The sequence below is a fragment of the Pseudomonas sp. GL-B-19 genome (assembly GCF_019956415.1).
Lineage (GTDB): Bacteria > Pseudomonadota > Gammaproteobacteria > Pseudomonadales > Pseudomonadaceae > Aquipseudomonas.
Genome location: NZ_JAHBDK010000022.1, coordinates 1 through 57,671, shown reverse-complemented (window position 1 = coordinate 57,671; position 57,671 = coordinate 1). Strand labels below are relative to the sequence as shown.

The following is a 57,671-nucleotide window of genomic DNA, read 5'->3' as shown; positions in this document are numbered from 1 at the left end:
GGCAAATCGACGCTGATGAACATCCTCGGCTGCCTCGACCGCCCCACTTCGGGCGAATACCGCTTTGCCGGGGAAAACGTCGCCGGGCTCGACAGTGACGAACTGGCCTGGCTGCGCCGCGAAGCCTTTGGTTTTGTGTTTCAGGGGTATCACCTGATTCCGTCCGGCTCGGCTCAGGAAAACGTCGAGATGCCGGCCATCTACGCTGGCACCCCCGCCGCCGAACGCCATGCCCGCGCCGCCGCCCTGCTCGACCGCCTCGGCTTGGCCTCACGCACCGGCAACCGTCCGCACCAGCTCTCCGGCGGGCAACAGCAGCGGGTGTCCATTGCCCGCGCCTTGATGAACGGCGGCCACATTATCCTCGCCGACGAACCCACCGGCGCCCTCGACAGCCACAGCGGTGCCGAGGTCATGATGCTGCTCGATGAACTGGCGAGCCAGGGCCATGTGGTGATCCTGATCACCCACGACCGTGAAGTCGCGGCCCGGGCCAAACGCATCATCGAAATTCGCGACGGCCTGATCATCAGCGACAGCGCCCGTGACAATCCCGACGTGCAGGCTTCAGCCAACCCCGGCGCGTTGCAAGCCGTGGACCTGCGCAAGCGCCTGAGCGAAGGTGCCGAGGCCACTGGCGCGTGGAAAGGTGAACTGATCGACGCAGTGCAAGCCGCCTGGCGGGTAATGTGGATCAACCGCTTCCGCACGACGCTGACGCTGCTGGGGATCATCATCGGCGTGGCCTCGGTGGTGGTGATGCTGGCGGTGGGCGAAGGCAGCAAACGCCAGGTCATGGCGCAAATGGGCGCCTTTGGCTCGAACATCATTTACCTCAGCGGCACGGCCCCGAACCCGCGTACCGCACCGGGCATCGTCACCCTCGATGACGTCGCGGCAGTGGCCAGCCTGCCGCAAGTGATGCGGATCATGCCGGTCAATGGCCAGGAGGCCGGGGTGCGTTTCGGTAACCTCGACCACTTGAGTTACGTCGGTGGTAACGACACCAATTTTCCGGCGATCTTCAATTGGCCGGTGGTCGAAGGCAGCTACTTCACCGAGGCCGATGAACAAAACGCCGCGGCGGTCGCTGTGATCGGACACAAAGTGCGGACCAAATTGCTCAAGGACGTGGCCAACCCGATCGGCCAATACATCCTGATCGAAAACGTGCCGTTTCAGGTGGTCGGCGTCCTCGCGGAAAAAGGTGCGAGCTCCGGCGATTCCGACAGTGACGACCGCATTGCCATCCCCTACTCCGCCGCCAGCGTCCGGTTGTTCGGTACCCATAATCCCGAATACGTGGCCATCGCCGCCGCCGATGCGCGCAAGGTCAAAGAGACTGAGATGGCCATCGAGCAGTTGATGCTGCGGCTGCATAACGGCAAGAAGGATTTCGAGCTGACCAACAACGCCGCGATGATCCAGGCCGAAGCACGCACGCAAAACACCCTGTCGCTGATGCTCGGCTCGATTGCCGCGATTTCCTTGCTGGTGGGGGGGATCGGCGTGATGAACATCATGCTGATGACCGTGCGCGAACGCACCCGCGAGATCGGTATCCGCATGGCCACCGGCGCCCGACAGCGCGACATCCTGCGGCAGTTTCTCACCGAAGCGGTGATGCTCTCGGTGGTCGGTGGCCTGGCCGGGATCGCCTTGGCGCTGATCGTCGGCGGTGTGCTGATTCTCAGCGAAGTCGCTGTCGCGTTCTCCTTGATAGCGGTGCTCGGCGCCTTCGGCTGCGCCCTGGTCACCGGTGTTGTCTTCGGCTTCATGCCGGCCCGCAAAGCTGCCCGACTCGACCCGGTCACGGCCCTTACCAGTGAATGATCTTTCCATGAAGCCGTCACTCAGTCTGTTGACTCTCTGCCTGTTGCTCGGTGCTTGCGCCAGCCCCGCCCAGCGCCCGGACAGCGGCCTCCAACCGCCCGCCGACTGGCAATCACCGCACAATAAAAGCACCACCCGCAGCAACCAGCAATGGTGGACCCAGTTCGGTAGCCCGCAGCTGGACCAACTGATCGAACAGGCGCGTGTCGGCAGTTTCGATCTGGCCGCCGCCATCGCCCGGGTGCGTCAGGCACAGGCGGAAACGGTGGTGGCCGGCGGTTCGCAGCTGCCGCAGGTCACGGCGGGGTTGAATGCCAACCGGCAAAAACTGCTGCGTGGCAATGGCTATAGCCAACTCGATGCCGACAGCGATAACAGCGCCGAGGATTACTTCAACGCCAACCTCAGCGCCAGCTACGAAATCGATTTCTGGGGCGGCCAGCGCGCCTCCCGCGACAGCGCACAATTTGCGTTGCAGGCCAGCCAGTTCGATCAGGCAACGGTGGAATTGACGCTGCTCAGCAGCGTTGCCAGCGGCTACGCACAAACCCTGTCGCTGCGTGAACAGAGCCACATCGCCGAACTGAACCTGGCGAACGCGCAGAGTGTTTTGAAACTGGTGCAGACGCGGTTTGATTCAGGCTCGGCGACCGCGCTGGAACTGGCGCAGCAAAAAAGCCTGGTCGCAACGCAACAACGGCAATTGCCGCTGGTGCAGCAACAGGCTCAGGACGCTTCGATCAGCCTCGCGGCCCTGCTCGGCCGGCCGGTGCAGCAATTGCCATTGAGCCTGGAACATTTCGATCAACTGTCATGGCCGACCATCGACGCTGGCGTGCCCAGTGAACTGATCCGGCGCCGCCCGGACATTGCCCGTGCCGAAGCACAACTGGCCGCAGCACAGGCGAATGTCACCGTGGCCCGCGCCGCGATGTTGCCGACCGTGACCTTGAGCGCTGAAATCGGCTCGGGGGCTGACCGCGCCGCCGATATGTTGCGCAACCCGTTTTACAACCTGACCGCAGGCCTGGTCGCACCGATCTTCAATAATGGTCGCCTCAGCGCTCAGCGTGACAAGGCCACAGCCCGCCAGGAAGAGCTGCTGGAAACCTATCGCGGCGCGATCATCAACGGTTTTGCCGACGTGGAAAAAGCGCTGAACAGCATTCGTGGTCTGGATGAACAGCGGCAGTGGCAAGGTGAGGAACTGAAGCAGGCGCAGACCGCATTCGATATCGCTCAGAGCCGCTACCAGGCCGGGGCCGAGGATTTGCTGACGGTGCTGGAGACGCAACGCACCTTGTATGCGGCGCAGGATCTGAATGTGCAGCTGCGGTTGTCGCGGTTGCAGGCGAGTATTGCGCTGTACAAGGCGTTGGGTGGGGGGTGGCAGGTTTTGTGATTTTCAGTGTTAGAAAGTCCGCCATCGCGAGCAGGCTCGCTCCCACAATGGAACTGTGTTCACAGGACAAATGTGGGAGCGAGCCTGCTCGCGATTGAACGATAACGCTGTATTCCTGATTAACTGGTAACCGGCTTAGCCTTCAAATGCCGCGCATACCAAGGCCGCTGCGGCACTTTGCGGAACATATCCGCCAGCTTCTTCTCATCCTCGCCAAATGTTATCCGCAGCGCCAGCTTCATGGTTTCGGGGTCCATCTCCACCGACTTGCCCGCCTGCAACCCCGGCGTGGTGCTGCAACCATGGGTGCTCGGCCCCAACCACGGGTCAGCGACTTCCACCCAACGCCCCGGGGAAAACCATGGCACGCCGTTAACCTCCAGCCGACTCACCTCCCCCGGATGAAAGCGTTCATGCGCGCGAAACCAGTCTTCCAGTCGATCATCGATCCAGCCATGGAAATACCAGAATACCGGGTTCACATGGGACGAAAACGGATCGCCGAGGAAGTCGTTTTCCGGTGCAAACCAGCGTGCGGAAAAGTCCGCCGGATCCCTGGCGAATGGCACTGGCTGGCCGTTGGATGGATCCCGTGGCACCGAGGCCCAGCGCATGTGCAACCAGTCGTGCAGACCCAACTCAACCTCTGAACCGAACTGGCCCAGGGTCAGCTTCGACAGATAACGCGGGTCGCGGTAGCGCGACTCCCAGACCTGGAAATTACTGTGATACGTCTCGGCAGTCTTGATGTCGCTGACCCATTGCGAATATTCAGCATCGTCGTCGGCCACCCAGGTCGGCGGCAGCGCGGTGCCGTCGTGGTTGTCGCAGTATTGGGCGAAGCCGATGCGATCACGGGCCAGTTCCGGTTGCGGCAACGGGAAGTGTGGCCATGACGGCAAGTCCTGCATCGACCGCGCCGTGCCGAGCATGTGCCGATGCATGAAAAAAAAGTCCACGCCCGAGCCATTGCGATCCTTGCGCGCACCACGGGCATCGCGCTCCTTGTCGCGCGGGCCGGGCTGCCAGCCGAGGCCACGCAAGGCATTGCGTTTGTCTTCGGACAAGGTGTGCCATTTGTCCCGAGAAGCATGCCAGAGCTGGTGAAACAGCCGATGCTCGGGCGAAATCAGCCAGGCCAGCAGCGATGCATTGAGCCCGGTGCGCTCGCGGGCTTCGGGGAATACCCGTTTGACGGCGATGAAGCGATTGTCCTGCGCGGTCATCATCAGCGGACGATCAAGGTTCAATACGCGACCACTGAGCGTGCCTCTGCCAGCGTTACCGAAACCGGCCCAGACTTCGTCCAGCGCCATGCTGAATTCGTAATCGGGGGTGCCCTGCGCCGCATTGGCATTGACCAACCGCCAGCTCAATTGCGCCGCCTTGACATCGGCCAGATCACCTAGCACCCGGTAACGCGGGGCTTCGTTGGAACGCAAACGCTCGGCCGTGTCGAGGATCCCGATCAGGCCGCGCCCTTTGTGGCCGACGTCAAGAAACACTTCCAGACCATCACGAGGCAAACCTTCAATCCCGGCGTCACGGCCTTCAAAACGAATCTGCCAAACGCCCCGTAGCGTGTCCGCCAGCCGCTGGCCGGCGACATCCGCCACATCAAAAGAAGCTTCGCCGGGGGTAATCGTCGGATCCGCTTTCGTCCATTCACGATGCCCATAAAAAACCGCAGGCACCGCAACGCCGGTCAGCGCCAGGCCTGCCATGAACCCTCGTCGAGAAATCGTCATTGCCCTACCTGTGTCAGCCATGGAGCAGGCTTTATCCAAGTTAGAACGTTCGTCCCCTCCGGAAATTTAAAAGCATCGCTGGCAAGCCAGCTCCTACAGAGATTGTTTGTACACCGAAGATCCACTGTAGGAGCTGGCTTGCCAGCGAAGAGGCCATCAGCCCCCCTAAATTTCCAACGGCATAACTCGTTCCTCCCAGATAGCAAAGCCCCCCCACGCCCACACCGGGGCAACGAACCTGACTGAGATGAACATGACAAAACCACGTTCAAAAAAGGCGCTTTACCTCGGCCTGCCACTTGCGCTGGCGATCAGCGCCGTTGCCGGCTACGCGGTCTGGGAACACTGGTTCAAAGACAACCCCGGCCACCCGATCAAGGTGATGCAACAGGCCGATGAGCTGCAAACACGCATCCTCTCCTTCGACAGCCACGTCACCGTGCCGCTGGACTTCGGCACCGCCGGCAACGAAGCCGACAAGGACGGCAGCGGCCAGTTCGACCTGGTCAAAACCGGACGCGGACGCCTCTCCGGCGCCGCCCTGACCATCTTCGGCTGGCCGGAAATCTGGAACGGCGCCAACGCCCCGCACCGCCCAACCGCAGGCTTTGTCGACGAAGCCCGGTTCGAGCAGGAAACCCGCTACAAAATCATCAGCGCCATGGTCCGCGATTTCCCCAATCAAGTCGCCATCGCCTACACCCCGGACGATTTCCGCCGGTTGCACGGCGAAGGCAAGTTCGCGGTGTTCATCAGCATGCTCAACGCCTACCCGTTGGGCAACGACCTGAACGCGCTGGACACATGGGCCGCTCGCGGCATGCGCATGTTCGGCTTCAGCTACGTGGGCAACAACGCCTGGGCTGACTCATCGCGGCCGCTGCCGTTCTTCAATGATTCGCGGGACGCCCTCGGTGGCCTGTCGGACATCGGTAAACAAGCGGTGCATCGCCTCAATGACCTCGGCGTGATCATCGATGTCTCGCAGATGTCGACCAAGGCCCTGGAACAAGTCGCGCAATTGAGCCGCACGCCGATGGTCGCCTCGCACTCAGCGCCTCGCGCGCTGGTGGACATCCCGCGAAACCTCAGCGACCAGGAAATGCAGCTGATCAAAAACAGCGGCGGCGTGGTGCAAATTGTCGGCTTCCCGACCTACATCCGCCCCTTGAGCCAAACCACCCAGGACAAACTCAACGCCCTGCGCGCCCGCTTCGACCTGCAACCGCTGCAAGGCCTGGAAATGGCGCTGATGCCCGGCGACCCGGTGATCACCGTCTGGTCCGAGCAACGCTTCGGCGAGTACGCCAGCCAGCTCTACGCGATTGTCGATGAAGAACCGAAAGCCACGCTCAAGGACTACGGCGACGCGATTGATTATGCGGTGAAGAAAATCGGCATCGATCACGTGGGCATCAGCTCCGACTTCAACGACGGCGGCGGCCTTGAGGGCTGGAAGGATGTCAGCGAGGCCCGCAACGTCACGGCCGAACTGATCAGTCGCGGCTACAGCGAGGCTGATATCGCCAAGCTGTGGGGCGGCAATTTCCTGCGGGTCTGGGACCAGGTGCAGAAGTCTTCCAGGCCGGTGGCGAAAAACTGAATCCTCTTTGCAAAAGCGAACCTTGCTGATGACCAACCGTCGTTCATTCCTCAAGCAGGCGGGGATTCTCGCGGCCGGCCTGCCCCTGAGCAGCGCTGTGATGTTGCCGGCGCGGGCTGCCACTGCGCAGCCGCTGCCCAAGGACAAGTGGGCGCAATTGCGCCAACTGTTCGATCAGGATCCGGACTATTTGCACTTCGCCAACTTTCTGGTGACTTCGCACCCACGACCGGTGCGCGAGGCCATCGAACGGCACCGCGTCAACCTCGACCGCAACCCCGGCCGGGCGATGGACTGGGACTTGGGCGAAACGGAAAAACGTGAGCAGGACGTGCGTGCCTGGGCCGGGCGTTACCTCAAGGCCAAGCCTGAACAAATCGCCCTCACCGGCAGCACCACCGAGGGTCTGTCGCTGATCTACGGCGGCATTCATGTGCGCCCGGATCAGGAAATCCTCACCACCGAGCATGAACACTACGCCACCCACTATGCGCTGGATTACCGTCAGCAAAAGGACGGGGTCAAGGTGCGCAAGCTCAAGCTGTTCGAGAACAGCCGCGACATTTCCGTTGATGAAGTGCTCGGTTCGATCAGCAAAGGCATCCGCCCGCAAACCCGCGTGCTCGGCATGACCTGGGTGCAATCGGGCAGCGGCGTGAAGCTGCCGATTGGCGAGATTGGCAAACTGGTGGAAGAACAGAACCGCAATCGCGAAGAAAAGGACCGCATTCTGTATGTGGTTGACGGCGTGCACGGTTTCGGCGTCGAGGACCTCGACTTCCCCGACATGCACTGCGATTTCTTCATCGCCGGCACCCACAAATGGATGTTCGGCCCGCGCGGCACCGGGATCATTTGCGCCCGCTCCGCTGAACTCAAGGACGTCACGCCGACCATTCCGACGTTCTCCGAAGCCACCACCTTCTCAACCATCATGACCCCCGGCGGCTATCACAGCTTTGAACATCGCTGGGCGCTGGACGAGGCGTTCAAGCTGCACCTGGAACTGGGCAAAGCCGAGGTGCAGGCACGCATTCATGCGCTCAACACCTATGCAAAAAACCGCCTGCTGGAGCATCCGCAGATCGAACTGGTCACGCCAAAGAGCCCGGACCTGTCCGCCGGTTTCACCTTCTTCCGGATCAAGGACCGCGACTGCGAAAAAGTCGCTGCCCAACTGATGGAAAACCGCGTGGTTTGCGACTCGGTGGAGCGCGACGTTGGCCCGGTGATTCGTATTGCGCCTGGCCTGCTCAACACGGAAGACCAGATCGACCGCTTCATGGCCCTGCTGAACAAAACCGCATGACGCTGATCCCCTGTAGGAGTGAGCCGGCTCCGGGCGGCGTTCCGACGATGAGGCCAGCCCATTCAACATTGATGGTGACTGACCCACCGCTATCGCGAGCAGGCTCACTCCTACATTGGACCTGGCGTGACACCCGTTTTTTATATCGAGATCACTCATGAACCGAGATCAATTGACCCTGCCGCTCAAGGCTCTCGCCCTGACCGCGCTCATGGCCGGCCTGTTGCCCACCGCCGCCCAGGCCGCCACCGCACCGCCACCCGGCAAAGTATTCAAGGACTGCCGCGACTGCCCGGAAATGGTGGTGCTGCCCGCCGGCACTTTCACCATGGGCACGCCGGACGATGAAGTCGGTCGCGAGCCCGACGAAGGTCCGATGTACGACGTGACCTTCGCCAAGCCGTTCGCCATGAGCCGCTTCCAGATCACCGCCGGCGAGTGGGACAGCTACGTGCGCGAAAGTGGGGTGATCATTGCCAACGGCGATACCCGGCCGGGCCGCGAATGCATCGCCAGCAAACCGCGTTATCCGCAAACCCCGCGCCAGCCCGCGGTGTGCATGAACTTCGATGACGTCAAAAACTACGTCGCGTGGTTGTCGAAAAAAACCGGGCAGACGTACCACATGGTCAGCGAAGCCCAACGCGAATATGCCGCGCGCGGTGGCACAAAAGGCCCGTTCCCCTTTCCGTTCGATGAAGGCAAGGCCTACAGCATTGCCAGGCACGCCAACACCTATGGCCCGGCGGACGGTTACAGCTACAGCTCGCCGGTGGGCAGCTACCCGCCCAATGCGTTCGGTATGTACGACATGCACGGCAACGTTTACGAATGGGTCGAAGACTGCGAACACCCGAACTACATCGGTGCCCCCACCGATGGCAGCGCGTGGTTGGAACCCAACTGCGAAGCCGTGCGCATTCGCGGTAACGATTGGGGTGAAGCCCCGGTGTTCTCCCGCTCCGGCAACCGCAACAGCCAGTACCCGCAAGAGCGCGGCGACTGGATAGGCTTGCGCGTTGTGCGTGACCTGTAGGAGCCGAGCTTGCTCGCGATAGCGGACTAACAGTCAACACTTCTATCGACTGGAAGGTAGCCATCGCGAGCAAGCTCGGCTCCTACAGGGTTGTGTGTGTGGTCGCCGCCAGTCGGCGGTCGCTAAATTAAGCCTTGGATCAGACGTTCTACTGGGTATCTGCCTTACGACCCAAGGAACTGTCTCCCATGCCCCAGCCAACCCGTGGCGCCCTCGGCGAATTGTTCGCCCTGTTGAAACCCTTTCGGCTGATCGTCGCCGCGTCCATTTTCCTGGGCATGGTCGGCGGCCTGAGCGTCACGGTCTTGCTGGCAACCATCAACAACGCCCTGCATTCGGACACCGGCCTGACCCAAGGCGTCGTCGCGCTGTTCGCCGGCTTGTGCTTGCTGGCGCTGCTGAGCTCAATCTGCTCCGACATCGGCACCAACTATGTCGGCCAGCACATCATTGCCAAGCTGCGTAAACAGCTGGGCGAAAAAGTCCTGTCGGCGCCCATCGAACAGATCGAACGCTACCGCAGCCACCGGCTGATTCCGGTGCTGACCCATGACGTTGATACCATCAGCGACTTCGCCTTCGCCTTCGCCCCGCTGGCGATTTCCGTGACCGTGACCTTGGGTTGCATGGGCTATCTGGCCATTCTGTCGTGGCCAATGTTCCTGATCATGGTGGCGGCGATCCTGATCGGCACGGCGATTCAGGCCTACGCCCAGAGCAAAGGCGTGCAGGGTTTCATGGCCGCCCGCGACGCCGAAGACGAACTGCAAAAGCACTACAACGCGATTGCCGAAGGGGCCAAGGAACTACGCATCCATCGCCCGCGTCGCCAGCGCATGTTTGTCTCGGGTATCAAGGCCACCGCCGAATTCATCTGCAACACCCAGGTGCGCTCGATCAACACCTTCGTGATCGCCAAGACCTTTGGCTCAATGCTGTTCTTCGTGGTCATCGGCCTGGCGCTGGCCTTGCAAACCTTCTGGCCGAGCGCCGATAAAACCGTGATGAGCGGCTTCGTACTGGTGCTGCTGTACATGAAAGGCCCGCTGGAACACTTGATCAGCACGCTGCCGATTGTCAGCCGCGCACAAATTGCTTTCCGTCGCATCGCCGAGTTGTCCGAGCAGTTTTCCACCCCCGAACCGCATCTCCTGCTGAGCGATCATGGCCCGGTCAAACACGCGGTGCACGAACTGAAACTGGCCGAGGTGCGTTTCGCTTTTCCGGCAGCCGAAGGCGCGGTGCCGTTCCAGCTCGGGCCGGTGAACCTGACGATCAAGCAAGGCGATATCACCTTTATCGTCGGCGAGAACGGTTGCGGCAAGACCACGCTGATCAAGTTGCTGCTGGGTTTGTACACGCCGCAGCAGGGCGAGATCAGCGTCAACGGCGAGGCCATCGACGCGCAGAATCGCGATGATTATCGCCAGTTGTTCACCACGATATTCGCCGACTACTACCTGTTCGATGACGTGGTCCAGGGCGACACGCACATCCCCGAAGACGCGAACGAATACCTGCAACGGCTGGAGATCGCGCACAAGGTCAGCGTCAAGGACGGCAGCTTCACCACCACCGACCTGTCCACCGGCCAGCGCAAGCGCCTGGCGCTGGTCAACGCCTGGCTGGAGGAGCGTCCGGTGTTGGTGTTCGATGAGTGGGCGGCCGACCAGGACCCGACCTTCCGCCGGATCTTCTACACCGAGCTGCTGCCGGACCTCAAACGTCTGGGCAAGACCATCATCGTGATTTCCCACGATGACCGTTATTTCGATGTCGCCGACCAACTGGTGCGCATGGAAAGCGGCCGGGTGGTCACTGAGCTGACCCTGGCCTGATGACCGAATACCTGTGGGAGCGAGCCTGCTCGCGATAGGGCCATCACCTTTAGCATTGATGGTGACTGATTCACCGCTATCGCGAGCAGGCTCACTCCCACAGTTTGTTCACCTGATTGACCGGCATTTGGGCTACCCAAATGGCCCCTGTGCCTGCACAAATTCTCCCTTCTGAATTTTATTTCCCAGGTTTCTTTCCGGTTTTGCGTCCGCGCCCCGTCTTAATAATCATTCTTATTAACAACAACTCTGCACAACATTTTTCAGGAGCTCAGGTAAGTAATGCGACTTCTACCACGCCGCACACCTCTCGCGTTGGCCGTACAGCGCCCGTCTTTGCATCTGCTCACCAGCGTGCTGCTGACTGCCACCTTGCTGGGGAGCTCGATGGCCAATGCTGCACCTGTGAAAGTGAATGTTGCCGTCCAGCCGCTTTCCAACGCGTTGACCGAACTGGGCATGCAGACCAACTTGCAAATCCTTTACAGCCCGGATCAGGTGGCGGGCATCAAGTCGCGCGCGGTCTCCGGTTCACTGGAACCGAGCGACGCCCTGAAGGCGCTGTTGCAAGGCACTGGCATTTCGTTCCAGATCAATGGCAACACCGTGACCCTGGTGTCTGGCGGCGGTTCGGGCCTGCAACTGGGCGCGACCACCATTTCCGGACAGGCCTTGGGCATGACCACAGAAGACACCGGCTCCTACACCACCGGCGCCACCACCACCGCGATCGGGCTGCCGTTGACCATTCGCGAAACGCCGCAAACGGTGACCGTGGTCACGCGTCAAATGATGGACGACCGCGGTGTACAAAGCGTTGCCGACGCGTTGCGCAACACGCCCGGCGTCACAACGCAAAAGTACGACAGTGACCGCACCGAGTTTTCCGCCCGTGGTTTTGCCATCACCAACTTTCAGTACGACGGCGTCAACATTCCCTACGACGGCGTTTACGGTGAAAACCCGAACAACGGCGACGACGCGGCCAGCCTCGACCACATCGAAGTCATCAAGGGCGCTACCGGCCTGATGACCGGCGCTGGTGACCCGTCCGCCACGGTCAACCTGATCCGCAAGAAGCCGACCAAGGACTTCAAGGCCTCGGTCGCCGCCACTGCCGGCTACTGGGACAACTACCGCACCGAAGGCGACATCTCTGGTTCACTGACCGACTCTGGAAATGTGCGGGGGCGCTTTGTCGGCGCCTACCAGGACAAAGATTCGTACATGGACCATTACAGCCAGAAAAAAGACATCTACTACGGCATCCTCGAAGCCGATTTGACGGATGACACCTTGCTGACGTTCGGCGTCGACAAGTCCAGCGTCACCCCGCGCGGCAGCTCCTGGACCGGTAACGCACCGTACTTCACCGATGGCAGCCGTACCGACTTCTCGCGCAGTTTCAACCCGGGTGCCGACTGGAGCCGTCGTGATTTCGACAGCGTCACCTATTTCGCGTCGCTGGAACAAGCACTGGCCAATGACTGGAAATTCAAGGCCAGCTTCGACCAGAAAACCACCGATCACGATACCCAACTGGCCTCGGCCAGCGGTGGCTCCGCTGACCCCGTTACCGGCGAGGGCAATTTCCTGTACTGGGGTCGCTGGGAAGGTCATCGCGTACAGAACTCCGGGGACGTAAACCTCTCCGGGCCGTTTTCCCTGGGCGGGCGCGAGCATGAACTGGTGGCCGGCTTCATGGCTGCCCACTCGCGTCAGACGGGTGCGACCTACGACTCCAGCGCTTTCGAGCTGGTGCCGGGCAGCATCTTTGACTGGAACGGTGACCTGCCAAAACAGGAATTCCCGAAAAACGGCAAATACGAACGTACCCAGAGCCAGAACGGGATTTACATGGCCACGCGCCTGCGTCCGACCGACGACTTGTCGTTCATCCTCGGCGGTCGCCTGAGCACCTTCAAGTACAACGAAGACTACACCTACTATCCGGATGCAAACCTGACCGACACCCACGCCAGTTATAAGGAACATGGTGTCGTCACGCCGTACGCCGGGGTGGTCTATGACCTGGACGATACGTACTCGGTCTATGCCAGCTACACCAAGATCTACCAGCCACAGATCTACCAGGACGCCACCGGCTCAACCCTCGACCCGGTTGAAGGTGACAGCTACGAAACCGGCATCAAAGCGGCTTATTTCGAAGGCAAACTGAACGCCAGCTTTGCCCTGTTCCAGATTGACCAGGACAACGTTGCCCAGTACGTCATCACCGACGTAAACACCGGTCGAGACATCTATGAAGCCATCTCCGGCGCCACCACCAAAGGTGTGGAACTGGAACTGGCAGGCGCACTGGCGCAGGACTGGAACGTGTCTGCCGGCTACACCTACGCCCGTACCCGCGACAAGAATGAACAACGTATCTTCGGTTTCCCGTTGGCCTCCACCAAACCGGAACACGTGGTGCGTACGTTTACCACCTACCGCCTGCCCGGTGCGTTGGACCAGTTGACCATCGGTGGTGGCGTCAGCTGGCAGAGCGCGTTTTACGGCCAGAGCTACAACCCGAACGTGGGTAACGGCGAAGGTGGCAACACCCTGCTCAAGCAAGGCGGCTACACCCTCGTGGACCTGATGACGCGTTTTCAGTACGACGAGCACCTGAGCTTCACCGCCAATGCCAACAACGTCTTCGACAAAAAGTACATGTCGGGCCTGGGCAACTTCGGCACCACCTTCTACGGCGAGCCGCGTAATGTGCAGATCATGGCGAAGTATGATTTCTGAGGTGTGAGCTGAAATGAAAAATGCCCGTGTCGTGAGATGCGGGTATTTTTTTGGCTGAGAGATTTGTGTTGAATGTGAGTCCGCTATCGCGAGCAGGCTCGCTCCCACATTGGATTTTCGGCGTTCACAAACCCCATGTGGGAGCGAGCCTGCTCGCGATGGCAATAGTGGCCGCACCAGAAAGTCCCAATGCCTGGCACAAAAAACCGCCACCCCTTATCCAGAAATGGCGGTTTTTTCGATTAGGCTCAAATCCGCAAACGCACCCACCCCGCCACTTCCGTGTGAATCCCGGCAACCTCCCCCAACAACCCCGCCATGCGCATAAAGTCATGGGTCATGCCCGGCTGTTCCAGTAACGTCAGCTCATTCCCCGCCGCACGCAGCCGATCGGCATACGCCAACCCTTCGTCATGCAACGGATCATGCCCGGCCAGGTACACCAACGCCGGTGCCACACCCGACAGGTCTGCTGCGAGCAACGGCGAGCAGCGCCAGTCCGCGAGGTCCTGCGGAGTGCGCCCATAATGGGCGTAGAACCAGTCCAGCGTTGGCGTTTCCAGCAAATACCCCTCGGCGAAATCCCGATGCGAGGCGCGTTTCGTCGTCGCATCCGTCACCGGGTACAGCAGCACTTGCGCCTTGGGTTTCAACGCCAGTTCCTCAGGCTCACGCACCGCCATGATCGACAATACCGCGGCCAACGTCGCGCCCACGCTGTCACCCACCAACGCCACCCGAGTCGCGTCCAGCCCCCGCGCAGCGCCTTCACCTGCAAGCCAGTTGGCGGCATCGCAGGCATCCTGCACCGGTGTCGGGAACCGCCACTCTGGCGCCAAACGATAATCCACCGTCAACAGCACGAAACCACCCTGCGCCGCCAGTCGCCGGCACAGCGCATCATGGGAATCGAGGCTGCCGACCACATAACCGCCGCCATGGAAATACAACACCACCGGCTGCAACCCCTCGACCGCTTGCCCGTCGCGATACAGCCGCGCCGACAGGCTATGACCGTCGCGCGCAGCAATCGTAAAGTTCTCGCAGGAAACGCTACCCAGCGGTACATCGAGAAACCCAGAGGACGCTTCAAAATCAATCCGAGCCTGTTGCGGTGACTGTTCATGCATCGCGCGACTTTTGCCGGTCATCCGACCGAACTCGGCGAGTTCGAGAAATGCTTCAAGTTCTGGCAATACGGCCATGGGATGAGTCCTTCACACAAAGAGATCAATAATCAAACAAGGATCTGTAGGAGCATGGCTTGCCCGCGATAGCGCCAGTGAGATCGCCATCGCAGGCAAGCCTGGCTCCTACAAAAGCGTTCACGCAATGGCCAAACGGCGCTCCAGCAGATCTTCAAGCTGATCAAGCAACTCGTCACTACGCAACAACTCGTAATGCCCCCCCGCCAACAAACGATCCACACCGTGGCGGCCGACCTGCGCCTCGAACACCCGGCGCTCATCGTCACGCCCGGCCACCCACCAGCGATGCGCCATGGCCTGAATCGCCGGTAATTGTCGATGGGCCAGCGCCAGTTGCTTGAGGCGTGAACCGGTGGCGAAGATTTGCGTCAATTCCCCCGCGCCCAACGCGGCATGCCCATTGACACCGTGCATGGCTGCCTCGATAACTGTTGTGGAGCCGTCGCGCTCGTTCAAGTCAGCCGCTTTCAGGGCAATCAACGCCTGAGCCTCATCGGCCGGCAACCCGAGCACAAACCTCAGGAAGTCGCCCAGATCCTCGCGCCAGTCCCCCGCTTCTGCGGTGCCCGCAACGTAACTGTCAACCAGCCCGGCAAACGCCACAGTTTCACCCTGGGATTCCATTTCGTGCGCGACCAATTGCGCCAACGCACCACCCAACGACCAGCCCAGCAAGTAATACGGCCCCTTGGCCTGCTGACGGCGGATCCGTTGCGCATAGGCTTGCGCCATGGCCAGCAATGATTCGTCCTGCCACTGCGGATCAAGCAGCATGCGACACTGCACGCCGTACACCGCGCGCCGGCCTTCCAGACGCCGCGCCAGCGGTTCGTAATCGAACACCGTGCCGAAACCGGCATGCAGGCAGAACAGCGCCGGCACATTGGGGATACGCGCGTTCAACGCCAGCAACGGGTCTGGCGCAGACGCCGGTTCAGCCGCCTGATAACCACTGAGTTCAGCGATGCACGGTTTCTGCATCAAATCCCGCAGCTTCAATTCGAAGCCCAATTGCGGCTGAATGCGCACCCGCGAGATGACTTTGAGCACCTGCAACGAATCGCCGCCGAGTTCGAAGAAATTGTCGTCGATGCCCACTTGCGGCACGCCAAGCACCTCTTGCCAGATCGCGGTCAGCGCCGTTTCCAGCGCGTTGCGTGGCGCACGATAGCCGCCGAGCGACCATTCAGGCTCCGGCAGTGCGCGACGGTCGAGCTTGCCGTTAGCCGACAGCGGGAAGCGCTCCAGCACCATAATCCGCGCCGGCACCATGTAATCGGGCAGTTGCGCATGTAGTTCAGACTTCAAGCGACGATCCAGCCCGACTGCGCCGGCCGCCACCACGTAACCGACCAATTGCTTGCCGGTCGGTGTGTCATGGACCACCACAGCGGCATCCTGCACACCCGCGTACCCACGCAGACGCGCTTCGATCTCGCCCAGTTCGATACGGAAACCACGGATCTTCACTTGCTGATCCAGCCGTCCCAGGTAATCGATCAACCCACAATCGCGCTGGCGCACCAGGTCGCCGGTGCGGTACATGCGGCCACCGGCGTAGAACGGATCAGGGATGAAACGCTCGGCGCTCATGCCCGGACGTTGGTGGTATCCGCGCGCCAGGCATTCACCGCCCAGGTACAGCTCACCGCTGACGCCCACCGGCAACGGATTGAGGTCGGCGTCGAGCACATACAAACCACGTCCCGCCACACCACGTCCGATTGGCGCATAAGCCGCGTCACAGTTTTCGCTGACCTCGGCACGCCACAACAGCGGCGTGACCACGGTTTCGGTCGGGCCATAGCCATTGACCAGACGCTGCGGACGCAAGGCGCGTTTGACCTGTTCGAAACTGGCGTCCGGCACCGCATCGCCGCCAAAGCAATACACCTCGACCGCCGGCGGATTGCCCAGGCGTTCGGCGACTTCGGCCATTTGTTGCAGATACGCCGGCGGGAAGCAGGCGACGGTGACGGCATGACGATGGAGCATTTCCAGGGTCTGTTCCGGGGTCCACAAACTGTCATCGCGAATCACCAGACTGCCGCCGGCCATCAGCACGCTTAGCCAGCGCTCCTGAGCGCCGTCGAAGGCGAACGACATGAAGTGCAGCTCGCGGCTGCGCGGTGCCAGTTCGTACAGGTCGATGATCCCCCGGCAATGCCGGGCAATCGGCCCGCGTTCCACGGCCACGCCTTTCGGTTGACCGGTGGAGCCAGAGGTGTAAATCAGGTACGCCAGATGCCCCGGCAACGGGTTGGAAACCGGGCATTCAACGTTTTCGGCATCGCTCAGTTGATCGAGCAACACGCGCGGCAGATTGTCGGCCACGGTCAACCGCTCGCCGAGATCACTGTCGCAGAGCAACAGGCTGACGGCCGAATCGCTCAACATATAAGCCAGTCGCTCGACCGGATACGCCAAGTCCAAAGGCAAGTAAGCCGCCCCGGCTTTAAGGACCGCAAGGAACGCGACAATCGTGCGCTCGGAACGCGGCAGGGCTACCGCCACCAGACTTTCCGGGCCGATGCCGCGACCGATCAACTGCTGCGCCAGCCCATTGGCCTGTTCCTCCAGATCGGCATAACTGACTTCGCGATCTTCACAGAACAAGGCGACTTTCTGCGGTTGCGTGCGCACATGCTGATTGAACGCGTGCAGCAAATCGGCGCTGTCACCCGATGCTTGCGCCAGGCTGATACGCGACTCAGACAAGCCAATATTGCCGAGCAAGCAGGTGGCATCCTCCGGCAATGCCCACAGCAGACCTTCAAGCTGCGCACGAATCCGCTGCACGTCCACTTCACTGAAGCGATCCCGCAGGAACAGATACTCGACTTCCAGGCCGTCTTCGTTAGCGCTGACCATCAAGTCCATCGGAAAATTGGTCACCCCGCCACTGCCGACCTCGGCAAAACGCAGCTCACCTTCCTCGCCCCCGCGCAATGCACGGTCCACCGGATGGTTTTCAAACACGATGATGCTGTCGAACAAGCCCTGGCCACCCTGCCCGGCCCAGCGCTGAATGTCCGACAACGGCGTGTGCTCGTAGTCGCGGACCAGCAGGTTGTAATCCTGCAAATCGCGCAACCACTCGCCCAACGGCTGTTGCGGGTCGAGGGTCTGGATCACCGGCAAGGTATTGATAAACAGTCCGAACATTTCTTGCGCCCCGGCCAGCCCGATCGGACGTCCCGCCACCGTGGCGCCGAACGCGACGCTGTGCTGGCCGCTGTGGCGTTGCAACAGCAGCAGCCAGGCACCTTGCACCAGCGTGTTGAGGGTCACGCGCTGTCGCTTGGCGAAGGTATGCAGTTTGCGTGTCGCCTCGGCGTCGAGGTTGCTGTACATCACGCCATGACCGGAACCTGCGGCACCTGAAGCCTTGGCCAGAATCGTCGGTTCTTCGAGCAATGCCAGGCGCTCGCGCCAGAAGCCTTCGGCCTGTGCACCGTCCTGACGTTGCAGCCAGGCGATGTAGTCGGCGTAGCGCCCGGTCAGGGTCGGCAACGTGTCGTGGTGATACAGGCGCAGCATGTCGCCCAACAGTCGCGAGGCACTCCAGCCGTCCAGCAGCAGGTGATGGTAAATCCAGATCATCTGGTAACGGTCATCGCCGAGGCGAACCAGAATGAAGCGCATCAACGGCGGGCAGCTCAGGTCGAAACCCTTGGCCTGTTCCGCTGCTGCCAGCGCTTTCAACGCCAGCTCGGTGTCGCTGCGCAAACGCCAATCGAGTTCTTCGATCGGCAACTCGATATCGGCGAACACCGCTTGCAGCGGATCGGCCAGGCCATCGCGCCAGCGAAATGCTGCGCGCAGCACTTCGTGACGCTCAACCAACGTCTGCCAGGCCGCGCGAAAACGCGGCACCTGCAAACCGTCCACCGCCACGCTCAACTGGTTGACGTAGGGGTTCAGCTCCGGCGAATCGAGGCAATGGAACAACATGCCTTGCTGCATGGGGGACAGCGGATACAGATCTTGCAGCCCCTCGCGGGCGGCAATATCGATGTGCGGCACCAGCGAGAAAGCTTCGACTTTCGACACTTCAACCAACGCCGCTTCACGGCTGCTGGCGACAGCGGCCAATGCGCGGATGGTCTGCTGTTCGAACAATTGCTTGGGACTGAACACCAACCCGCGCTGCCCGGCACGGCTCACCGCTTGCAGCGAGATGATCGAATCACCGCCCAGTTCGAAGAAGTTCTCGGTGACGCCCACCGACTCCAGCCCCAGCAGTTCCTGCCATATCTCCACCAGCAGCGCTTCGGCCGGCGACGCTGCGGCCACCTGATCCAGATTCTGTCGAGTAGCTTCAGGGGCCGGCAGCCCCTGACGATCAAGCTTGCCATTGGGCGTCAGCGGCAACGCCGCCAGACACATCAAATGCGCCAGCAGCATGTGCGCTGGCAAACGGCTGCGCAGGTGAGCCGTCAGCGCCTCACGCAAATCCTGCTCATCGGCGAGTGGATCGCGCGGCACCACGTAACCGACCAATTGGCGGCTGACCGGGCCTTCGCGGTCGATCACGAACGCTTCACGCACGCCCTCGTGTTCAAGCAGGCAGGCTTCGATTTCACCGAGCTCGATACGGAACCCGCGAATCTTCACTTGCTGGTCTATACGACCGAGGTATTCAACGACGCCATCGGCGCGGAACCGTGCGAGGTCACCGCTGCGATACAAACGTGCGCCCGGTACAAACGGATCCGGCACGAAACGCTCAGCGGTCAGGTCCGGACGTTGATGGTAACCGCGAGCGACGCCCTCGCCGCCCAGGTATAACTCACCCGCCACACCGACCGGCAACGGCTGCAAGCCGCCGTCCAGAATATAGGCGCTGCGATTGCCGACCGGCCGGCCAATCGGCATGAATGCCGAGTCGAATTCGGTATCCGGGCAGGCCAGCCAGATCAGCGGCGTGATCACTGTTTCGGTCGGGCCGTAGCCATTGATCAGGCGCTTGGGTTGCAGCACTTGCTGCACTTCATCGAAAGCATGTTTGGCCATACCTTCACCGCACGGAGTGTAGGAACGGATCGGCAGATCACGCCCCGCTTCGCCCATGAAATCGGCGATCTGCGCCAGGTAGCTCGGGGTGAAACAGGCGATGGTAATGCCGTGCTTTTCAATCTCGGCGCAGGTGCGCTCCACACTCCACAACTCATCGTCACGGGGCATCACCGCCGAACCGAATACTAGCGGTGTCAGCCAGCGTTCGTGGGCGCCGTCGAAGCTGATCGAGGCGAATTGCAGCTCGCGGTCATCCGGGGTCATGCCGTACAACTCGCCGATCGACAGGCAATGCATGGCCAACGGGCCGTGGGCCACGCTGACGCCTTTCGGCCGCCCGGTGGAGCCCGAGGTGTAAATCAGGTACGCGAGGTTTTCGCCACAGGTCAGGTTGACCGGGTTGGTGTCAGCCATCGATTCCAGCGGTTCGCGGTCGACTTCCAGCACCGCCAGACCTTGCGGCAACGGCAGTTTTTCCCGCAGCCACGATTGGCTGATGAGCAGCGAAATGCCGCTGTCTTCCATCAGGTAGCGCAGGCGTTCGGCCGGATACGCCGGGTCCAGCGGCACGTAAGCGCCGCCGGCCTTGAGGATCGCCAGCAGACCGATGATCATTTCCGGCGAACGCTGCATCGCCAGGCCGACCCGCACTTCCGGGCCGATGCCCAGTGCGCGCAAGCGGTGGGCTAATTGGTTGGCGCGACGGTTGAGTTGGTCGAAGCTCAATTCCAGGTCGTTAAAGATCAACGCCGTGGCGTCCGGACGGATAACAGCCTGGGCCTCGATCAATTGATGCACGCACAGCGGGGTTTCCGTTGCGGTGAACGCGGGATTCCACTCGACCAATTGTTGCGCGCGTTCCGGTGCGGTCAGCAGGTCCAGTTCACCCAATGCTGCCTGTGGCGCGGCGACCATCGCCGTCAGCAGCGCGGCTAAATGCTCGCTCATGCGGGCAATGGCTTCGCTGCTGAAGTGGGCGCATTGGTAGCTCCAGTTCAAGCTCAACTGCCTTTCGGCGGTGGCTGCCAGCGTCAGCGGGAAGTTGGTGCGTTCATGGTTGTGCGGGATCGAGAAGCTCAACCCGGCCGGTGCACCCTGTTGCAGCGCTTCGGCCACCGGGAAGTTTTCAAACACCAGCAGGCTGTCGAACAGCGGCTCGCCGGCACGTCCGGCCCAGCGCTGAATGTCGCCGAGGGCGGTGAATTCGTGCTCACGTAATTCCAGGTTCTGCGCCTGCAAGCGAGTCAACCAGTGGCCGACGCTTTCAACCGCATCCGGCGTGCTGATCACCGGCAAGGTGTTGATGAACAGCCCGAGCTGGCTTTCCGCCCCCGGCAAATCTACCGGCCGCCCGGCCACGGTTGCGCCGAACGCGACGCTGCGTTGACCGGTATAGCGTTGCAATAACAGCACCCAGGCGCCTTGCAACAAGGTGTTGAGGGTGACTTTTTGCTGACGGGCGAAATCGCTGAAGCGTTGGCTGGTGGCAACATCGAAAGGCTGACGATGGTCGGCAAACTCCGCCGTCGACAGGTTTTTACCGTCGCCATGGGCCAGGCTCTGGGCCAACAGCGTCGGATTGTCGAGGCTTGCCAGTTGCTCGCGCCAGAACAGCTCGTCAGCCTGCGCATCCTGACGTTGCAGCCAGTCGATGTAATCAGCGAAACGCCCTGTTGGCGCCTGCACTTCCTGCCCGGCATAACGCTGCAAGACTTCACTCAACAGCAGCGAGTTGCTCCAGCCATCCAGCAACAGGTGATGGTGGGTGTAGATCAGTTGCTGGCGCTCGTCGTCGAGTCGCACCAGGGTCAAGCGCATCAACGGCGCCCGGGTCGAGTCGAGTTGCAGGCGTTCGCTGTCGATCAGCTTCGCCAGTGCTTCGACCTGATCGCTGTGGCCACGCCAGTCGAGGCAGGTCATCGGCAGTTGCAGATGACGATGGACCAATTGCACCGGCGCTTCAAAACCATCCGGGAAGTGAAAACTGCTGCGCAGGATCGGATGGGTGTCGAGCACCGCTTGCCACGCGCGGCCCAAACGTTCGGCATCGAGGCCACGGGCTTCGACGCTGAGCTGGTTCACGTACGCGCCAGACTCGGACTCATACAAGCTGTGAAACAACAAACCGGCCTGCATCGGCGACAGCGGGTACAGGTCTTCGATGTGTGCCGGCGGCACCGGCAGGCCATCGAGTTGAGCCTGAGTCAGGCGCGCCAACGGGAAGTCCGCCGGGGTCACGCCGCCTGCGCCATCGCTCAGGCAATGGGCGATCAGCGCCAGCAATTCATTACGGAAATCTGCAGCCAGCGCTTCGATTTCACGCTGTTCGAAGCATTCGCGGCTGAAGGTCCAGTCGAGTTTCAGCTCACCGCCATAGACCTGACCGTCCACCGACAGCCAGTTCGGCAACGGTGCATCGGCCGATTGCGCCGCACCGCTGGATTCGCGCGCCGGGGTAAACAACGCGTCTTCGGCGAAGCTCTGGTCGAACTGGCCAAGGTAGTTGAACGTCACCCGCGCCTGCGGCAACGCGGCCAATGCCGCTTGGGTCGACGCATCGCCCATGTAGCGCAACAGGCCATAACCCATCCCTTTACCGGGGATCTCGCGCAGCTGTTGCTTGATTGCTTTGATCGAGCCCGCCAAGTCGGCGGTCGGCGTCAGGCGCACCGGGAACAGACTGGAGAACCAGCCAACGGTGCGGGTCAGGTCGATATCGCCAAACAGTTCTTCGCGACCATGGCCTTCAAGCTGAATCAGCGCCGAGGCGTCACCGGTCCAGCGGCTGAGGGTGCGGGCCAGTGCGGTCAGCAGCAGATCGTTGACCTGTGTGCGGTAGATCGCCGGGGCTTGTTGCAGCAATTTCCGGGTTTGTTCACGGTCGAGGCCGATGCTGACGCCTTGGCGCAAATGCCCGGTCTGGCTGGCCCCAACATTGGCCGCTGGCAACGAATAATTCGTCCCGCTGAGCTGCGTCTGCCACCAGCTCAGCTCGCTGACGGCGGCTTCGGAGCGTGCATAGGCGTCGAGTTTGTCGGCCCACGCCTGGAAAGCGCTGGTCTTCGGTGGCAGTTCTTGCCCAAGGTAGACCGCCTGCAAATCTTCCAGCAACACCCGCCACGACACACCGTCCACCGCCAAATGATGGATCACCAACAGCAAACGCTGGGAGCCATCGGCCTGCGCGATCAACGCCACCCGCAGCAACGGCCCGTCTTGCAGGCTGAGGCTGCGTTGCGCTTCGTCGCACACCGATTCCAGCGATACTTTGTTGGCCACGCGAGCGGTCCAGAGCATGTCGATGACATCAGCGCTGTCGGCCCCGACATAGCGCGCCGACCATTGGCCGTCGACCTGACTGAAGCGCAACCGCAGGGCATCGTGCTGCTTGAGCAGGCGTTGCAGCGCGGCTTGCAGGCGCGGCAATTCGAGGGTTTCGCGCGGCGTCAGCAGCACTGACTGGTTCCAGTGCGCGCGTTGCGGGATCGGTTCGTCGAAGAACCAGCGCTGGATCGGCGTGAGTGTTTGCGGCCCGTCCACCGGCCCTTGTTGCGCCAGCGGTGCGGCTTGCTCCTTCACTACGGCGGCCAGCGCTTGCAACGTCTGCTGCTGGAACAGGTCACGGGGTTGCAGGCTCAGCCCCGCACGGCGCGCACGGCTGACCACTTGAATCGAAATGATCGAGTCGCCACCGAGTTCAAAGAAGTTGTCCTGACGCCCGACCTGCTCCACGCCCAATACGTCTTGCCAGATCTGCGCCAGCACCTGTTCGTGCACGCTGCGGGGGGCTTCGAAGGCGCGTTGGCCGACTTGCGCGGTTGGCGTCGGCAGACGTTTGCGCTCGAGTTTGCCGTTGGGGCTGAGCGGCATTTGCTCGATCAGCACGGTCTGCGACGGCACCATGTAATCCGGCAGGCTGGCGAGCAGATGGCCTTTCAGGGTTTCGCGCCACGCGCCTTGTTGCTTGGCGTCGGCGGCCACTAATGCGCGATCCTGCGGCACGACGTACGCGACCAGTTGTTTGCCGCTCGGGCCATCGAGGGCCAACACCACGGCTTCCTGCACGTCGGCATGCTCTTGCACGCGCGCTTCGATTTCGCCCAGTTCGATGCGCAAACCGCGAATCTTCACTTGGTGGTCAATACGCCCGCAGTAGTCGATGGCGCCGTCAGCGCGATAACGCGCCAAGTCACCGGTGCGGTACAAACGCTCGCCGCTGCCGAACGGATCGACCACAAAACGCTCGGCGGTCAGCGCGCCACGACGGTGATACCCGCGCGCCAGACCGACACCACCGAGGTACAACTCGCCCACCGCGCCCAGTGGCAACGATTGCAGTTCGCTGTCGAGGATGCAGGTGCGCAGGTTGGCAATGGGACGGCCAATCGGCACGCTGTCGCGGCCTTCTTCCACGCACGTCCAATGGGTCACGTCTATGGCCGCTTCGGTCGGGCCATAGAGGTTGTAGAGATTGGCTTGCGGCAGGCTGCGCAAGCTCTGGCGTTGCAGCTCCATCGGCAGCGCTTCACCGCTGCAAATGATGCGTGTCAGCGAGGTACAGGCCAACGACTCATCGGCAGCGATGAACGCCGAGAGCATCGACGGCACAAAGTGCAGCGTAGTGATTGCCTGTTCGACGATCAATGCCGCGAGACGTTGTGGATCGCGATGTTCGCCCGGTGCGGCGATCACCAGTGTTGCGCCCTTCATCAGCGGCCAGAAAAATTCCCACACCGACACGTCGAAACTGAACGGGGTCTTTTGCAGCACGCGGTCTGTGGGCTGCAAGTTGTAGGCTTGCTGCATCCATTCCAGACGGTTGTGCAGCGCTACATGGCGGTTGCCCGCGCCCTTGGGCTTGCCGGTGGAGCCGGAGGTGTAAATCACATAGGCGAGGTTTTCAGCGACGGCAAGGTTTGGCAGGTCGTCGCTCGGCAGTTCACTCAGCCAATCGGCTTCGGCGCGCAGGCACAAGGTGCGCACGGTATCGGGTGTCGGCAGTTGCGCCTGCAGATGCTCCTGCGTCAGCAACAACGAAATGCCGCTGTCTTCGATCATGTAACTCAGGCGATCCAGCGGGTATTCCGGGTCCAGCGGCACATAGGCGCCACCGGCCTTGAGAATCGCCAGCAGGCCGACGACCATTTCGAACGAGCGGTCGCAGGCAATTCCGACGAGCACTTCCGGGCCGACACCCTGGGCGCGCAAGTGATGGGCCAGACGGTTGGCGCGCAGGTTCAATTCGGCGTAACTCAGGCTCTGGTTCTGGAACACCAACGCCGTCGCCGCACCGTTTTCAGCCACACGCTCTTCGAAATGCCGCTGCACGCAGACTTCACCGGGATAAGCCTGAGCGGTGTCATTGAGGTCATCGAGAATGCGCAGACGCTCGTCGGCGTTCAGTAGCGGCAACTCGGCGAGCGGGCATTGCGGGTTCGCCAGCACACCGGCCAACAGGTTGCGCCAGTGACGGGCCAAATGCTCGATACGCTCGGCGTCGAACAAATCAGTAGCGTAGGTCAGGCTGGCGAACAGTTTGTCGCCCTCCTCCTGCGTGTCCAGTTGCAGGTCGAATTGCGTGGTGTGCACCGTGGCGTTCAGCGCTTCGACACGCAGCCCGGCGAGCAAACCGCTGACCGCTGCCGGTTTGGCTTGCTGATGGTTGAACATCACCTGGAACAACGGACTGTGGCTGAGGCTGCGTTCACCTTGCAGAGCCTGCACCAGCCGCTCGAACGGCAAGTCCTGATACTCCTGAGCATCCAGCGACGCAGTGCGGGTCTGGTCGAGCAATTGGCTGAACGGCAGACGACCGTCCAGTTCCGCGCGCATCACCTGGGTGTTGACGAAGAAGCCGATCAGGCCACGGGTCTCCGTGCGGTTACGGTTGGCAATTGGCACGCCAACGCGCACGTCGGACTGGCCGCTATAGCGATAGAGCAACGCCTGAAAGCTCGCCAGCAACAGCATGAACGGCGTGACGCCGCGCTGTTTGGCCAGGTTCATCAACCCGCTGGCCAAGTTTGCATCGAGGGTGAAATCCAGACGCGCACCGCGCTGACTTGGTTGCGCCGGACGTGGGCGATCAGTCGGCAACTCCAGCAGCGGTTGTTCGCTTCCCAGCGTCTCGCGCCACCAGTTGAGCTGACGCTCCAGCTCCCCCGCTTCCATCCAGCGGCGTTGCCACAGGGCGTAATCGGAATATTGAATCGGCAGCGTTTCCAGCGCTTCGTTCTGCCCTTGGCTATGCGCGGCGTAGAGCCGGGAGAATTCCTCCACCAGCACGCCCATCGACCAGCCATCGGTGACAATGTGGTGCAGGGTCAGCAACAGCACATGGTCTTCAGAATCGAGCTGCAACAGGCTGACTCGCAACAGTGGGCCGTGCTGCAGATCAAATGGCAGTGCAATTTCCTGCTCGACGCTTTTCATCGCGAGATCGAGGCGGTTTTCCTCAGGTTCGCCGCGCAGATCGATGTGTTCGATCACCAGCGAGGTGAACTCGGCCAGTGTCTGAACGACTTGACCGTCATCCTCGACAAATCGGCTGCGCAGGCTTTGATGCCGCTCCAGCAACACGTCAAAACTCTGCTGCAACGCCGCGACATTCAGCGGCCCGTGCAAGCGCAACGCGGCCGGGATGTTGTACGCAGAACTGTGCGGATCCAGCTGCCAGAGGAACCATTGGCGCTGCTGCGCATACGACAGTTCGAAGCTCGTTTTCGGCTCGGCAGCCGGCGGAATCGGCAGTTGGCCGAAACTCACGCCCTGCTCTTGCATGCGGCTCAGAAACTCGCGGCGCTTGTCGGCGGGCAGGCCGGCGAAACGGCTGGCGATACGCTGGGCAGTGGTGTGTTCCATCAGTTGATCTCCATCTCGTCGAGAAGCGACTCAAGCGCATCAAGACGTGCATCGTTGTCAGCCGGGGCGTGTTGCCCGGCCATGGCGGCATAAGCCTGCAGGTCGGTGGACTCGAACAGCGCGCGCAGCGGCAACTCGATACCCAGTTCCAGTTCCACACGGGCACTGGCCTGGGCGGCGAGCAACGAATGCCCGCCCAATTCAAAGAAGTTGTCGCGCCGGCCGATCTGCGCCACGCCCAGCACCTCGGCCCAGATCGCCGCCAGTTGCGGTTCGAGGTCGCCTTCGGGGGCTTCGAACGGCCGTTGCCATTCCTCTGCATCCGGCGCCGGCAAGGCGTTGCGGTCGAGCTTGCCGTTGGCGGTCAGCGGCAAGGCGTCGAGCAGCAACCAATGGCTCGGCACCATGTAATCCGGTAGATCAACCTTGAGCGCGGCACGCAGGTTGTCGCGCCAGGCTATCGGGTCGTGTGGGGTTTGCTCGGCCACGACGTAGGCGCACAACTGCGGTCCGCCGTCGCCGTTGTGCACGTTCAACACCGCTTGGCGCACGCCCGGTTGGGTCAACAGTGCGGCTTCGATTTCGCCGAGTTCGATGCGGAAACCGCGAATTTTCACTTGCTGATCTATCCGCCCGAGATAGTCGATGCTGCCGTCGCCACGCTGCCGCGCCAGGTCGCCGCTGCGATAGAGTCGTTGCGAAACGTCGAATGGGCTCGGCACAAAACGCTCGGCGGTCAGGCCACAACGCCCGTGATAACCCCGCGCCAGGCCAGCGCCAGCGATGTACAACTCACCCGCCACACCCACCGGCACCGGCTGCAACTGGCTGTCGAGCAAGTACCAGCGCAGGTCGCGGATCGGCAGGCCAACCGGGCTTTGCGCCTTGCCGTCAAGGTCGGCCAGACGAATCGCGCGATAGGTCACGTGCACCGTGGTTTCGGTGATGCCGTACATGTTGACCAAGGTGGGCTGCTGGTCGCCGAAGCGTTCGAACCAAGGACGCAGGCTGGCGACTTCGAGGGCTTCGCCGCCGAAAATCACCTGACGCAGGGCCATGCTTCGCGGGCTGGCGCAGGCAATCGGCAACAGTTGGCGGAAAGCGCTCGGAGTCTGGTTCAACACCGTCACGCCTTCATCACAGAGCAAGCGGTGAAACGCTTGCGGTTCGCGGCTGATGTCATACGGCACGATCACCAGACGCCCACCCGTGCACAGCGAACCGAACAGCTCCCACACCGAGAAGTCGAACGCGTAGGAATGGAACAGCGTCCAGACATCGGCCGGGCCGAAGTTGAACTCGCTGGCGGTGGCCGTCAGCAGACGCCCGACGTTGGCATGACTGAGCAACGCGCCTTTTGGCCGGCCGGTAGAGCCGGAGGTGTAAATCACATAGGCGAGGTTGTCTGGAGTGGCCAGCATCGGCAGGTTCTCATCGCTGAAAGCGTCCAGTTGAAGCGATTCCAGACTCAGCATCTGTACGCCATCGCGGGCCGGTAAACCGTCGATCAAATGTTGTTGGGTCAACAGCAACGTGATGCCGCTGTCTTCGATCATGTAGCTCAGGCGCTCGGCCGGGTATTGCGGATCGAGCGGCACATAAGCGCCGCCGGCCTTCAGAATCGCCAGTAACCCGACCACCAGCGGCATCGCCCGCTCAGTGGCGATGCCGACGCGCACTTCCGGGCCGACACCCTGCTCTCGCAGTTTGCGCGCCAGTCGATTGGCCTGGGCGTTGAGCGCGGCGTAGCTCAGTTGCTCGCCTTCGTAGACCAGCGCGATTGCGTTCGGCCGTTGCGCAGCCTGAGCCTCGAATAACCGGTGCAAGGTTGACGACAGTGGTTGCGCCTCGAATGCCGGGTTCCAGTGCTGAATCAACGCCTCATATTGCGGTGCTTGCAGCAGCGGTAGTTCGGCGACGCGTTGCTGTGGATCGTTGACCACCGCACGCAGCAGGTTCAGCCACTGCTCGGCGAGACGTTGCATCGACGCCTCGTCGTACACATCCGTGGCGTAAGTCAGGCTGGCATCGAGTTCTTCGCCTTGCTCTTGAGTGTCAAGTACCAAATCGAATTGCGCGGTGTGCTGCTGCCAGTGCAGACGCTCGACCTGCAAGTCAGCGACGCTGCGCTCGACGCTCGCGCCCATTTGCTGCTGATGGTTATAGAGCACCTGGAACAACGGGCTGTGATTGAGGCTGCGGTCGGGTTGCAAGGCGTCGACTAACTGCTCGAACGGCACGTCCTGATTGGCCTGTGCATCCAATGCGACCTGTTTGACCTGTTGCAGCAAGGTGCTGAATGGCTGCTGTCCGTCGATCTCGGCCCGCAGCACCTGGGTGTTGATGAAGAAGCCCATCAGGCCTTCGGTTTCCAGGCGCGAACGCCCCGCGCCGGGCACGCCGACGCTAATGTTTGACTGTCCGCTCTGGCGATGCAGCAAGGTCTGGAAACTCGCCAGCAACAGCATGAACAAGGTCACCTGTTGCTCGTGGGCACGTTGACGCAAACCGGCGAGCAGTTCGCGATCAACATTCAGCATCAGGCTGGCGCCGCGCTTGGTGTGACGGGCCGGGCGGGTCAGTTCACATGGCAACTCCAGCGGCGTTTGGTTGCCTTTCAGTTGCTCGCTCCACCACGCCAGTTGACGTGCGCCTTCGCCGGCCTCCAGCCAGTCGCGTTGCCAATGGGCGTAGTCGCTGTAGCTGACCGGCAAACTGTTCAGGTTTGCATCGCGACCTTCGACTGCCGCCTGATACAGCGCGCTGAACTCATCGACCATGACCTGCATCGACCAGCCATCAGCAGCGATGTGGTGAACGGTCAGCACCAGCAAGTGTTCGTCAGTGTTCACTTGCAGCAGCAACACGCGCCACAGCGGGCCGTTGCGCAGATCGAATGGCCGGGCGATTTCTTCGGCCACCGCGCTTTCGACTGACGATTGATCGAGCGTGCGCTGTTCCAGTTGCAGCGCCAGTGTGTCGTGCAGCACCGGATGGACCTGCTGACCGTCCTGTTCGAAAGTGGTGCGCAGGGTTTGGTGACGAGCCTGCAATTGAGCGAAGGTTTCGCGCAGGGCATTGAGGTTGAGCGAACCCTTGAGGCGCAGCGCAGCGGGAATGTTGTAGGCCGGGCTTTGTGGGTCCAGTTGCCAGAGAATCCATTGGCGCTGCTGGGCGTAAGACAGGATCGGCGGCTGATCGGCAGGCGCAGGTTGCAGGATCGGTTGGCCGCTGATGTTCGCCAGTGCCGCTCGCTCGGCAAACTCCGCCAGATTCGCGGCCGAGAACAGACTGCTCACCGACAGTTCGAGTTGCAACTGTTGACGCACCCGCGAAATCACCTGAAGCACCAGCAACGAGTGACCGCCCAGTTCGAAGAAGTTGTCGTCGCGCCCCACGCGCTCGACTTGCAGCACCTCTGCCCAGATCAGCGCCACTTGTGTTTCCAGCCCTTGGGCCGGAGCCACGAAGTCACGTTGAACATCGCTGGCTTCAGCACGCGGCAAAGCTCTGCGATCCAGTTTGCCGTTGTTGTTAAGCGGCAATCTGGCCAGCAGGATCAGGTGGCTTGGCACCATGTATTCCGGCAGCGACCGACGCAGAACGGCTTTGAGGCCTTCCAGATATTCAGTTTCAGAAACCACCGCATCGCTGGCCACGACATACGCCACCAGTTGCGTGCCATCCTGAGCGATGACGGCTGCATCACGCACGTCCTCACAGGCTTGCAGGCAGGCTTCAATCTCGCCCATTTCAATGCGAAAACCGCGGATCTTCACTTGGTGATCGATACGGCCGACGTATTCCAGATGCCCGTCAGCGTTGTAGCGCGCCAGATCGCCGCTGCGGTACAGCCGCGCGCCCGGCTCACGGGCAAACGGGTCCGGCAGGAAACGTTCGGCGGTCAGCGCCGGGCGATCAAAGTAGCTTTGCGCGAGGCAGGCCGGTGCGCCTATACACAACTCGCCGACGCCAGCGTTGGGCAGCAATTGACCGGCCGCGTCCAGCACGTACAACGCACGACCGGCGATGGCGCGACCAATTGGAATGCCAAACGCGTCGCTGGCATCGTCGAGTCGGCATTCATGCACGCTGGAGACCACGGTCGCTTCGGTCGGGCCGTAGGTGTTGAGCAGTCGCACGTGGCTCAAACCGGCCTGATGCCACAAACGCAAACCTTCCACCGACATCGCTTCACCACCGACGTGGACCTGGCGCAAATCACCGAGACTGCGCACCCCGCCGCTCGCGCATTCGCGGGCCAGCAAGTACCAGTAAGCTGCCGGTAAGTCCGCCACGGTGACGCCTTGCTGGACGATTTGAGCGGCCAGTCGCCCGGCATCCCACAACTCATCACCGCGCATGATCAACGCCGCACCGACACACAACGCCGGGAAGCACTGTTCGACGAAGCCATCGAAACTGAAGGTCGCGAACTGCAACACGCGGTCCGCCGCCGACAGCATCGAATAGTCGACGGCGGATTGGCAGAATTCGTGCAACGCGGCATGGGTGATGGCCACGCCTTTGGGCTGACCTGTGGAGCCTGAGGTGTAGATGACGTAGGCCAGGTCTTCGGCGACCGCTTGATTTGGCGGATTGCTGTCGGGGTAGCCGGTGTTGTCGTCGAGGCTGAGACGAAGCACGCCCGACACATCCTCCAGCAGACCGGATTCGCACAGCAGCACATCGAGGCGGCTGTCGTCGATCATGTACGCCAGGCGTTCGGCCGGATAGCTCGGGTCCAGCGGCACGTACGCCGCGCCAGTTTTCAGCACCGCCAGCAGGCTGACGATCAATTGCGGACTACGGTGCAGCGCCAGCCCGACACGTTTGCCGGGACCGGCGCCGTTTTCAATCAGGCGATGGGCCAGTCGGTTGGCCTGGGTGTTCAACTGCGTGTAGCTGAGGGATTGGCTGTCGACCTGCAACGCCAGTGCTTGCGGGGTGACGGCAGCCTGAGCGGCGATTTGTTCATGGACCAATAAGGTTGTGGATAACTGAACCGGGGCCGCTTGGCTGATCGCAAGCAGCGCTTTTTTGCCATCGATATCGAGCAGTTCCAGCGCGCCCAATGCCGCATCCGGCAGCGCCACCAACTGCATCAGCAGATGCTGCAAGTTGGCCGACAACTCAGCGACCTGTGCCGCACTGAACCGCGCCGCGTCGTAGCTGAACTCCAGACTCAAGCCCTCACCCAGCTCAATACCCAACGTCAGCGGATAATGCGTGCGCTCGTGGTTATGCAGGTTGCCAAACGACAGCCCGGCCGGGGCGCCCTGTTTCAGCGCTTCGGCCACCGGGAAGTTTTCGAACACCAGCAGGCTGTCGAACAGCGCCGAACCCTGCTGCCCCGCCCAACCCTGAATGTCATAAAGCGGCACATGCTCGAACTCGCGCACGGTCAGGTTCAGCCCTTGCAGCTCGCTCAGCCATTGGCTGACGGTTTGCTCAGGGTTCATCGCGCACACCAGCGGCAGCGTGTTGATGAACAGTCCGAGTTGCTCTTCGATCCCCGGCAGCGGCGCCGAACGACCCGCGACGGTGGCACCGAACACCACGCAATCCTGGCCGGTGTAGCGATGCAGTAACAGACTCCACGCCGCTTGCAGAACGGTGTTGAGGGTGACTTTCTGTTGGCGGGCAAAATCGGCCAGACGCTGAGTTGCGCGACTGTCGAGGGCGACTCGATACTCTTCGCGGCCCTGCGCGCCCACTGGCGGGCGCAAGGCTTCAGCGAGCAATGTCGGCGCCTCCAGCGGCGTCAACGCGGCTTTCCAGAACTGCTCGCCAGCGACGGCGGATTGCTGCTGTAACCAGCCCAGATAATCGCGGTATTGCCCGGTCGGTGTCGGCAGCGATTGCCCGGTGGCGTAATGCTGAATCACTTCGGCCAGCAACTGCGCATTGCTCCAGCCGTCCATCAAGATGTGGTGGCTGGTGTAGATCAGGTGCCAATCGTTGGAGTCGGTGCGGACCAGCTTCAAGCGGAACAGCGGCGCGCTGCCCAATTCGAATCCTTGGGCGCGCTCGGCATCGGCCAGCGCATCGGTGTCGGTCGCGTCCAGCACTTCGAGTGGCAACTCGACCTGACGGACAATCGCCTGATGCGCGGTGTCGAGACCTTGCCAGTGGAAGCTACTGCGCAGGATGTCGTGGCGTTCCAGTGCGGTCTGCCAGGCTTGCGCAAAGCGCTGCGAATCGAGGCCTTGAATGTCCAGGCGCAACTGGCTGAGGTAGGCGCCGACTTCTGGTTCGTACAGGGTGTGGAACAGCATGCCCTGTTGCATGGGCGACAGCGGATACAGGTCTTCAAAGTTCGCGATCGGCAATGCGTCGAGTTGTACCTGACTGATGCGCGCCAGCGGGAAGTCCGACGGCGTGGCTTGGGGCATTTCAACGGCACAGCAGTGATCGATCAGCGCCTTGAGTTCCAGCGCGTAATCGTCTGCCAGACGCTGGATGGTCGCGATGTCGAACATCTCGCGGCTGAACCCCCAGCTCAGCGACAACTCGCCGCCGTAGACCTGACCTTCAACCGTCAGCCAATTGCCCAACGGCGCCGAAGGATCCTGCGCCACACCGTTACCTTCGGTAGAGGGCACGAACATCGCCGCATCGTCGAACTGACGGTCAAACTGCCCCAGATAGTTGAAGGTAATGCGCGGTTGCGGCAAAGCTTCCAGTTCGGTACGAATCGTCGGGCTGCCGAGATAACGCAGCGCGCCGTAACCGAGGCCCTTGTCCGGCACGCCGCGCAGTTGTTCCTTGATGCTTTTGACCGATGCGCCGAGATCGCTCGACGGCACCAGATTGACCGGGAACAGGCTGGTGAACCAACCCACGGTACGGGTCAGGTCGATGTCGTCGAACAGGTCTTCGCGGCCATGGCCTTCGAGCTGAATCAGCGCACTGCCCTGCCCGCTCCAGCGGCACACTGCTCGTGTCAGTGCGGTCAGCAGCAGGTCGTTGACCTGGGTCCGATACGCCGCCGAGGCGTTTTGCAGCAGTTTGCGGGTGTGGTCGGCGTCGAGTTTGAACTCGATTTTGTGTTCGAAGCGGTTTTCCAATGCGCCATTGGGGCGGTCGCAGGGCAGATTATTCGGTGCGTTGTTGAGTTGGGTCAGCCAATAACCGTGGCTGTTTTCAAAGGCTGGAATGTGCGCTTGCAGACGGGCAACCCAGCGCTGATAGCTACTGGTTTTCGCCATGGAAATATTGCCGCTGTAGAACTGCTGAAGATCTTCCAGCAGCACGCGCCAGGAGACGCCGTCTACCGCCAGGTGATGAATCACCAGCAACAGGCGTTGTGTACCGTCAGCCATCGCCACCAGCAGCGCGCGCATCAGCGGGCCATTGTGCAGATCAAGACTACGTTGGGCTTCATCGCACAGGACGTTGAGTTCTTCGAGCGACTGCGCCTGACGCTGCCACAACACCGACTCCGTGGTGGATGCGGCGTAGATTTGCTGCCAGCCTTCGACGGTCTGTTCATAACGCAGGCGCAAGCTGTCGTGGTGAGACAGCAATTGCTCAATGGTGCGATCCAGCGCCTCGGCGTTCAACACCTCACGCGGCACCAGCAGCAGCGACTGGTTCCAGTGCTGGCGCTCGGGGATTACCTGTTCGAAGAACCACTGTTGCACCGGCGCCAACGCCACCGCGCCCATTGCCGGACCTTGGTCGATCAATGGCTCCTCGCCGCTGCGGGCCGCTTGAGCGAGGCTGCGGATGGTCTGGTGCTGGAACAGGTCTTTGGGGCTCAACACGATCCCGGCCTGACGCGCGCGGCTGACCACTTGCATGGACACGATCGAGTCGCCGCCCAGTTCGAAGAAGTTGTCTTCCAGACCGACGTTGTCGATGGCCAGTACGTCCTGCCAGATCGCGGCGAGGGATTTCTCCAGCACACTGCGCGGCGCAACGTGCTCGCGTTGTTTCTGTGAACCATCGACCGTCGGCAAGGCTTTACGGTCGAGTTTGCCGTTGGGGGTCAGCCGCAGGTGATCGAGGAACAGCAGAAACGCCGGGACCATGTAGTCCGGCAGGTACTGACGCAGTGTGGCTTTCAAGGTTTCACGCAGGGTCGTTTGCGCGTCGGCATCGTCCAGCAACGCTGGATCATTCGGCACGATGTAAGCCACCAGCTGCTGACCGTTGACACTATCCTGCGCCAGCACCGCCACTTCGCGCACGGCGTCCTGCTGCAACAGTCGCGCTTCGATCTCTCCCAGTTCGATGCGAAAGCCACGGACCTTGACCTGATGGTCGATGCGCCCGATGTATTGCAGCGTGCCGTCGGCCTGATAGCGGGTCAGGTCACCGGTGCGGTACAGACGCTCGCCGTTGCTGGCGAACGGATTCGGCACATACTTTTCGGCGGTCATGCCCGGCCGCGCCAGGTAACCGCGGGTGATGCCAGCGCCGCTCAGATAGAGCTCGGCAGAGACGCCTTGCGGCACCGGTTGCAGTTCGGCATCCAGCAAATAGCTGGCAGTGTGTTTGAGCGGGCGACCAATGTTCGCGCGTCCACCGGCCTCGCGTCGGGTCCAGGTCGAATAAGTGGTGTCTTCCGACGGGCCGTACAGGTCGTAGACGTGTTCGACGGTCGGCTGCTGATACAGCGCGTCCACCAGGCTCTGTTTCAGTGGTTCACCGGCGAGGTTGATGATGCGCACACTCGGCGGGATCTGCCCGTCGCGCTGCAACGCATTGATCGCCGACGGCACGGTGTTGATCAAGCGCACCTGATCCCGCGCCGGCAGCTGCGGCAATTCCAGGGCATTGCGGGCGATGATCACCGAGCCGCCATTGGCCAGGGTCACAAACAGCTCCCACACCGACAGGTCAAAACAGACCGAGGTCGAGGCCAGCACCCCTTGAATGTCTTCGCGGCTGTAGACCGATGTCGACCAGTCGATCAGCGCCAGCACGTTGCGATGGGCGATGGCCACGCCTTTGGGGTTGCCGGTGGAGCCGGAGGTGTAGATGATGTAGGCGAGGTTGTCCGGCGTGACGCGAGTTTGCGGGGCGTTTTCCGGGTATTCGGCCCATGCCATGGCGTCCAGCAGCAACACTTGGGTATCGGCTGTCACGGTCAATGTCGCGGCGACCGATTGTTCCGTCAGCAATACCAACGCGCGGCTGTCTTCGAGCATGTAGGCAACGCGTTCGGCCGGGTAATCCGGGTCCAGCGGCACGTAGGCGCCGCCGGCCTTGAGTACCGCAAGCAGCGCCACCAGCAAGTTTTCCGAGCGCGGCATGGCGACGCCGACACGGACTTCCGGGGCGACGCCCAGCTCGATCAGTTTGTGCGCCAGGTGATTGGCCTGGATGTCGAGTTCGGCGTAAGTCAGCTGCTTGGTGCCGAAGGTCACTGCCAATGCATTCGGATTAGCTGCGGCTTGCTGGCTGATCAGCTCGTGAATGCACAGGTCTTGCGGAAAGCCTTCGCCGGCGTGATTCCAGTCGTGCACGATGCGCTGGTATTCCGCGCTTTCCAGCAGCGGCAAGTCACTGACGCGCTGCGTCGGATCGCTGACCATGCCTTGCAGCAGATGGGTCCAGTGTTGCGCCATGCGCGCGATGGTATCTGCGTCGAACAGGTCGTTGGCGTACGTCAGCGCAGCGTACAGCTTGCCGCGCTTTTCATTGGTGTTGAGGTCGTAAGTGTCGAGGGTCAGGTCGAACTGGGTGGTGCGCCCTTCCCACTCGATCACGCCCAGCGCCAGACCGGACGCCGTGCTGACCGTGGCAATGTCCGCGACCTGCGGTTGGTGGTTGTACATCACCTGGAACAGCGGCGTGTGGCTGAGGCTGCGTTCCAGTTTCAGTGCCTCGACCAGGCGCTCGAACGGTAAATCCTGGTGGGCCTGGGCGCCGAGGGCGGTTTCCTTGATGGCGCGCAGCAAGTCGTCGACGCGGGTCTGGCCGTCGAGTTGCGTGCGCAGCACTTGGGTGTTGACGAAGAAACCAATCAGGCCTTCGATCTCTGCGCGATTGCGGTTGGCAATCGGCACGCCGACGCGGAGGTCGGTCTGCCCGGTGTAGCGATGCAGCAGCGCATTGAAGGCGCCGAGCAACAGCATGAACAGGGTGATGGTGTGCTTTTGCGCCGTGGCTCGCAGTTGCTCGGCCAGTTGCGCATCGACGGCGAATTCGTAGCGAGTGCCGCGATAGCTTGGCATTGCCGGGCGCGGGTGGTCGGTGGGCAGCTCCAGCACCGGGTGCTCGTTGCCCAGTTGTGCTTGCCAGTAATCGAGTTGGCGCGCCTGCTCGCCGGCTTCCAGCCAGCGCCGCTGCCACAGGGCGTAGTCGCTGTATTGAATCGGTAACGGTGCGAGAGGTGGTTGTGCGCCCGCGTCGAACGCGTCGTAGCAGCGGATGAATTCGTCGATCAGCACGTTCATCGACCAACCGTCGGACACGATGTGGTGCAGGGTCAGTAACAGCACGTGTTCCTGATCGGCGAGTTTGAGCAAGCTGACGCGCAGCAAAGGGCCGACTGCAAGATCGAACGGCTGCACGGATTGCTGCTCGGCTGCTTGTGCGACCGCGAGTTCGCGCTCAGGCGCCGGTAATGCGCTGAAATCCACATGATCGATCACCAGCGGTGTGCGGGCCGGCACTTGCAGCAAGCTGTCGTCGGCCTGGCGCTGGAACACCGTGCGCAGGGTTTCGTGACGCTCAATGAGGCTGGCGAATGCCTGCTCCAACGCGGACGGGTTCAAATGCCCGGTCAGGCGCACCGCGCCCGGCAGGTTGTACGCGCCGCTGTGCGGGTCCAGTTGCCAGAGAAACCACATGCGTTGCTGGGCAAAGGACAACGCCTGGCGATCCTCGGCCTCGACGCCAACCGGAATGGGAAACCGGGCGAAATCAACGCCTTCCTTGTGCAAGGCCGCAAGGAACATCTGACGCTTTTCCAGGGGCAACCCGATAAACCGGCGAGCAAGTTTCAAGGAGTCTTCAGCATTCATTTCTAAGCATCCGGATCAGTGGCGGGAAGCACAAAGGCACGTCGTCCCTATAAAACGAATGCACACCGGAAAAATTAACGAATGAGAATAAGTATCAGAAAGGAGGTGGAGCGAGAGGAAATACAGAAACTTGGCGAACCCGAAACCTGTAGGAGCAAAGCTTGCTCGCGATAGCGGTGCAACTGCCAAAATCTATGTTGAATGTCAGTCCGTCATCGCGAGCAAGCTCGGCTCCTACAGGGGGGACGGAGTCAGGCGCTGGCGGCCATGGTGTGGCGGCGATGGTGAATCTCGAGTTGATCCTTGATCACCCGCAACACCTTGGCCTCGTGCTCATGGATGAAGAAGTGACCACCACTGAGCATGTCCACGGAAAAACTGCCGTGGGTTTCTTTGCTCCAGCCCATCAGCTGTTCCGTGGTGGCGCGATCAGCCTTGCCACCGAGTACGTGCACCGGGCATTTGAGCAACGGACGCGGCTGCGGCTCGAAGCGCCCGCACAGCAGAAAGTCCGCGCGCAAAACCGGCAGCGTCAGGCTCATCAGCTCTTCGTTGGCCAACACCTCTTCGCTGGTGCCGTTTAGGGTGCGCAATTGCTCGATCAGTTCGGCATCGGTTTTCGGTTCGGCGAAACCGCGATCATAATCAGCACGCATCGTCGGCGCGGCGGTGCCTGAAGCGAATAGCGCCACCGGCTCCGGGCAACCCATCGAACGCAACGCATGGGCCATTTCACAGGCGAGCAATGCGCCCAGGCTATGGCCGAACAACGCGTACGGCGTCTTGAGCGTGGTGATTTGTTCCTGCGCGAGTTGCAACGCCAGACGCCGCATGTCGGTGTGCAACGGCTGGCCAAAGCGCGCGCCACGGCCGGGCAGTTCCACCGGTTGCAGCGTGAGCCACTCCGGCAGTTTGCGTCGCCAGCGGCTGTAAACCATGGCACTTGCGCCTGAATAGGGCAGGCACAGCAATGTCAGCTGGGTCACCGGGCTTACCTCGAAAAGTTGTCTACCAAGAGAACGGATGAGCGCCGCGGAGAATTAGGCGAACACATCCCCCCTGTAGGAGTGAGCCTGCTCGCGATAGCGGTATGTCAGTTAACTTGATGGTGACTGATACACCGCTATCGCGAGCAGGCTCACTCCTACAGGGGGTCTTTATTTCAAATGACGGAAGCTTTGGACGGCGGAACCGAGGACGACAGCCCCCGCCGCAATCGCCAGCCAAAACCCGCTACGAGCCCCGAACCCATCCACCAACCACCCCGAACCGGCCGCGCCAATCGCCACGCCGATGCTCAACCCGGTGACCAGCCAGGTCAGGCCTTCGGTCAGCTTGGCCGGTGGCACGATGCGCTCCACCAAGGCCATGGCGACAATCAAGGTCGGCGCAAAAAACAGCCCGGCAACGAACACCGCCAACGACAATCCAAGAATATTGGTCGCCAGCAGCAACGGCAGCGTCGTCACCGCCGTCGCCACCCCGCCGTATAAGAACAATCGCGGTAACGGCAATTTCGAACGCAATGCCCCGAACGCCAGCCCGGCCATGCATGAACCAATCGCATACACCGACAACACAATACTCGCCGCCGCCGGTTGGCCCTGCTGCTGGGCAAACGCCACACTGACCACATCGACTACACCAACGATGGTACCCATGGCGACCATCAACAGCATCAGCAGCTGAATCTCGCTGGAACGAATGATCGAGCCTTGACGATGTTCTTCATGCGGATGAATCACTGGCTCGGTGTCGCGTTGCAGGACGAACGCTGTCACTCCGATTGCCAGCATCAACAGCGCCGCCAGCGGCCCGGCCTCGGGGAACGCCACCACGCACAACCCCACCGACAACGGCGGCCCGACGATAAAGCACACCTCGTCCAATACCGATTCCAGCGCGTAGGCTGTTTGCAGTTCGGGTTTGCCGCGATAGACCTCGGTCCAGCGCGCCCGGACCATCGCTGACATACTCGGCATGCAACCGGCCAGCGCGGCGAACACAAACAGCGTCCAGTTTGGCGCTTGCAAGCGGGTGCAGAGCAACACCATCAACAACGCCCCGCCACCGATCAGTGCTGACACGGGCAAGATCCGGCGCTGTCCAAAACGGTCCACCAGCCGCGATACCTGTGGCGCGCAAAATGCCGTTGCCAGGGCAAACGTCGCTGCCACGGCACCGGCCAGTCCATAGCCGCCCTGCAGTTGCGAGAGCATGGTGATCAGACCAATGCCGGTCATGGAAATCGGCATGCGCGCGATCATGCCGGCCAGCACGAAGGCTCGGCTGCCGGGGGCTTTGAACAGGTCGCGGTATGGGTTTGCCATGGGGTCGAGTCTCAGCCAGGGCGTGCAAGTTGCCATAAGACTGCCCCAGGGAAAAGTCCGGATTTGTTGGTGGAATGTGAACGTCACTACACCCAACGGCAATCGGTGAGAACCTACGATCACCTTGTACAAAACACTTAGTTCGGCACACCCTCTGACACTTTAACGAGACAATGAAATCGGTCTAATAGAAATTTTGCAGGGTGCAAATGCCTTGACTAGATTTCAATTCATACATGCATACGTCTGAATTTCCCTACGTAGTCTGGTCATAAATAAAGGTCCGGTAGCGAAGACACAATGGAGTCTGGCTATGGACGAGTTACTGATTCTGGTCGACCGACACGGTCGCAAAAAAGGCACCGCTGAGAAATTACAGGCCCATCAACAGGGCCTCTTGCACCGCGCCTTCTCAATCTTCATTTTTGATCGCGACGGGCGCCTTCTGCTGCAACAGCGTGCTCTCGGCAAATATCATTCCCAAGGTTTGTGGAGCAATACCTGCTGCGGTCATCCCCGCCCGGGAGAACGGACCGCTGCCGCAGCGAAACGCCGCTTGCTCGAAGAAATGGGCATCACCTGTCAGTTGCGTAAAGTCTTCACCCTTCTCTACCGAGAACCCGTTTCAAACCAGCTCATTGAGTACGAATACGGGCACATTTACGTCGGCGTCAGCGATTGCGACCCCGTCGCCAACCCCGAAGAAGCCAATGACTGGCAATGGCAACCATTGCCCGAGCTTACCGCACGCATTGCCGCCGCACCCGAGACCTTCACTATCTGGTTCCGCCGGTTGCTCGATACCTGTGGACCCGCTGGGCTAAACACCTGGAAAGACCAAGCGCTAACTGGCCGGCAAGCGGTGGGCATATCGAAAACGAGACCTGGTCATGGATGACAGCCTGCGCCGCCGACCTCCGTCTCGATACTCGGATTACACCGTCGAAGCCGCAGAGCACGAGTTATGGCGGTAAACGCGACTGGAAAACAACCGAAGGGCTAGACTTTCATGGTCTGCTCTGAACTCCCATCAGCACCCGATAGTCATCTGTTGAGGCCCTCACTTCAAAGCGCATGCCAATCTCCCTTCGACTTATCCGGAGTCTCGCGGCAATGGCTGATCTCAATCCCGAACGACAAAGCGACATCGATGCCCACGGCATCATCGGCGACATGCGTAGCGCGGCACTGGTCAATGACAAGGGCAGCGTGGATTTTTTCTGCTGGCCGGAATTCGACAGCCCGTCGATTTTCTGCTCGCTGCTGGATACGCCCGAGGCGGGCATCTTCCAACTTTCCCCGGACTTGCCCGACGCCCGCCGTGAGCAGATTTACCTGCCCGACACCAACGTGCTGCAAACCCGCTGGCTCAGTGAGCGCGCGGTGGTCGAGGTCACCGATCTTTTGCCCATCGGTGACAGTGAGGACGATCTACCGCTATTGATGCGAAGGGTTCGCGTGGTCAGCGGTGAAGCGACGTTTCACATGCACTGCGCCGTGCGTCATGACTACGCTCGCGCCAAGACTCGCGCGCAGATGGATAAAAAAGACGTGACGTTCGTGGCCGCCGATCAGCCGTCCATGCGCCTGTCGTCGGATCAGGTTTTGCGGGTTGATGGCAATGCTGCAGTCGCCGAATTCACCCTCAAACAGGATCAGAGCGCACAATTCCTGCTCGGTGGCCTCGACGACCCGCGCTTCAAGGAGGGAGCCGCCGCCATTTGCCTGGAGCGCACCTTAAAGTTCTGGCGCGACTGGATCGGTCAGTCCAACTATCGCGGTCGCTGGCGGGAAATGGTCAACCGCTCGGCCCTCGCCCTGAAGCTCCTGACCTCGCGTAAACACGGCGCCATTCTCGCCGCCGCCACGTTCGGCCTGCCGGAAACACCCGGCGGTGAACGCAATTGGGACTATCGCTACACGTGGATCCGTGATGCCTCGTTCACTGTCTACGCGTTCATGCGCCTGGGGTTTGTCCAGGAAGCCAACGATTACATGCGTTGGCTGCGTGGACGAGTCAGCGACTGCCATGGCAAGTCGATGAAACTCAACATTCTCTACGCCATCGACGGTCGCCAGGAACTGCCGGAAACCGAACTGTCGCACCTGTCCGGCCATGGCGACGCCACACCGGTGCGCATCGGCAACGGCGCCTATGATCAGGTCCAGCTCGACATCTTCGGTGAGCTGATGGATGCGATCTACCTGGTCAACAAGTATGGCGACGCCATCTCCCATGAAGGTTGGAAACACACCGTGGAAGTGGTCGATCAAGTGTGCGAAACCTGGCAGCAGAAAGACGTGGGCATCTGGGAAATGCGCGGCGAGCAGCACCACTTCCTGCATTCACGGCTGATGTGCTGGGTCGCCCTGGACCGCGCCATTCGCCTCGCCTCCAAACGTTCACTCCCCGCCCCGTTCGCCCGCTGGGACCAGATGCGCCAGGCCATCTACGCCGACATCTGGGAAAACTTCTGGAACGAAGAACACGGCCATTTCGTCCAGCACATCGGCGGCACCGCCCTCGACGGCTCTATGTTGTTGATGCCGCTGGTGCGCTTCGTCAGCGCCAAGGACCCACGCTGGCTCGCCACCCTCCAAGCCATCGAAAAAACCCTGGTGCGCGACGGCATGGTTTACCGCTATCGCAACGACGACGCCCGGATTGATGGCCTCGACGGCACCGAAGGCGCCTTCGCCGCGTGTTCGTTCTGGTACGTCGAATGCCTGGCCCGGGCCGGCCAGGTGGAAAAGGCCCATCTGGAGTTTGAACAGTTGCTGAGGTATGCCAACCCGCTGGGCTTGTATGCCGAAGAGCTGGACAGTCATGCGCGGCATCTTGGGAACACCCCGCAAGCGCTGACGCATCTGGCGTTGATCAGCGCGGCGTGTTTTCTGGATCGGAAATTGAGTGGGGAGAAGAGTTTCTGGCAGCCGTGAGACCGTGGCGCCCCCTTCGTCGGAACGCCGCCCGGAGCAAGCCCGCTCCCACAGGAGTCTGCAATAGCTCGGCAAACGGTGGTCCATTGTGGGAGCGAGCCTGCTCGCGAAGAGGCCATCAGCCACAACACCATGCGCCGACAGAGCCTGTCGGAAATTTCCCGTTTTGCGCTGCCGCTTGTAGGACCGAGACTTGCCCGTGAAGCACTTAAACACACCCACCGAAACATAACAGCCCCGCTCTGGCGAGACTTGGCGGGCGCTACTGCCCTGAAACCTACAAAAGCCAAACAACCATTCCCCCTTCACCCCAACACGGCACATTCCTACGCCCTGAAATACCTTGTTGCCAGTCGTTACATCCCCCCCTAACATCCAACGTCAACGGGTACAGCGGAGCTGTCCAATAAAACCCGAATTCAAGGAACCAGAATGAACCAGCGCATCCACCGCAGCATCGACTCCCCCTTCAGGTCAGGCCTGAACCGCGAGGAATTATGGGAAGGCCCGGACAAAGGCTTGATCAAATGCTGGGAAATCGGCCGCCAACGCGCCGCCCGCTTCCCCGAACTCGCCAATCGAAGCCTTGCCGGGGAACTGCCGGTGCTCGGTTGGAAGGGTGGTGTCAGTCGCAGCCTGAAAAAACTCGAAAAGTACGGATCGCTCAAATACCTGGCGCAGTGGCAAGGTTTGCGCGGGGAGGATCTGGATATTGATTTGAGTGCAGAGCGGGCGTTGGCCTGTTCCCGAACCGGCATGGTGGTGACCTTTACGCCGGATCGGTCGAAGTACTTTAATCAGGTGGCGGAAGTGGAAGCGTAAGCAATAGCACTCATGGTCGATTTACTCCGGCAAGGGCCTGATCAAGAAACCTTTTGATCAGCCCACTCATTTTGATCGGCTGTTCATTGAGTGCAAAGTGCCCGGCATCGAGCATGTGCAACTCGGCATCGGGACGGTCGTTCTTTATGGATTTGGCGCCGTCCTCGGAAAATATAAGATCGTGGACGCCCCAAAGCACCAGTAAAGGCAACTTGGAATCCTTCAAATACGCCTGCCATCGCGGGTACTCGCGGACGTTGTTCTGGTAGTCATACGCGAGCTCCAGTTGTACCGACGCAACCCCCGGCTTTTGCAGAAAAGCGATCTCGTCGGACCATAGGTCAGGATTGAAAGACTCCCGGTTTTTGCGTGCCCCCACATACCGCGCCACACCGGATGAAGGCGCCGGCATACCATCGAGGATCTTCTGCTCATAAGCAGCGCGGTCCTGCCAGAACGCACGACGCAGCTTCCATAAATCACTCAGCCCCGCCTCATGGATCACTGCGTTCTGTACGATCAGTGCCTGTACTCGTTGGGGGTGAGCAAGTGCAAGATGAAATCCAACCGGACCACCATAGTCTTGCATGTAAAGGCTATACCGATTGAGCGCCAACGCCTCGGTAAATGCGGCTATTGTCTTGGCCAGATGCTCAAACGTGTACTTGTAAAGGTGGCGATCAGGCATCTGCGAATGACCGAACCCCGGATAGTCCGGCGCGATACATCGGTAAGACTTGGCCAACAGTGGCAGCAACGGATCGAACATACGTGAAGATGATGGGTATCCATGCAGCAAGAGCAGGATCGGTGCATCCTTGGGGCCTGCTTCACGATAGAAAATTTCCACCCCATTCACCTGGACTGTTCGATAGCGAACACTCTGATCGCTCTCGCCGAACGGGTCCGCACGCGGGGGTTGTCCCTCTCCATTGACGCCGGTTGACCGATTGATTGCCAGTGCGATGGCTGGAGCCGACGCGGCGACCACGCCCGCCATGGCCAATCCAGACAACACGCTGCGTCTACCCAGGCTTTAATTTCTGCTCATGAAAACGCTCTTATTGAGGGAACGCTTCCATTGTCTGCTTCTGAAGCAGCTCGGGAGAGCTACAAACTTGCCAGGTTTAGATAGGTTCTTGCCAAACACTTAGAGGTTGACATGCACGCACAGAAGATCGCCGTTGTCGCCTTCGATGGAATCAGTCCGTATCACCTGTCCTTACCTTGTTTGGTGTTCGGCAATCATCGCGCGGACCTGGGTGTGCCCCCCTACGAGTTCATGGTCTGTTCAGCCGAGGACGGCAAACTACGCACCAGTGGTGGCTTTACCATTGAAACGGTGCACAACCTTAGTGTGCTGTCATCGGCGGACATTGTGATCGTGCCGTCGTGGCGCAATCCGCACGAGCCTGCGCCAATATCCTTGATAGAAGCACTGCGAGCCGCGCACGCGCGTGGCGCACAGGTGGTCGGCCTGTGCCTCGGTGTTTTCGTGGTTGCGCAGACAGGCTTGCTGGATGGTCGTCGAGCGACAACTCATTGGTTGTGGACAAGGCTGTTCACCGAGCGTTTCTCCAACGTGCGGCTTGAAGTCGATAAGTTATATATAGACGAAGGTGATGTTTTGACGTCGGCGGGTAATGCCGCCGGAATGGATTGTTGCTTGCACCTGTTCCGCAAGCATCATGGAGCAGATGTTGCCAACCGTCTCGCGCGGCGCCTGGTCGTACAACCGCATCGCCCAGGCGGACAAGCGCAATTTATCGAGCGCCCGATGCAACACGACGGAGCTGGTGATCGTTTATCAAGCACCCTGGCTTGGGTGCGCGCCAATCTAAATACACCGCACACCATTCGCTCGCTCGCTGACCATGCTCGACTTGGCGAACGAACGTTTTCGCGTCGATTCCAACAAACTACCGGCACATCGGTAAAACGATGGCTTACCGAAGAACGGTTGCTGCTCGCGCAATGCCTGCTCGAGTCGAGTAACAAGCCTATCAACGATATCGCACACGCCGTGGGCTTTACCGATAGCCTTTCAATGCGCCAACAATTTGCGGCAAAACTGCATACCACTCCTTCGATGTATCGGAAGGTATTCCGCATGAGTGAGGGCTATCGGGTCTGAATGCAGTGGTCAACTAATCCCGGACGCGACTTTAAGTTTTTCCTCGGCCTAAGTTGGCGCCAGCCCACCGTTAAACCGATGGAGCTGAATCCAGTTCTACTGATGCATCAAAAAAACGTTATGTTACAGCCTGTACAAGTTTCGATTAGTCAGGCTCGGACTTTACCGTTAGTGGAACGGTCGGGGTTCCCGCATAGAACACAATCAGCTCAACCGGTTCATCCCCACTCTCACCGCGATGAAAGGCGCCGACTATCTCAGGCAATACGTCTCCAGGACCGATGACCAATGTCTTTCCATTGTCCTTGCGGATGACCGTCAGGTGACTGGAAAGAACATAGGCGACATTGACTACCGGATGGGTGTGCCACGGTAGCGAGCTATGTGCCGGGATTTTATAGCGCAGGACCGATACTTCCGGCTGGCCTTCTGGATACTTTCGATATTGAACGCCGTCCCACGACTGCGTTGTTTTCAGTAGCTGCGTTACCTCGACTTGAGGCTCGGCCGCCACAGCCATCGAGGCATGCATGGCGCCAGCAAGCAAGGATAACGAAACCATGAGAACAGTTGCAAAGCGTGTTTTAACAGGCGGATGGCTGGACATCAAATGTTTCCTTAGTTGGACAATAAGGCAGCTGCAGGGCAGTTTAGTGGTGAACAATGTCAGTGACTTTTTTGACAAGCCTTATGATTAAGCTCTACGGCTTTCCATTTCACACCAATAGTGAGGCCAGTCTCTGCGCGTCCCTCTTTCAATGCCTGACAATACCAGACTCTTATCGGACAAACGGAAGCCGGCAAGCTGAATAAGTGTTTAGATGTTTCGACGAACGATCAGCATTACTGTTTTTCTTTCTTTGTGAGCACCAGATACAACATGCATTAATGCTGTAAAGAGTTTTCTCACGAAACATATATTTACACACACTGAAAGACCGTAGCTTTCAAAAAACGCCCCAGGCGTAGTGCAATAGTGCGAATTGCAATATCCCGATCCGCAATTCCCCCTCGCCGCGAAGGGCTATCGCGTCAAGCGCCCCCGACAGTTTCCCTATGCGGTGCCAGCGCTGCTGAATCGACTGCAACACTGACGGAAAACCGCTCGCGATAAGCCTGCGGTGTTACCCCCATAGCCCGCAGAAAACTGCGCCGCAGCGTCTCTTCACTGCCAAACCCGCATTGCACCGCCACCCTTTTAATCGGCACGCCAGTATCGCTGAGCAACCGTCGCGCCGTTTCGACCCGGATCAATTCGATGGCTCGCGCCGGGGTTTGCCCGGTATCGGCGCGGTAGTGGCGCACGAAGCTGCGTTCGCTCATGCCCGCCTGCAAGGCCAGGGTGGGGATGCCGAGGTCCTTGGTCAGATTTTCACTGATCCAGGCATGAAGTTCGTCGAAACGCTCGCCTTCCTTCTGCAAGGACAAGGTCACGCTGAACTGAGACTGGCCGCCCGGACGCTTGAGGAATACCACTAGTTGTTGGGCGACCTCCAGGGCCAAATTGCGGCCAAGATCCTCTTCGACCATGGCCAAGGCGAGGTCGATACCTGCCGTGACACCGGCCGACGTCCAAACCGGCCCGTCGTTGATGAAAATCGGATTAGGTTCGACGTGAAGGCGCGGATGCTTCTGCGCCAACTGCTCGCAGCGCGTCCAGTGTGTCACCACTCGACGGCCATCGAGCCAGCCACTGGCCGCCAGCAAAAACGCCCCGGTACATACCGACGAGACACGCCGGCAAGCCGCTGCATGTTCACGCACCCATGCCACCAGAGCCTGATCTTCTGCGGCCGCATAAACGCCCCAGCCACCGGCAATGACCAGCGTGTCACTACCGTCCTCGGGCAACGCTTCAGCCAACAGCGCCAGGCCCGCCGACGACATCACCGCCCCGCCACCGCTGGCAATCACCGAAGGCGCATAAGGCGGCGGCAGCCCTTTCTGGCGGGCAATATCGTTGGCCGAAGCGAACACCTGCAAGGGCCCGGTGACGTCGAGCAGTTGCACATTGGCAAACGCGAGCACGTGAATGGTTTTCGGCATGATTGGCGTAATTCGTGGGGTTATTGGCGGATACGCCAAATCCTACGAGCCTAGAGTGAAGACGTCCACCCACTTCAGGAGAAATAAGCCATGACGTTGCAGATCGGTTTTCTGTTGTTTCCTCAGGTTCAGCAACTCGACCTGACAGGCCCTTACGACGTATTGGCCTCATTGCCGGACGTAAAGGTGCACTTGATCTGGAAAGACCTGGTGCCCGTCACCGCGAGCACGGGGCTAATGCTGAAACCGACCATGACGTTCGACGATTGCCCGGCGCTGGATGTGATCTGCGTTCCCGGCGGCGGTGGCGTCGGGCCATTGATGGAGGATGAACAAACACTGGCATTCATCAAGGCTCAAGCCACCAACGCGCGGTATGTCACCTCGGTGTGCACCGGTGCGCTGGTGCTCGGTGCCGCGGGATTGCTCAAGGGCAAACGGGCGACGACCCACTGGGCCTATCACGAGTTGCTCAAACCACTGGGCGCGATCCCGGTGAAAGACCGAGTAGTGCGCGATGGCAATCTGCTGACCGGTGGCGGGATTACCGCAGGGATCGATTTTGCCCTGACCCTGGCGGCTGAACTGTTCGACAAAGACACGGCGCAACTGGTGCAGTTGCAACTGGAATATGCCCCGGCACCGCCATTCCAGTCGGGCAGCCCTGAAACAGCGCCGCAAAGTGTTCTGGCCGAAGCGCATCGCCGTGCAGCCGCCTCGCTTGAGCAACGGACGCAAATCACCGAACGGGCGGCGGCCAGACTCTAAGCACCGCCAGACTTTTCGACAGGCGAAAAAAAAACCCGCCGAAGCGGGTTTTTCCCAAGACCATTGTCGACTCCCTGTCGGTAGCCAATCCTTGCTGATGGTCGATCATCCGTGATCCTGAAGCGCTTCCTGTGCTTCAGTTGATGGGGCTAGATTACGTGTCGGATCCAATCTGCAACAGACGACATAGCTACCACCGCGTGTAAGACATTCGCTATAAGCGCCCTTCCGTAAACCCTTAGATGCCTAAGGCATCCCGCCTACAAGCCGCGCGTTTAGCGACCTGCGCCTCCACCACCCTCACGCTCGTGGGCTTTGGCGCTTTCAATCAGATACTGTTCTATGTTGTTCATCTGCTCTTCCCAACCACGGCTGTCCATGCGAAACGCTTTTTCGCGACGCGCCTGGGGAACGTGGTCGAAACCGGATTCAGACACCTTGAGCAGCGTGCCGTTATCCATGTCTTCGAGCTCGAATTTCACCAGCGTGGTCGGCTCCTGGGAGTAGTCGAGTTCCGGGTTGACGGCATAAGGGTGCCAGCGAAATGAAAACAATCGCTCCGGCTCGACCCGCTCGACCAGGACATTCCACAGCAAATGCTCGTAACCGGGGTACGTGACCTGCCCCTGAGTCCACTCACCGGCGACGAAACGCTTGCCTTCCAGTGCCACGCCAAACCATTGCCCGAATGCTTCGGCATTGGCCACCGCGCGCCAGACATGCGAACGCTTCGCTTTGAGCAGGATCTTCCTTTCGATGCGATCTGATGCTGGATTCATATGTCACCTCCTGTAATGAACAGTAGGTCAGTAAGACCACAAGACCAACCCTAAAATGTCCCAATCGCTTGCCGCGATCAACCATGTCCGCAATATTCGGCCACATTTGCGTGCATAAGTTCGGGTATGCAGACGAGACAGTTGGCTGGCAGTGCACCTTCGGCAGGTCATCCTCAGTCGGCAATTGGCTACACTGCTCCCCAATTCCCCTTGTCACAGCGAGTTTCCTCCATGTACTCACGCTTTTTCCTGGCGCTGGCGCCTGTGATGTTTACCTCAATGGCTGTCGCCGTGGATTGCGACAACGCCACCGACCAGGCCACGATGAACCAATGCGCGGCGCAGCAGCATGCAGCGGCCGATAAGGAATTGAATGCGTTGTATCAGCAAATCACCACGCGCCTGAAAGGCGAGCCCGACCGCAAGAAGTTATTGGTGGGGGCACAGCGGGCGTGGGTCGCATTCCGGGATGCCGAGTGCACGTTTTCAGCGTCGGGGGTGGATGGGGGCAGTTTGTATCCGTTGGTCTACAGCAACTGCACCACGGACTTGACCAAGGCGCGGGTTCAGACGTTCAAGAATTATCTGAAGTGCCAGGAGGGGGATGTGGGGTGTCCGGTGCCCGGGGTTTGATGATTTTTTGATCTTGAGGGCCTCATCGTCGGAACGCCGCCCGGAGCCGGCTCACTCCCACACTGGAACTGTGAACGCAGGACCAATGTGGGAGCGAGCCTGCTCGCGAAGGCGTCAGATCAGGCAGAACCGATTACCGCACAAACACCTGCGCCGTGGTAATCGCCATATCACCACCCGGCAATTTGATGCTGCCAACCTGCTTGAGGCTATCGGCATCAAAAATCGCCACATCGTTAAACGTCCCGGCCAGGTAGATCTTGCTGCCGTCCTTGTTGAAGGAAATACAGTAGTAGGAATGATCCAGCGTCGCTGCCTGTAGCATTTTCTTTTCCTTGATGTCGTACTTGGCCAAGCGGTTGAGCACCCCGAACATCAGGTTCGGGTCCTTCGGCGAACGCATACCGCTGAAGTAGATTTCCGTCAGGGGACCGAAGTCGGTGGTTTCGGTCTTGCCGGTTTTCAGGTCGATGCTGAACAGCCCGTAGAGGTATTCGGCGGTCAATGGGTCCTGCTTCTTGTCCTTGAATTTCGCCGCGGTGTAGAGCAGCGAGAAGTCATGGCGATAGGTCTGCTGGTTCCACACGTAGAGCACGTCCGGTGCGCTGTAGTTCGGGCGTTTCCAGTGACGGCTGGGGATCAGCACGTCGAACTTGCCGGTTTTCACATTGACCTTGTAGACATCTGCCCCGGCCACGTACAGCGTGCCGTCATCGCCACTTTGCATGATGGTCAACTGCCGAGGTGCCGGGAAGCTGCGCACGGGTTCGGCGTCCATGCCAGCGTCGGTGGCATAGACATCAAGCCGCGGTTGCTGCACCTCGTAGCGGTCATTGAGCATCAGCGTCGGGTTGGCAATAGCGAACAGTTCCTTGCCGTCGTGGCTGAGGGTGAAGGCGAACATCGACTTCGCTTTCTCCCCCGGTTTCTGGGTGATGCTGGCGTGAAACACCTGCTTGCAGCTGTCCAGCTCGACGCCATAGATATCGGCGTAGTGGTTGTTCAATACGTAGGCGGTCTTGCGATCCGGCGACAGCTGCACGGTGCCGGGGCCGAAGGCGTCGGGCATCTTGCAGGTCTTGAACAGGGTGTCAGTGCCCAGGTCGATCACGTGCAGGTTGTTCGGGTAATTGGTGGTCACCATGTACTCGTGACCGTCTTGCAGTGCTGTGTTTTCATCGGCCAGAACAGTGAACGAACAAGTGCTCAGGACGGCGAATGCGGCCAGGCCGCAGGCTTTGATGCTGTGCATGCTGGAATCCTTCTTCTTATCTGATCACTTGTCTTTGGGGAAGACAGTGCCGAGGTTGCGCCAGTTTTCGTTGGACGCCTGGGCATCCTTGTTCCAGTCCGGGTAGGTGCTCATCATGTCGGGCACCTGGGCCGGCCACCAGCACGGGTCGGAGCAGCCATACAGGTCGGCTTCCATCGGCTGGCACAACGACGACACCCCGCCAAATGCATCGATTTCCCAACCTGGGTCGGTGGTCGAGGCGCAGCCCGCAACGGAGCTCATCGCCACCACTTCTTCGATACGGTTTTCGGCCGCGGCCTCATCCAGTTTCAGCGCTTTATTATTGATTGCCTTGAGATGTTTCATATCAGTGAGCCTTGCGCGGAGTGATGTAGCTGCTGATAAACGCAGGGTTATGGGCCATGATCCGGGTGTAGACCTCGATGCCGAAATCGACCCAGTCACGCATCAGTTCGCAGTAGTGATAGGTCGGGTGGGTCGGGTCGCCGTATCGGGCGTAGCTCTCGTGGTAGCAACCACCGGAGCACAGGTTGCGGATCTGGCAGTCCTCGCAACCGGTGTTGGTGCGGTCGAGGCGCTGGGACAGGAAGTCGTTCAACTCCACCTGTTTGACGCCACTGTGCACGTTGCCGAAGGTCGGCAGTGATGAACCGGTGAAGCGATGGCACAGGTTCAGCTCGCCCTTGTGATCCACCGCCAGCATCTTCAGGCCCGCGCCGCACGGCAGCGCTTTTTTGTGGCCTTCGTGGATGTCGGTGATCAGCTGGTGCAGGTTGGAAAAACCGATGTTGCGATGTTCCAGCGCGGCTTCCAGGTAACGCCGACCGAGCTTCTTCATGTTGGCGAAGACTTCGATCAGCTCGTCGCTGGACAGGTTGAAAGTGCTGATGTCGCCCGACGTCACCGGGGCAAACCCGACTTCGGCAAAACCGAGTTCGTTGAACAGGTGATCCCAGATGGTTTCGACATCGGTGACGCCAGTGGTCAAAGTCACCCGCGCGCCAACTGGACGGCTGTTGTAGCGCGACAGCAGCATCTCGGCCTTGCGCCGCACCACGTCATACGTGCCCTGCCCGCCCACGGTGATGCGGTTGCGGTCGTGCACGGTTTTCGGCCCGTCGATACTGACCGAGAGCCCGAAACGGTGGGCGTTGAGGTAGTCCACGGTTTCTTCAGTGAGCAGCGTGGCGTTGGTGGTCATGACGAATTCGACGAACTTGCCGGCCTCGCGGAAACGCTTCTCGCAATAATCGACCATGTACTCAATCAGCTTGCGATTGCTCAGCGGTTCGCCACCGAAGAACACCACGGTGAAACGTTCTTCGTCCGGGGATTCGCGCAGCAGCATTTCCACCGACGCGACCGCCGTTTCGACGTCCATTTTCTTGCCGGCCGACGGCTTGTCGAGGTCTTCCTTGTAGCAGTAGGTGCAGCTCAAATTGCAGCCGGTGTTGACGTTGAGCACCACGGTATTGATCGCCGTGCGTTCGACCCGTTTAGTGCCGATGTCCGGGGTCAGTGGCGAACCGTCGCTGACCAGTTCCAGGGCCATCAGCTCACGCAAGGTCTCGGTGACTTCTTCGCCGTTGAACCGCGCCGCGAGGCGCTGGATCAGGTCGTCCGATGTGCAACCGGGACCGCGCAAGGTATCGATGATGGTGCCGGTCAGCTCATCGCTGGCGAACAGCGAACTGCTGGGGATATGAAACAGCATGCGGTCGGCGTCGACATGCACTTCGTGCAGGTTCCGTTCAACCAGATTCAAAATAGCGCCCATTGCAACCTCCTGTGCAAACCCCGTCTGACGGGGCCTGCGGTCATTCCGAAAAGTGTCTGAAGCCGTATGGATCAGCCAACTCATGGAATGGGTGGATTGTTCCAGCGTTGCACGGTGACGATCATGTGGCCTTCGCCGGTCAGGGATTTCCCTGCGTCGTCGACGGCGGCGATCACCTTGAGATTGCCGGCGTTATTGGTGGACATTTTGCGCTGCGGGTTCGGCCCGGCATCGCCAGGGGTGAACACGCCGGTGTCAGCCTGCATGGTGCCGGCGAACTTGACGTCTTCGTCTTCCTTGGCGCGGTCATCGAAGGCTTCGACCTTCCATTGCGCCGGGAACACACCGATGCGATACGGCTTGCCGTCGGCGCCTTTGCCCCAGGCTTCAGCGTCGAAACGGCCCTGGACTTTCGGCGTTGAACCACCGCCCTCGCCGATCCGCGAGACCGAGAACTCCGGCACGACTTTGACTTCGGCGATTGTGCCGTAGACCGACAGGGTCGGACCTTTCAGTGAGCCAACGGAGACGTTGCGCAGACCCGGTTGAGCGTTGGCGGCGGCCTTGAGTTTGACCGTGATCCGTTCCGGGCTCTGCTCGACGACTTCGACCACTTCCACACCTTTGCCAAAATCCGGTTTGCCGGTGAGGCCGCTGCCGATGAGGGTGACTTCGGTTTCGCTACCGACCTTCAAATAACCCGGCTGCACCGCCAGCAGACGGTTGGAACCCTGCTTGGCGGCAACGAAGTCCAGTCCGCGTTCATCATGCTCGGCCTCAAACATCCTGCCCTGCATCGCATTGCCTTGAACGGCGAACACCTGGCGCATGGTCACGCCGTCGATGGTCACGTTGCCGCGCCATTCGTAGCCGGTGTACAGAATTGCGCTGCCGTCGCCATTGAACGGAGTGCCGTCGGCATACTGGCCTTTGACGCTGATCTTGAAGGTGTCGCTACCGTCGGCACTGACGGTCATCACACCGGCCAATTCGCCCTTGCCCGGCAAGTGGCCGCTGAAGCTCCAGTTACCCACCAGCGCAGCGGATTTCGGCGCGACGCTTTGCCATTTTTTCCAGGCCGGGTTGTCCAGCGGATAACGCTTGGCCAGCAGCGGCACCATCTCTTTGCGAGCGATGTCGAACCAGTCGCGGTCCCGGGCCAGGGCCTGATATTCGAGGGACGGCCATTGGCCGAGGTGGAAGTTCACCAGACGCTCCCACTCCTGGGCCGGACGCCGTTGCAGGGCGACCCGCGCACCGGAGTGGCAGCGGCCACACATCTGACTGGTCTGATCGTCGAATTTCTCGACAGTATTGAGCCGGCGTTCCAGCGCATACCGCACGCCATCGGTCTCGCTCGGCGCCAGGCCTTGGGTGTCCGCCAGGTACTTGACCAGGGTGCGACGGTCGTCATCGCTGATCTGCAAACCATGCATGGTTTGCATCCGGGCGATGGTCATCAGCCAGCCTTCCGGGGTCTTGCGCTGGTGGCTGATGCGACTGAGGGCGTTATCGGCTTCGGGGGTGTGACAGCCCTGACAGGTTTCCTTGAGGATGGTCTGGGCGTCGCGGGCTGCCAAGCTATAAGGCGAATGCAGCGCCGCACAGGCGGCCACGGCCAGCAGGCTGGCGCTCAGGCCTGATCGGAGTTTTCTCTTCATCAACGTCGAACCTCGCACGGTGCGTTCTTATTGTTGTGGCTTATCGTTTTTATGGTTTCTACCGCCGGCGGCGAACCGCTGACGGAGGCAAGAGAAACGTCTGCGATGAGCAATACACGGAGCGTGCCAGCTTGCCGATATCCTTCTTTATCAATCAGTTGCGCGAAAACATCGGCGCTCGAACCGCTTTCGACGAGATCGCCTGCGTCTAATATCGCGACAGTTGTTGCAGTCTGAGACAAGCATAGATGCCCAGTTGAAACAGCTCATCGCCCGACGATTGACGGCCCGGGGATGCGAGTGCGAAATGATTGTTCATCGATTGCCAGCAAGGGGATAAAAAATGGCAAGCATCACTGTCTTGGCGGGGGACTTTCTGCAGGGTGATGGAGAGTACAGGGACGGCGTTTTCACCCTCAGGACGTCGCTTCACCCATGGCCCGGCCTCACCCTCCCACTCTCATCGTTCAAGCGTGTGGAAGTCGCTAACGAGCAGTCGATCAACAACATCAAGGATGCCATCGGGTTCGGCGTGGCGGGCGCCATGCTGCTGGGCCCCATCGGCGCGATTGCCGGGTTCATGTTGGCCGGCAAAGAGACGGAAGTGACCTTTCTGGCCACGCTCAAGGATGACAGGACGTTACTGGCGGCCGTCGATAGCAACACGTTCGAGGATATTTCCCGAAGAATCCCTTCATGATCACATCAGCAAGGGCCGCACCACACACGGTGGTGCGGCTGACGCAGGTTCAACTTAAAAACGTTGGAGGAACGCCTTTGTGTGCGTTGATCTCTTGCTGCATCTGCGCCACCAGCGTCGTAATTGCATGGGCCGTGTCCAGTTCCCAGACGGGAACGTTGGTCGCCACCAGGTCCACTTTGCCGGTCATGCAATCGCAGACCCGAATCGTCATTGACTGATCCGGGGCCATGCTGCAGGTGCATATCGAGGGCAGAAAACTCTGCTCAATGATGCTTTGAATCTCCAGGGTTGAAAGGTTCATCACAACCTCCCTTGCGCGAGATGTGTGGCCGGGGAGATGTTCCGTCATTTCACCCACCGAGCCAGAAAATTCTAGACCCCATCACCGAGGGTCTCAAGGTCGCAACCGGGTTGCTCGTCGTCTCAGCGGCTGTCGCAATTTGCGAAAAAAAGCCCCTGCATCCTTCCTTTTGCGTCTGGCGAGTCCCAGCCAATCAAAGGCTCGCCTGACCTTGCGGCGACTTGGCACAGGCATTGCGAAAGCCCTGTTCTCACGAACAATAAGAGGCTTCGCCATGTCGCTCCCTAATTTGCTTCCCGCCACCTCCGCGTTCATCCAGCGCGCACCGCGCATGCTGATCGGCGGTGACTGGGTCGAGGCCGCCGACGGCCAGACCATGCCCCTGCACAACCCGGCCACCGGCGAAGTGCTGTGTGTGGTGCCACGGGCTACACCGGACGATGTCGACCGTGCCGTACTCGCCGCGCGTCTGGCTTTTGATGATTCGGCCTGGACCCGCACCCGCCCACGCGAGCGGCAGAACCTGCTGTGGAAACTTGCCGACCTGATGCAACGCGACGCCGAACTGCTGGCGCAACTGGAATGCCTGAACAACGGCAAAAGCGCCGCCGTCGCCCAAGTCATGGACGTGCAACTGGCCATCGATTTCCTGCGTTATATGGCCGGTTGGGCGACCAAGATCGAAGGCTCCAGCGTCGAGGTGTCGTTGCCGTTGATGCCCAACGATCAATTCCACAGCTTCATCCGTCGCGAAGCGGTGGGCGTGGTGGGCGCCATCGTCGCCTGGAATTTCCCGCTGTTGCTGGCCTGCTGGAAACTCGGCCCGGCCCTCGCCACCGGTTGCACCGTGGTGCTCAAACCGGCGGATGAAACCCCGCTGACGGCGCTAAAACTCGCCGAACTGGTACTGGAGGCCGGCTACCCCGAAGGCGTGTTCAACGTGGTCACCGGCACCGGCATCACCGCAGGCTCTGCCCTGACGCACAACCCGCTGGTGGACAAGCTGACCTTCACCGGCTCTACCGCCGTGGGCAAGCAGATCGGCAAGATCGCCATGGATTCCATGACCCGCGTGACCCTGGAGCTGGGCGGAAAATCACCGACCATCGTCATGGCCGACGCCGACTTGAAAAGCGCCGCAGCCGGTGCCGCCAGCGCGATTTTCTTCAATCAGGGCCAGGTGTGCTGCGCTGGCTCGCGGCTGTATGTGCAGCGCAAGCATTTCGACAATGTGGTGGCGGACATCGCTGGCATCGCCAACGCCATGAAGCTCGGCAACGGCCTGGACCCTAGCGTCGAGATGGGACCGTTGATTTCGGCGCGGCAGCAGGAACGGGTTTATGGGTACATCGAAAAGGGCCGGGAAAGCGGCGCGACCATCGCCTGCGGTGGCGAGCGGTTCGGACCGGGCTTTTTCGTCAAGCCGACGGTGATCGTCGACGTCGATCAGAAGCATTCGCTGGTGCAGGAAGAGATTTTCGGCCCGGTGCTGGTGGCGATTCCGTTCGATGACGAAGCCGATGCATTGCGCATGGCCAATGACAGCCCTTACGGGTTGGGGGCGAGTATTTGGTCAAATGATCTGGCGGCGGTGCATCGGATGATTCCACGAATCAAATCGGGTTCGGTGTGGGTCAATTGCCACAGCGCCCTGGACCCGGCGCTGCCATTTGGCGGGTACAAAATGTCGGGAGTCGGGCGGGAGATGGGGTATGCGGCGATTGAGCATTACACCGAATTGAAGTCGGTGTTGATCAAGCTCTGATTTGCGGCGCCCTTTCGGGCGCCATCGCGAGCAGGCTCACTCCCACAAGGGATCTGTGTTCAACACAAAACCAATGTGGGAGCGAGCCTGCTCGCGAAGGGGCCAGACCGGCCCCTACAAATCTCAGGGCTTGAACCCTTGAGCCAACAACCACCCCCGAACCACCC

General features: G+C 60.5%; 29 protein-coding genes and 3 pseudogenes (1 of these 32 running past the window's edge). 15 read left to right on the top strand and 17 right to left on the bottom strand.

Going from position 1 to position 57,671, the window contains the following annotated elements:
• Together KGB06_RS09230 and KGB06_RS09225 are read left to right on the top strand one after the other, a co-directional pair.
• Nucleotides 1–1,833 carry the 3' portion of a MacB family efflux pump subunit gene (locus KGB06_RS09230; RefSeq protein WP_223514322.1) on the top strand. It extends 141 nt beyond the left edge of the window, so only the last 1,833 of its 1,974 coding nucleotides appear in the window; its start codon lies off the left edge, out of view; its stop codon occupies nt 1,831–1,833.
• A 7-nt stretch (nt 1,834–1,840) separates the two neighbouring features.
• Complete coding sequence (locus KGB06_RS09225; protein WP_223514319.1) at nt 1,841–3,235, top strand: efflux transporter outer membrane subunit; 1,395 nt, start codon at nt 1,841–1,843, stop codon at nt 3,233–3,235.
• Nucleotides 3,236–3,354: 119 nt separating this feature from the next.
• Here the strand turns inward: KGB06_RS09225 and KGB06_RS09220 are convergent, their stop codons facing one another.
• The gene (locus KGB06_RS09220; protein WP_223514316.1) at nt 3,355–4,983 is read right to left on the bottom strand and encodes a PvdJ/PvdD/PvdP-like protein; all 1,629 of its coding nucleotides are present in this window, start codon (nt 4,981–4,983) and stop codon (nt 3,355–3,357) included.
• A gap of 253 nt (nt 4,984–5,236) precedes the next feature.
• Here KGB06_RS09220 and pvdM point away from each other — a divergent pair, with 253 nt between their 5' ends.
• From pvdM to KGB06_RS09195, 5 genes are all read left to right on the top strand, one after another.
• Entirely contained in the window at nt 5,237–6,586 is a 1,350-nt protein-coding gene (gene pvdM, locus KGB06_RS09215) for a pyoverdine-tailoring dipeptidase-like protein PvdM (RefSeq protein ID WP_223514314.1), read from the top strand.
• A gap of 28 nt (nt 6,587–6,614) precedes the next feature.
• The gene (locus tag KGB06_RS09210; RefSeq protein WP_223514479.1) at nt 6,615–7,895 is read left to right on the top strand and encodes an aminotransferase class V-fold PLP-dependent enzyme; all 1,281 of its coding nucleotides are present in this window, start codon (nt 6,615–6,617) and stop codon (nt 7,893–7,895) included.
• Between the two features lie 157 nt (nt 7,896–8,052).
• Nucleotides 8,053–8,931 (top strand): formylglycine-generating enzyme family protein, encoded by an 879-nt coding sequence (locus KGB06_RS09205; protein ID WP_223514297.1) that lies wholly within the window; start codon nt 8,053–8,055, stop codon nt 8,929–8,931.
• Nucleotides 8,932–9,119: 188 nt separating this feature from the next.
• Nucleotides 9,120–10,769, top strand: coding sequence for a cyclic peptide export ABC transporter (locus tag KGB06_RS09200; RefSeq protein ID WP_223514295.1), 1,650 nt, complete (start codon nt 9,120–9,122; stop codon nt 10,767–10,769).
• A gap of 282 nt (nt 10,770–11,051) precedes the next feature.
• Nucleotides 11,052–13,523, top strand: coding sequence for a TonB-dependent siderophore receptor (locus KGB06_RS09195; RefSeq protein WP_223514293.1), 2,472 nt, complete (start codon nt 11,052–11,054; stop codon nt 13,521–13,523).
• Nucleotides 13,524–13,771: 248 nt separating this feature from the next.
• Here KGB06_RS09195 and KGB06_RS09190 read toward each other — a convergent pair whose 3' ends face one another.
• The 7 genes and pseudogenes from KGB06_RS09190 to KGB06_RS09170 all read right to left on the bottom strand — a co-directional run bounded on the left by KGB06_RS09190 (nt 13,772) and on the right by KGB06_RS09170 (nt 39,920).
• The gene (locus KGB06_RS09190; protein ID WP_223514291.1) at nt 13,772–14,728 is read right to left on the bottom strand and encodes an alpha/beta hydrolase; all 957 of its coding nucleotides are present in this window, start codon (nt 14,726–14,728) and stop codon (nt 13,772–13,774) included.
• A gap of 120 nt (nt 14,729–14,848) precedes the next feature.
• A complete protein-coding gene (locus tag KGB06_RS09185) occupies nt 14,849–26,611 on the bottom strand; it encodes a non-ribosomal peptide synthase/polyketide synthase (RefSeq protein ID WP_223514289.1) in 11,763 nt (3,920 codons plus the stop codon).
• Nucleotides 26,611–26,820 (bottom strand): annotated as a pseudogene (locus tag KGB06_RS30070) (phosphopantetheine-binding protein); the annotation flags it as partial. The gene KGB06_RS09185 and the pseudogene KGB06_RS30070, both read right to left, overlap by 1 nt.
• Before the next feature lie 183 nt (nt 26,821–27,003).
• Nucleotides 27,004–28,365: pseudogene (locus KGB06_RS30065) on the bottom strand (amino acid adenylation domain-containing protein); the annotation flags it as partial.
• Between the two features lie 180 nt (nt 28,366–28,545).
• A pseudogene (locus KGB06_RS09180) lies at nt 28,546–37,416 on the bottom strand (amino acid adenylation domain-containing protein); the annotation flags it as partial.
• A gap of 425 nt (nt 37,417–37,841) precedes the next feature.
• Nucleotides 37,842–38,576 carry a thioesterase II family protein gene (locus KGB06_RS09175; RefSeq protein ID WP_223514284.1) on the bottom strand — a complete coding sequence of 245 codons (735 nt, stop codon included), beginning with the start codon at nt 38,574–38,576 and terminating at the stop codon, nt 37,842–37,844.
• 171 nt (nt 38,577–38,747) lie between these two features.
• The gene (locus KGB06_RS09170; protein WP_223514281.1) at nt 38,748–39,920 is read right to left on the bottom strand and encodes an MFS transporter; all 1,173 of its coding nucleotides are present in this window, start codon (nt 39,918–39,920) and stop codon (nt 38,748–38,750) included.
• A 313-nt stretch (nt 39,921–40,233) separates the two neighbouring features.
• Between KGB06_RS09170 and idi the strand changes: the two genes are divergently transcribed.
• The 3 genes from idi (at nt 40,234) to KGB06_RS09155 (ending at nt 43,682) form a co-directional block, all read left to right on the top strand.
• Nucleotides 40,234–40,818, top strand: coding sequence for an isopentenyl-diphosphate Delta-isomerase (gene idi, locus KGB06_RS09165; RefSeq protein ID WP_223514277.1), 585 nt, complete (start codon nt 40,234–40,236; stop codon nt 40,816–40,818).
• Nucleotides 40,819–41,033: 215 nt separating this feature from the next.
• The gene (locus tag KGB06_RS09160; RefSeq protein WP_223514262.1) at nt 41,034–42,860 is read left to right on the top strand and encodes a glycoside hydrolase family 15 protein; all 1,827 of its coding nucleotides are present in this window, start codon (nt 41,034–41,036) and stop codon (nt 42,858–42,860) included.
• Nucleotides 42,861–43,292: 432 nt separating this feature from the next.
• Entirely contained in the window at nt 43,293–43,682 is a 390-nt protein-coding gene (locus KGB06_RS09155; RefSeq protein ID WP_223514260.1) for a hypothetical protein, read from the top strand.
• A gap of 10 nt (nt 43,683–43,692) precedes the next feature.
• On the opposite strand, the gene KGB06_RS09150 is transcribed toward KGB06_RS09155, so the two are convergent.
• Nucleotides 43,693–44,682, bottom strand: a complete 990-nt coding sequence (locus KGB06_RS09150; protein WP_223514257.1) for an alpha/beta fold hydrolase — start codon at nt 44,680–44,682, stop codon at nt 43,693–43,695.
• Nucleotides 44,683–44,844: 162 nt separating this feature from the next.
• Here KGB06_RS09150 and KGB06_RS09145 point away from each other — a divergent pair, with 162 nt between their 5' ends.
• Complete coding sequence (locus KGB06_RS09145) at nt 44,845–45,816, top strand: helix-turn-helix domain-containing protein (RefSeq protein WP_223514254.1); 972 nt, start codon at nt 44,845–44,847, stop codon at nt 45,814–45,816.
• A 145-nt stretch (nt 45,817–45,961) separates the two neighbouring features.
• On the opposite strand, the gene KGB06_RS09140 is transcribed toward KGB06_RS09145, so the two are convergent.
• On the bottom strand, nt 45,962–46,423 hold the full coding sequence (locus KGB06_RS09140) for a cupin domain-containing protein (protein WP_223514247.1): 462 nt from the start codon (nt 46,421–46,423) through the stop codon (nt 45,962–45,964).
• A gap of 425 nt (nt 46,424–46,848) precedes the next feature.
• Nucleotides 46,849–47,862 (bottom strand): GlxA family transcriptional regulator, encoded by a 1,014-nt coding sequence (locus KGB06_RS09135; RefSeq protein ID WP_223514246.1) that lies wholly within the window; start codon nt 47,860–47,862, stop codon nt 46,849–46,851.
• A gap of 90 nt (nt 47,863–47,952) precedes the next feature.
• On the opposite strand from KGB06_RS09135, the gene inhA reads away from it, so the two are divergent.
• A complete protein-coding gene (inhA, locus tag KGB06_RS09130; protein ID WP_223514244.1) occupies nt 47,953–48,630 on the top strand; it encodes an isonitrile hydratase in 678 nt (225 codons plus the stop codon).
• 275 nt (nt 48,631–48,905) lie between these two features.
• On the opposite strand, the gene KGB06_RS09125 is transcribed toward inhA, so the two are convergent.
• Entirely contained in the window at nt 48,906–49,409 is a 504-nt protein-coding gene (locus KGB06_RS09125; protein ID WP_223514243.1) for an SRPBCC family protein, read from the bottom strand.
• A 231-nt stretch (nt 49,410–49,640) separates the two neighbouring features.
• Here KGB06_RS09125 and KGB06_RS09120 point away from each other — a divergent pair, with 231 nt between their 5' ends.
• Nucleotides 49,641–50,042 carry a lysozyme inhibitor LprI family protein gene (locus KGB06_RS09120; protein WP_223514241.1) on the top strand — a complete coding sequence of 134 codons (402 nt, stop codon included), beginning with the start codon at nt 49,641–49,643 and terminating at the stop codon, nt 50,040–50,042.
• Between the two features lie 133 nt (nt 50,043–50,175).
• Here KGB06_RS09120 and peaD read toward each other — a convergent pair whose 3' ends face one another.
• The 4 genes from peaD to peaA all read right to left on the bottom strand — a co-directional run bounded on the left by peaD (nt 50,176) and on the right by peaA (nt 54,735).
• Nucleotides 50,176–51,294, bottom strand: coding sequence for a quinohemoprotein amine dehydrogenase subunit beta (gene peaD, locus KGB06_RS09115; protein WP_223514239.1), 1,119 nt, complete (start codon nt 51,292–51,294; stop codon nt 50,176–50,178).
• Between the two features lie 24 nt (nt 51,295–51,318).
• Nucleotides 51,319–51,642, bottom strand: coding sequence for a quinohemoprotein amine dehydrogenase subunit gamma (gene qhpC, locus KGB06_RS09110; RefSeq protein ID WP_008145336.1), 324 nt, complete (start codon nt 51,640–51,642; stop codon nt 51,319–51,321).
• Between the two features lies 1 nt (nt 51,643).
• Complete coding sequence (gene peaB, locus KGB06_RS09105) at nt 51,644–53,074, bottom strand: quinohemoprotein amine dehydrogenase maturation protein (RefSeq protein WP_223514238.1); 1,431 nt, start codon at nt 53,072–53,074, stop codon at nt 51,644–51,646.
• 80 nt (nt 53,075–53,154) lie between these two features.
• Entirely contained in the window at nt 53,155–54,735 is a 1,581-nt protein-coding gene (peaA, locus tag KGB06_RS09100; RefSeq protein WP_223514236.1) for a quinohemoprotein amine dehydrogenase subunit alpha, read from the bottom strand.
• A gap of 343 nt (nt 54,736–55,078) precedes the next feature.
• On the opposite strand from peaA, the gene KGB06_RS09095 reads away from it, so the two are divergent.
• The gene (locus tag KGB06_RS09095) at nt 55,079–55,435 is read left to right on the top strand and encodes a hypothetical protein (protein WP_223514223.1); all 357 of its coding nucleotides are present in this window, start codon (nt 55,079–55,081) and stop codon (nt 55,433–55,435) included.
• A gap of 49 nt (nt 55,436–55,484) precedes the next feature.
• On the opposite strand, the gene KGB06_RS09090 is transcribed toward KGB06_RS09095, so the two are convergent.
• A complete protein-coding gene (locus KGB06_RS09090; protein WP_223514221.1) occupies nt 55,485–55,739 on the bottom strand; it encodes a DUF1652 domain-containing protein in 255 nt (84 codons plus the stop codon).
• Between the two features lie 274 nt (nt 55,740–56,013).
• On the opposite strand from KGB06_RS09090, the gene KGB06_RS09085 reads away from it, so the two are divergent.
• Nucleotides 56,014–57,504 (top strand): aldehyde dehydrogenase family protein, encoded by a 1,491-nt coding sequence (locus KGB06_RS09085; RefSeq protein ID WP_223514218.1) that lies wholly within the window; start codon nt 56,014–56,016, stop codon nt 57,502–57,504.
• Nucleotides 57,505–57,671: the final 167 nt, after the last annotated feature.

Excerpts from the sequence above, each read along its gene's own strand:
- KGB06_RS09195 (WP_223514293.1), top strand. The coding sequence starts at position 11,052 with ATGCGACTTCTACCACGCCGCACACCTCTCGCGTTGGCCGTACAGCGC.
- peaB (WP_223514238.1), bottom strand. The coding sequence starts at position 53,074 with ATGGGCGCTATTTTGAATCTGGTTGAACGGAACCTGCACGAAGTGCAT.
- KGB06_RS09150 (WP_223514257.1), bottom strand. The coding sequence starts at position 44,682 with ATGGCGGGCGTGGTCGCCGCGTCGGCTCCAGCCATCGCACTGGCAATC.
- KGB06_RS09200 (WP_223514295.1), top strand. The coding sequence starts at position 9,120 with ATGCCCCAGCCAACCCGTGGCGCCCTCGGCGAATTGTTCGCCCTGTTG.
- KGB06_RS09145 (WP_223514254.1), top strand. The coding sequence starts at position 44,845 with ATGCACGCACAGAAGATCGCCGTTGTCGCCTTCGATGGAATCAGTCCG.
- KGB06_RS09170 (WP_223514281.1), bottom strand. The coding sequence starts at position 39,920 with ATGGCAAACCCATACCGCGACCTGTTCAAAGCCCCCGGCAGCCGAGCC.
- KGB06_RS09155 (WP_223514260.1), top strand. The coding sequence starts at position 43,293 with ATGAACCAGCGCATCCACCGCAGCATCGACTCCCCCTTCAGGTCAGGC.
- KGB06_RS09225 (WP_223514319.1), top strand. The coding sequence starts at position 1,841 with ATGAAGCCGTCACTCAGTCTGTTGACTCTCTGCCTGTTGCTCGGTGCT.
- KGB06_RS09220 (WP_223514316.1), bottom strand. The coding sequence starts at position 4,983 with ATGACGATTTCTCGACGAGGGTTCATGGCAGGCCTGGCGCTGACCGGC.
- KGB06_RS09095 (WP_223514223.1), top strand. The coding sequence starts at position 55,079 with ATGGCAAGCATCACTGTCTTGGCGGGGGACTTTCTGCAGGGTGATGGA.
- KGB06_RS09135 (WP_223514246.1), bottom strand. The coding sequence starts at position 47,862 with ATGCCGAAAACCATTCACGTGCTCGCGTTTGCCAATGTGCAACTGCTC.
- KGB06_RS09090 (WP_223514221.1), bottom strand. The coding sequence starts at position 55,739 with ATGAACCTTTCAACCCTGGAGATTCAAAGCATCATTGAGCAGAGTTTT.
- inhA (WP_223514244.1), top strand. The coding sequence starts at position 47,953 with ATGACGTTGCAGATCGGTTTTCTGTTGTTTCCTCAGGTTCAGCAACTC.
- KGB06_RS09140 (WP_223514247.1), bottom strand. The coding sequence starts at position 46,423 with ATGTCCAGCCATCCGCCTGTTAAAACACGCTTTGCAACTGTTCTCATG.
- KGB06_RS09190 (WP_223514291.1), bottom strand. The coding sequence starts at position 14,728 with ATGGCCGTATTGCCAGAACTTGAAGCATTTCTCGAACTCGCCGAGTTC.
- KGB06_RS09125 (WP_223514243.1), bottom strand. The coding sequence starts at position 49,409 with ATGAATCCAGCATCAGATCGCATCGAAAGGAAGATCCTGCTCAAAGCG.
- idi (WP_223514277.1), top strand. The coding sequence starts at position 40,234 with ATGGACGAGTTACTGATTCTGGTCGACCGACACGGTCGCAAAAAAGGC.
- KGB06_RS09120 (WP_223514241.1), top strand. The coding sequence starts at position 49,641 with ATGTACTCACGCTTTTTCCTGGCGCTGGCGCCTGTGATGTTTACCTCA.
- pvdM (WP_223514314.1), top strand. The coding sequence starts at position 5,237 with ATGACAAAACCACGTTCAAAAAAGGCGCTTTACCTCGGCCTGCCACTT.
- KGB06_RS09160 (WP_223514262.1), top strand. The coding sequence starts at position 41,034 with ATGGCTGATCTCAATCCCGAACGACAAAGCGACATCGATGCCCACGGC.
- KGB06_RS09085 (WP_223514218.1), top strand. The coding sequence starts at position 56,014 with ATGTCGCTCCCTAATTTGCTTCCCGCCACCTCCGCGTTCATCCAGCGC.
- KGB06_RS09185 (WP_223514289.1), bottom strand. The coding sequence starts at position 26,611 with ATGGAACACACCACTGCCCAGCGTATCGCCAGCCGTTTCGCCGGCCTG.
- peaD (WP_223514239.1), bottom strand. The coding sequence starts at position 51,294 with ATGCACAGCATCAAAGCCTGCGGCCTGGCCGCATTCGCCGTCCTGAGC.
- KGB06_RS09205 (WP_223514297.1), top strand. The coding sequence starts at position 8,053 with ATGAACCGAGATCAATTGACCCTGCCGCTCAAGGCTCTCGCCCTGACC.
- peaA (WP_223514236.1), bottom strand. The coding sequence starts at position 54,735 with ATGAAGAGAAAACTCCGATCAGGCCTGAGCGCCAGCCTGCTGGCCGTG.
- KGB06_RS09210 (WP_223514479.1), top strand. The coding sequence starts at position 6,615 with ATGACCAACCGTCGTTCATTCCTCAAGCAGGCGGGGATTCTCGCGGCC.
- qhpC (WP_008145336.1), bottom strand. The coding sequence starts at position 51,642 with ATGAAACATCTCAAGGCAATCAATAATAAAGCGCTGAAACTGGATGAG.